We start from the raw sequence: 43,683 nt of genomic DNA on the forward strand, positions 1-43,683 counted from the left end.
GTTTCTTGTGTACGAACATGATGCAAAGATAGCTTGCGCCACCCAAAAATCCAAATACAAAGTGTCACTTTATTGATTTTTAATGATTTACGGCCGTTAACGGCTATTAACGTGGAAAACAGGATAGATATGATGAAGGATTATTTTAACCTATAATGAAGTTCTACAGGAGTGGTGCCAGAAACTTCACGAATGAACTTGTTGTTAACAAATAATTGTATAGTTATCGTTGCCTTCTTGTCTTCCTTGCATGTAACAATCAATTCAGTGGAGTAACTCTTAGTATAAAAAGTCGTTTCATAATCGTTTATTGCAATTACAGGGGTATCACCGCCATCCCAGATGCTCATGTGAGCTATGGGATTATTATTGTGGACTTTATATTTCACACAGTTCACTTGATCCTCTATGTCTTCCGTGTCTTCACAAGATATATTTATCGACATGAAAAGAATGCAGAATGAAAATATTATTAACTTTCTGATAGTATTCATCTTCTGATAAATTTTCTAACGTTCAAGAGATTGTCTATAAGAACGTAGTGACTCCGAGTCTTTGAATCTCAAAGCCACTTGTCCCATCGTATTCGAGGCTCTTGTTTGAAGATTAACAATTTTTCCATGACTTACCATGACAGTAGATACTGCTGGTAAGGAGTTTGCTGTCTTGAAAGGCAGTTGTTCGTCGTTTTCACATGCTGCCAGCATAATGACAAACAACAGAGCCATAAAGAGTTTTTTTATCATAAAAATATTCTTGGTATTTTTTGTCTTTTACTCCCTAAGACTTAAAAAAAGCATTATTACTTACTCGCTTTTCTTTTTTAACATTTCTTTTCTTTACTTTTTGTTCTTACTCTTCTGTCCTAAGACTATAAGAACATCAGCGAAGAAACCGGAAGAGACAAATATATCAATTACATTAATCATTTAAAAGAAATCCCTACCAGCCCACAGAACGGCAAACTTGTTTCCGCAGTATAGGCTTGGGATTCTTCCATCGCTTTCACCACATCGTCACAACCTCCATAATGACAAGCTGCATGGGATAACTATCAAATGGATCACACCTTGAAATATTCATTGAGAGCCGTCAAAGCCTGTTGGTTATCGTTGGCAAGATCCTCGATAACCTGTCCATTCTCTAAGAGCACAATGCGGGTAGAGACATCGACAAGATGCTGGAGATTGTGGCTGCTGATGAGGATAGTGGCACCCGTGAAGCGATGATAGTCGAGCAAGAGCTTCTTTAGAAAATTCTGCCCCGTAGGATCCAGAAAGTTAAACGGCTCGTCGAGAACCAAGAGTTCAGGCCTCGAGAGCATAGCAGCTATGATGCCCACCTTCTGTTTGTTGCCGGCACTGAAGTCACGGATAAATTTTTTCTGATCAAAGATCTGTCCCTCTGCAAACTCCTTGAATCCCCGCACAAGCGGATCATCGCTGGAATTCCAGTCCATAGGGGGAAGCCCTTGTATCTTGACAATAAAGTCGAAATACTCCTCGACAGTCAGAAAGTCGATGAGGAAGGTGTCGTCGATGAAGGCTCCAGTCATCCGCTTCCATTCCTCACTCTTCGCTGGATCGATGCTCTTACTTATCAGATCAGAGTGCTCAGCAGACTGAGAAGGCTGCGAAGACAGAGGAGAGGCAGAGAACAGAGAGTGAGGATCACCTTGTGGTGTAAGCAACACCGAACCGGAGTCAGCCCGCAGTAAGTCGAGCATCAGCCGGAAGAGTGTTGTCTTTCCGGCACCGTTGTTGCCCACAAGCCCGATCATCTCGCCATCTCCGATCAGAAGTTGCGGGATGTTCACGGCAATCTTTTCACCAAAGGATTTAGACAGTTGATGGAGTTGAATTTTCATATTCCGTGCTTGAAATCAGTGACACATTGAAAAAGGGTCGGCACAGTTGCCGACCCTAATAGATGAGAGGTCAAGGATTATCATAATCCTTTACCATGACAGTTCTTGAATTTCTTACCACTACCACATGGGCAGGGATCGTTTGGACGCGGCATCTTTTCGCGGATGATAGGCTGCCGATGCTGCTCAGCTCCCCCTCGGGTGTCTTGCTGTGCTGCCTGTTGCTGTGCGCGCTCGATCTCGTCGATGTCGTCTTTCTGCTCCTGATAACGCTGTGCATGCTCCTCAGGTGCAGCTTCCTGTACCTGCTGGCTCTGTACCTGCACAGGGATCTGGCCTCGCATGAGGAAGCTGGCTACACGGGTGTTCATGTCATCGATCATAGAATCCCAAAGTTTGGCACTCTCGAGTTTGAATACCAACAACGGATCCTTTTGCTCGTACGATGCGTTCTGCACGCTATGGCGCAACTCATCGAGCTGGCGGAGGTTCTCCTTCCAGTCGTCATCAATGATGTGGAGCATGACAAACTTCTCAAACTCCTTGACCACGTTCTTGGCCTCGGTCTCATAAGCCTCCTTAAGGTTGACACGCAGGTTAACCACATGACGTCCGTCGGTGATAGGCACGAGGATATACTGATAAACATCGCCCTGTGTCTCGTAGACCTGCTTGATGACAGGATAGGCGTCACTTTGTATGCGGTCGGTCTTGCGTTTGAAGGCAGCCATGGCATCCTGGAAGGCGCGCTCCTCGAGGTCACCCTTGGACGTGCTTTCGTATTCAGCCTCATCGAAAGGTATCTCCATGGAGAGCACCTCAAAGAAACTCTCCTTGGCTCCCTTGAAATCGTTGTTTTCGATGATGTTGACCACACGATCCCATAGCACGTTAGCGATATCCATGCCGATACGCTCACCCATCAGGGCGTGGCGGCGCTTCTCGTAGATGACACTACGCTGCTTGTTCATCACGTCGTCGTATTCGAGCAGATGCTTACGGATACCGAAGTTGTTCTCCTCGACCTTCTTCTGTGCACGCTCAATGCTGCGTGAGATCATCGGACTCTCGATACGCTCGCCGTCCTCGAAACCGAGTCGGTCCATCACCTTGGCGATGCGCTCAGAACCGAACTTACGCATCAGGTCGTCCTCCAAAGAGACATAGAAGACAGAAGATCCCGGATCACCCTGACGTCCGGCACGACCACGCAACTGGCGGTCGACACGACGGCTCTCGTGACGTGTGGTGCCAATGATGGCGAGACCGCCAGCGGCCTTAACTTCAGGTGTAAGCTTGATATCGGTACCACGACCTGCCATATTGGTGGCAATGGTGACGGCACCGAGCATCCGCTCCTCATTATGAATATTGTCCTCGGCTCTCTGTCCTTTGAGGCTTGTGTCTGCGCCTTTGACACCTTTGTCAGCAGCGTCGATAAGTTGCTGCTCATAGCGCAATGTGGTCGGCTTGTCGGTGAAGGCACGGCCGTCGCTGGCCACCCACACCATACCCTTGGTGCTCTTACCTGCCTCAGCAACGATCATAGCCTCCTTCTGATGGAGTTTGGCGTTGAGGACCTGATGAGGAATCTTGCGCATGGTCAGCATCTTGGAGAGCAGCTCACTGATCTCGACCGATGTAGTACCCACCAGGCTCGGACGGCCCTGGACACGCATGTTCTCGATTTCCTCGATGACAGCGCGGTATTTCTCGCGATTGGTCTTATAGACACGGTCATCCATATCGTTGCGAATGACAGGCTTGTTGGTAGGAATCTCGACCACATCGAGCTTGTAGATATCCCAGAACTCACCGGCCTCAGTGCTGGCGGTACCAGTCATACCAGCAAGCTTATGATACATACGGAAGTAGTTCTGCAGCGTGATGGTGGCAAAGGTCTGTGTGGCAGCCTCCACCTTGACATGTTCCTTGGCCTCAATGGCCTGATGGAGACCGTCGCTCCAGCGACGTCCTTCCATGATACGTCCGGTCTGCTCATCGACAATCTTCACCTCACCGTCCATGACGACATATTCATCGTCTTTGTTGAACATGGTGTAAGCCTTTAGCAACTGCTGCAACGTATGGACTCTATCACTCTGTACAGCATAATGGTTGAGCAGATCATCCTTTTTGTCGAGACGGTCCTGGTCGCTCAACGTCTTGTCGCCCTCAAGGGCAGAGAGCTCTGCGGCGATATCTGGGAGCACAAAGAGGTTTTTGTCGTTGACCTGCTTAGAGAGCCAATCTGTACCCTTGTCGGTAAGGTCGGCACTGTTGAGCTTTTCGTCGACGACGAAATAGAGAGGTTCAATGGCCTGTGGCATCAGACGGTTGTTGTTCTCCATATAGATCTCCTCGGTCTTCTGCAGACCAGCCTTGATGCCTTCCTCAGAGAGATATTTGATAAGTGCCTTGTTCTTAGGCAATGCCTTGTAAGAGCGGAAGAGGCAGAGGAATCCGTCCTCAATCTCCTTCTGATCGTTTTTCTCACGACCCTCAGTGATCTTCTGTCGTGCCTCAGCCAGGAGCTCAGTGGCCTGCTTACGCTGCACCTCGTAGAGGCGCTCTACCAGCGGCTGGTACTCCTCATACATCTGGTCGTCGCCCTTGGGGATAGGACCAGAGATGATCAGCGGAGTACGGGCATCATCGATGAGCACGGAGTCTACCTCATCGACGATGGCGAAGTTGTGGCGTCGCTGTACCAAATCGCTTGGTGAGAGAGCCATATTGTCGCGAAGATAATCGAATCCAAACTCGTTGTTGGTACCGAAAGTGATGTCGGCCTGATAAGCTTTGCGGCGTGCGGGGGAGTTGGGCTGATGCTTGTCGATACAGTCGACCGAAAGTCCATGGAACTCATAGAGGGGTCCCATCCACTCAGAGTCACGCTTAGCCAGATAGTCGTTGACGGTGACCATGTGCACACCGTTGCCGGTCAAGGCATTGAGGAACACGGGCAGGGTACCCACAAGGGTCTTACCCTCACCTGTGGCCATCTCGGCGATCTTACCCTGATGGAGGGCGATACCACCGAAGAGCTGCACGTCGTAGTGGACCATGTTCCATTTGATCTTGTTGCCACCGGCTGTCCATTCATTGTGATAGATGGCCTTGTCGCCGTCGATGGTGATGAAGTCGTTGGCTGGGTTGGCAGCAAGTTCACGGTCGAAATCCGTAGCAGTGACCACGGTTTCCTCGTTCTCGGAAAAGCGGCGTGCCGTGTCCTTGACAATACTGAAGGCGACGGGCATCACCTCGTTGAGTGCATTCTCCAAGGCATCAAGCATCTCCTTGTCCTGCTTATCGATCTCGTTGAAGATCGGTTCACGCTCGTCGATAGGAGTCTCTTCAATCTTAGCCTTGAGTTCAGCGATTTTCTCCTGATAGGGTTTGGCAGCTCCCTGTACATAGTCACGGATTTCTTTTGACTTGGCTCGGAGCTCATCATTGCTCAACTTGGCGATATCAGGATATGCTTGCTTGACTTTCTCAACCAGTGGCTGAATAAGCTTCATATCACGGCTTGACTTATCGCCGAAGAGCGACTTTAAGATTTTGTTGAAATTCATTTATCTTGTCTGTTATTTATTACGATAAGGAATAGGAGCGAACGGGTCGCCCTTGCAAAATTAATAAGTTTTTCTGAAAAATTACCACCATTTACCATATATTTGCGTATAGGTGGAAAGAATTTCCCTTGGTACTATCAATGGAGTGCTTAAAACAAGGGAGCGGTGGTGCAGGCGTTGGGAGCCCTGATGCGGATGGCCTTTGCCACAGTGGAAGCCACACAGTCTACACTCACGGGCGTCTTGACGACCTCGTGAGGCATGTTGCTTCCCAAAAAAATGATGGGGAAAGGCATGAAACCGGCGCTGCTGTAGATGACCTGCTGGGTCTCCTCGTTGAGTAGTTTCCATCCCGGTGCCACGTCGATGATAATATCGCCACAATTGATGGGATTGTATCCGTTGCGGATCTTGAGAATGTCGTTGTTGCCGGCCATAAGACGCTCGCTGGTATAGACATCGGCGACGCCGGCATTCTGAATGAGAAAGTCTTGGCTGCGACCAAGGATCTCACTCATTGCTATACGTTTCTGCTCGATGAGCTTATGATTGAGATATAACTCATTGCCATAGTATTGCTCGACATATCTACCCTGGCCATAGATGGCACTGAGATACACGTTAAGCAGATTGGCCGTGCGATTGATATAGAAAGTACCTGTCGGTACACGATATTTATCCAAGTTCTTGCGGGCTTCGTCGGAGTACCCGGTGGAGGTGACGACGAACAACACTTTGTCTTTGCCCACGCGCTGCTCCACCCCCGAGATGAGAGTGGCCAAGGTATGGTCAAGCTGCATGTACACGCTCTCCATGCACGTTTGCCAACTTTCGTTCTCCTTACCCTTGGCACGTGCTGCCGACAGGGTGACATAAAGCAGGTCGGGCATCTCGTCGCGCCCCATTGCCGCAGAAGTCACAGCCTGCAACGACACAGATACCACGTTGTCGTTGGTCAACGCCTGCACACGGCCTTGCTGCGGATGAAGCGTATTATAGGCTTTGAGCCATGCGGGCAAGGAAGTACTATAGTACTTTGAACCTGTCCACGTACCGTTATCGCCCAGCCAAAAAGCACCGTCGGCTGCATGCCCTGCCGACAGAATGGCCGACTCCTTGTCTTGAGAAAAGCTATAGACAATGGCAGTGCCGTTGCTGCTCATCTTGAGCTCATCACCCAAAGTAGATGTCAACAGACGCTGCGGTGAACCGCTGTACTTATCATCGGAAATGCAGCTGACTGGACGCAACGTAGCGCGGTCAAGCCATTGCGTTCCCACAATGCCATTGAAATAAGGCGTGGCTCCGGAAGACAAGGTGGCAGTGGCTGATGAACGGTCAATAGGAGTGAAGGGATAGCGTCCTCCCTCATAGACCAATCCCTGCTGCATGAGACGGCGAAAGCCACCCTGACCGTAAAGAGGGTAGAAAGCCTCCATATAGTCGGTGCGCAGCTGGTCGATGGTCACATTGACCACCAAACGCGGTGCAAGCCCAAAGGCCTGCATCTCAGCGGATGTCAGCGCAGCGATAATGAAAGCTAAATATCTCATTCTTTATATTATTTTCTTATTAGTATTTAGAGAGGAAGCGTATTTGCCTTTGGCATGAACGCAATAATTGACGATACATCTGTCCAACAAACATAATGCCAAAATGTTCATCCCCGACGCATAATCTTGTAAGAGGTTGCCGACGAAGAACAGTAAAATACAGACAGTAAACACCGTCCACCATATACTGTACTGACTTCTCCGGCTCTTTCTCACTACTGAATAAAAGGCGATGAGCGACAGGGGATTGAGCAACAGTATCTGTAAATTAAGGCTGACTGTCGGATGTTTGGAGAAGATCATCAGAAACAACACGAAACCAGCCAATCCGTCGGCCAGCAACAAAGCCAGATCGATGCCCCAATAGATTTTTTTTCTACGGTATTCTCTCACGCTGGCAAGCACCACCACCAGTGTCAGTATAGAGATGACAACCCTCGGTGTGAAGATATCGAAGATGGAGCTACCCGTCGCTGGTGTCTGAGCCTCAAGTACCGTCCAAGTACTGTCAACAAGATCTGCCGGAGACTGGTGCTCGCGGAAGACCTTTGCCGAAGCGAAGGAAGCTCGCAAAGAGTCGGGAAGAAACTGCTGCTGACGCAGCGTCGTCTGTCGGTCGGCTTTCACTCCCAACAGCAGGTCACAGCCAAAGCTGTCCCACGGGTGCTGCTCATCCCACTGGTGCACCATAGCGCGGTAGGAACTCGTCACGGACGCATTGACACGATAACCCACGTGACCATGTATATGGTCAATGATCATGTCACGTGCTCTTGACGAACAATTGTCATAGAAGAAATTGTAACGGTATACCTTGTTCTCGGGCCGGGCATTGAGAGCCAACGCATTGATGATATCGAGTTTTTCTTGCCGTGTGAGCCTGATACGCTGCTCGACGACTCCTCTTCCCTCTTCGGTATATTCCTCCATGAAGAGATCAAAAGGGTAAATACCCATTTCGTAGTCGCAAAGCCCGAAGACGAAGCGAGGTATGAAATAGGGTGTATGATAATTGAACAAGCCATAGTTGACCGCTACGTCCTGCCCTGTTGCCGCGTCATGAACGCGGATCGCTGTATGTCCAAATAAGCTGTAAATCTCTTTCCCCGGTGAACAGGTGAGTAGTCCAATCTCCACACTGTCCATTTCCTGCAACTGTCTTGGCGATGATTCTTGCGCACAAAGGTTTGTCGTTAAGAAAACCAAAACAGCGAGAAAAACAACTCGTAAATTTAGCTTTAAACGTTTCACGATGCAAAAATACCTTATTATTTTCACTTTCGTGCGTTAATTTCGATTTTTTTCAATACTTTTGCAGTTGACTTCTGCCAAGACCTGTGTGTAGATCACTGCGGTCGAGGATGGAAGCCACAAGTAAGGATAAACGAATTCGTTAGTAAACCAATGAAAAAACAACTCACCGTCATCGCTCTCGCTATGCTCGCCACTACGGGCTGGGCTCAGAGCGGCACCAACTCTCCATATAGCCAATATGGGCTGGGAACACTTTCTGACCAGTCTACAGGCTTCAATCGCGGCATGAACGGATTGGCCTTAGGCTTCCGGGAGCACAATCAGGTGAACCCTGCCAACCCGGCATCATACTCAGCGATCGACAGTCTCTCGTTTATTTTCGATGCCGGCATCTCACTGCAACAGACCAACTTCAAAGAAGGCGGCAGAAAGCTCAATGCCAACAACGCTGACTTTGAATATGTGGTAGCAGGATTTAGACTGTTCCGCCATTTCGGCGTGAGTTTCGGTCTGCTTCCCTATACCAATATCGGCTACTCCTACTCTACCACAACCTCTGTGGGCGACGTCAACAAGACCTACTCATACAATGCCTATAACGGTGAAGGTGGACTCCATCAGGTATATTTGGGCTTTGGTTGGGAACCCATCCGCAACTTTTCCATCGGTGTGAACGGGACCTATCTCTATGGTGACTATACACGCACGGTGACCAACAGCTACAGCAACACATCTGCCAATTCTCTCATCAAGACATACTCTGCCGACGTGAGAAGCTACAAGCTTGATGCAGGACTGCAATATACATTACCGCTGAGCAAGAAAGACCAACTCACACTGGGCCTGACCTATGGCATGGGGCACAACATCAACGGAAAGCCACAAGTGACCATCGTCTCCAGTAACTCTGTCACAGCGGTGGCTGACACCACTACCTATCCTGGCGCTGGACAAGTGAATTTAAGATTGAGGATTCCAAACACTTTCGGAGCCGGACTCACTTTCAACCACAATAATAAGTTTAAGATTGGAGCCGACTATACACTCCAGCAATGGGCGAAAATCAGTGCGCCCGAACTGGTTACCGACAACAGCGGCAACATCAGCTATCAGCAGGTGAAAGGATACTATAAGGACCGCCATCAGTTCACACTCGGCACACAAATCTGTCCCGACGAGTATGGTCGTTCGTTCTTGAAACGCATTCGTTACCGCGCCGGCGTAAGCTATGCTACACCTTATTATTATATAGGCAATCAGGAAGGTCCCAAAGAACTCAGTGCCTCGCTGGGCTTCGGTATCCCCATCGTCAACGGATATAACAACCGCTCACTGCTCAACATCAGTGCCCAATGGGTCAAGCGTAGTGCCAAGAATCTCATCACGGAAAACACCTTCCGCATCAACGTCGGCATCACATTCAACGAGCAGTGGTTTGCTAAGTGGAAAGTTCAATAATAAAAGATGTATAGGCATTTTCTCATGAAATTATCTCTGCATCATAGTCTTCTCATCCTTTTCTTTGTGTGCTTCATTGCCTCATGTACCGAGCCCGTGGAGCATACAGCACCTGCCGTGCGCGCACGCGACTCCGTCGCCGTGATGACCTCCTGGGGCGTCAACACACTCATCTCTGACTCGGGCGTGATCAAATACCGCATCGTAACAGAAAAATGGGAGGTCAATGAAAACAAGCGGCCGCCAAGATGGATCTTTGAGAAAGGCCTCTTCCTGGAGCAGTTTGATGAGAAGTTTCATGTTCAAGCCTATATACAGTGCGACACTGCCTATTATTACAGTCAGAACAAATTGTGGGAACTCAGATCAAGAGTGCGTGTGAGAACCAAGGACGGCCTGCGCTTTACGAGCCAGGAACTGTTCTGGGATCAAAACACGCATGAACTGTATTCCAACGTCTTCTCTCGTCTCATCACACCCGACCGCACACTGCAAGGATCTTATTTCCGCTCCGACGAGAAGATGACCCGCTACATGGTCTCCAATACCAAAGGATCCTTCTCGCAAAGCGATCTTGAGGGTGATAAAAACAGTTCTGCCTCAACGGGCTCCGACCAGGACAGCATCCAAAAGAGCCAAAGAAGCCAGGCCGTACCGGAACGTGGCGGAAAACAACAATGAGAACAGAAAATATTATAATAGTAACTATATTATTGTGCAGCAAGTTGATATACCACTTTTATTAGAGATATTGTGCACGATGGTGCTCAGTGCTTTCTTTTCCGGTATGGAAATCGCATTTGTCTCAAGCAACCGTATGTTGGCCGAGATGGATAAGAGCAAACATGGCTTTTCCCAACACATCATCTCCTTTTTTTATCGCCATCCTAACGGTTTCGTCTCCACCATGCTGGTAGGCAACAACGTGGTGCTTGTCATCTACGGCATCTTGATCGCACAACTCTTTGACAACACCATCTTTCGAGGATGTACGGCAGGGTTTACCGTACCCGCCGACACCATCCTCTCAACTCTCATCATGCTCTTCACCGGTGAATTTCTCCCTAAGTCATTGTTCAAGAGCATCCCCAACACCATGCTGACGGTGTTCTCTCCCATCGCTTATGTCTTCTATATCATCCTTTGGCCCATCAGCAAATTCGCGACTTTCCTCTCTAAAGCCATTTTGCGCATCTTCGGTGTGCGTATGCCGAAGGAAGAAGGCGACGAAGGATTTACAAAAGTGGATCTCGACTACTTAATCCACACTTCCATTGACAACGCACCCAACGAAGATGCTGTCGACGATGAGGTGAAAATTTTCCAAAACGCACTCGACTTCCCTGATCTGAAGGTACGCGACTGTATGATCCCACGCACGGAAATCAATGCGGTCAACATGGAAACATGCAGTTTGGAGGAACTGAAACAAAAGTTTGTGGAGAGTGGAAACTCCAAAATCATCGTCTATCGCGAAGATATTGACCATATCGTGGGATATATCCATAGCCACGAGATGTTTCGTGACCCCAAAAGATGGCAGGATCATATCCGCACACTGCCCTTCGTGCCTGAAACAATGCTCGCGCAAAAACTCATGCGCATCTTCCTGCAACAGAAGAAAAGCCTCGGTGTGGTCATCGACGAGTTCGGGGGTACCAGCGGACTGGTGTCGTTGGAGGATATCGTGGAGGAGATCTTTGGCGATATCGAGGATGAGCACGATACAGATCACTACATCGCTAAGAAAATCGACGAACATGACTATCTGCTCTCAGCCCGACTCGAAATCGACAAAGTCAACGAAGAATTCGGACTGGAATTGCCAGAGAGTGACGAATATATGACAATAGGCGGACTCATCCTGCACGAATATCAAAGTTTCCCGAAACTCAACGAAATCATCAAGATAGACAAGTTCGAATTTAAAATCATTAAAAGCACGATGACGAAAATAGAGCTCGTCAAATTGCATATCAATGAATAAATAAGCATCTCAGACGTTTTTTTCTTTAAAACCTTCCCTCGTTTGCTATTTATTTAGTAAATTTGTACGCTTTAAAAGCGTATGCTTTAATATGAAAAATCAATAAACAAAAAATACAATTATCAAAAAGAAATGGCAGCATTAGGAAAAATTAGAAGCAGAAGTGTCGCTCTGATCGCCATCATCGGTTTCGGCCTTTTCGCTTTCATCGCCGAAGAGGCCTTCCGTTCTTGCGAATCCTCTCGCAACAATGAGCGCCAGCAAATCGGTGAGGTATTAGGAGACAAAATCAATTACGAGGACTTTGCCAAGCAAGTGGATGAAGCTCAGCAGGCAATGAAGTTCATGGGGCAGGAAAATCTCAACGACGACCAGCTTAATCAACTTCGTGACCAAGTGTGGAACAACTTCGTGCAGTATCGCCTCATCGAAAACGAGTGCGATAAGTTGGGCATGACCGTGACAGACCAGGAAATGCAGAATGTGCTCAACGAGGGCACCAACCAAATGCTCCTCTCCACACCTTTCGTCAATCAGCAGACTGGGCGTTTCGATGCAAACCAGCTCAAGCAATTCCTCGCTCAGTATAAACAGGCTCAGGCTCAACAGCAGAACCCACAAATGGCAGAGCAGATGGATGCCATCTACAAATATTGGACATACATTGAAAAGACTCTCCGTCAGCAACTGCTCATTCAGAAATACAACGGACTGCTTGCTCACTGTCTGCTATCCAACCCTGTTGAGGCTAAGATGGCCTTCAACGAAGAGAGCCAGGAGAGCCAAATCCAGCTGGCTTCCTATCCCTACTCCAGTATTCAGGATTCCAAAGTAAACATCTCTGACGCTGACCTCCAGGCTAAATACGATGAGCTGAAAGCTCGTTTTCGCCAGTATGTTGAAAGTCGGGACATCAAGTATGTAGACGTTCAGATCTCAGCTTCTCCCGCTGACCGCGCAGCACTGCTGAAGCAATTCAAGGGTTGGGCTGGCCAACTGCAAGCCGCCGCTGATCCTTCTGAGATCGTACGCAAGAGCACTTCTTCTGTTCCCTACATGGGAATTCCCGTTGGCAAGGAGGCTTTCCCAACAGATATCGCTGACAAGCTCGACTCTATGTCTGTCGGTCAGACTTTGGGTCCTGTGGAGAACAAGCAAGACAATACTTTCAATATTGTCAAGCTGGTTGCAAAGCAAGAGCTCCCTGACTCTGTGCAGTTCCGCGCCATTCAAATCGCCGGTACTACTCCAGATGAGGCTCACAAGACTGCAGACTCTGTTTACAACGCTTTAAAGGCCGGAGCTGATTTCGCCGCGATTGCCAAGAAATATAATCAGGAAGGTAAAGAGCAGTGGCTGACAACAAAGATGTATGAATACTCTACATCCATGGACAACGATTCCAAAAACTATCTCAACACACTGCTCACCTCTAACGTCAATGAGCTGAAAAACGTTCAGCTGACTCAAGGCAACCTGATTGTTCAAGTTCTCGACCGCAAGAATATGGTAGAGAAGTACACGGCTGCTGTCATCAAGAAGCCAATCGACTACTCCAATACGACACGTAGCAATGTCTACAATAAGTTCAGCACCTTCGTCAGTGCCAATCAGACGCCCGCTGACATCGTGAAGAACGCAGCGCGTAGCGGCTATTCTGTTCAAGAAGCAAAAGACGTGACCACCAGTCAGCACAATCTTGCAGGCATCAAGTCTACGCGCGACGCTATGAAGTGGCTTTTCGCCGCCAAGGAGGGTGAAGTTTCACCAATGTATGAGTGCGGTGACAACGGCAACAACCTTTTGCTCATCGTCTGCGAGAAGATCCATCCGATTGGCTACCGTGACCTCAGTGATCCTCAGGTAAAGGAGATGGTCAAGCAAGAAGTGATGCGTGACAAAAAGGCCGAGATGCTCATTGCTAAGGCAAAAGGTGCTAACAGCATCAACGCCGCCAAAGCTAAGGGTGCCATCATCTCTGCTGTCAACCAGGTGACTTTTGCCGCTCCCGTATTCGTCCAGTCTACTGGAGGAAGCGAACCAGCCCTGAGTGGAGCTGTTTACGCAACAAAGCCCGGAGCATTCAGCAGCCATCCTGTTAAGGGCCTGGCCGGTGTCTATCAGTTCCAGGTCGTCAGTCGCAAGAAGAACGCACTGAAGTTCAATGAGGCTCAGGAAGAGATGAAGCTCCGTCAGCGCTCTATGCAGTACGCCGGCAACTTCATGAACGAGCTCTATGTCAAGGCTAAGGTTGTCGACAACCGCTACCTCTTCTTCTAAGCAAGATATAAGGAATATATATAAAGAAAACAGGGAAAAGGCATAAACCTTTTCCCTGTTTTTTTTTGTATTTCAAGTATGCTATCTATGAATTTCCAATTTCTATCTCTCTCACTGTACCTTCGGTAAAGGATAATCGTATTTATGAGAGCCAAAGACACTGTCTTTATAAGGATCGCGATACCAATCTTTCTCTACTGACAATTGTAATGAGAACGAAGGCGACGGCTTCCACAGCACTGAAGCCCCAACCCTGTCCACATTATTGAAGAAGTTAGAACCAGCACCATAGCTATAAGCACCTATCCCATAAGGACCCCAACCAAATGGACTCATCAGGCTCTGATACCCCAACGGCGAACATCCATAATAAGAATAAGGATAAAAGCCATTAGAGCCTATCGACTTCTGACCGTAAATGAAGGCTGACCATTGGTCATTAAACCGATAACCTAACTCGGCATAAACAGACCCTGTCACATAATTGTTCGCACCCTCATTGACATGACTGAGGCTGCCGCCAACAACGAGACTCCCTTTCTTGCCAATGGGTGTCGCATATGCGACATTAGCCGTTTGGGCAAAGCCACTGTGATGGCGCCTGCCACCGAAAGTGGTGTAAGCACTCAAATCCATGCTGGCGTTGAGACCGGCATGAAGACTGTTGCCATCACTCCATTCACCACTTGGCGTCACTTCAGCATACAGAGGTGCATCGCTCTTTAGTCCCTGAGCAGACTTCGGGATGGAATCCTGATATGCTTGGGCACTGACGCCAGTGCTCAACAGCAACAAGCCTACCAATATATAATTACTTTTATTCATCTTCTCTTTAATTAGTTCCGGCAAAGACCAATCATCATCAAGCTTTTCCAAAAGATGATTTTCTTGGCCCTGCCTCTATTGTTTTGCAAAGATAAGAAAAGATCGAATGCTCTATCTGCCACTTCATCATTTTTAGAGTAGTTTTGATTAAAAATACATAAATGCGCCCCTTCAGCATTTGATTTCCCTCGGGATAATGTGGCAAAGAGGTTGATTCTTATTATCTTTGCACATTATATATAATATAAAATATCACGATATCATGGAAAAGAAACCATCATCAACACCTGATAAGTCTACAACATTGTTGAACCAGGCTAAAGCAATGGCAGTTCAAGGCAATAAAGTCGTTGCCGTGGCTTTGCTCAGTCAATATATTGCTTGCACACCGGAAAAAGAAACAGAAGAAGCTCATCGCTTGCGCGGTGACCTGCTCCTGCAAATGGGAGACAAACGGGGAGCGGAAGAAGATGCCGAAGCGGTGTTACGCATCAATCCATCACTGGCAAACGGCCATTTTCGGCTCGACTAAATATTAATTTTCTATCTCTTGCGCATTTTTTCTAAGGAAATGTTTGCATATATCAGATATTTGTTTTACTTTTGCACAAAATAAAAGAATAACATTATGAAGTCATTTGCATCTTTCCGTTATTATTATTTTTACTTTGCATGGAAATGCGAAGCGGGAAGTTGCGTGTAGATTTCAACTTAAGACTGACAATAACCCATAAAGGTTTGCATACAAGGTCCCGCTTCATAAATTATGAGGTGGGATTTTTTGTAACATGAACCCAAGAAATTGATAAGTACATAAATAAGAACATAAATAACGTCAGATAGATGAAGAGAATAGCAATACAGGGACGGGTAGGATCCTTTCATGACATCGCCGCCCATGAATATTTCGAGGGCGAGCAAATACAGCTTATCTGCTGCGACACTTTCGAACAAGTGTTCGAGAATATCAAACGCGATCCTACTGTCATCGGACTGGTGGCTATTGAGAACACAATCGCCGGTTCACTTCTCCACAACTATGAACTGCTTCGCGACAGCGGAGCGACTATTGTCGGAGAGCATCGGCTTCATATCACTCACAGCATCTGCTGCTTGCCGGAAGATGACTGGACTACCGTCGCTGAAGTGCATTCCCACCCTGTAGCACTGATGCAGTGCCGTCAATGGTTGTCAAACCATCCCGACCTTAAAGCTGTAGAAGCTGACGACACCGCCGGTAGCGCTGAATACATTAAAAACCACAACTGTCTCGGATGGGCAGCCATATGCCACGCACATGCCGCGCAATTATATGGCTTAAAGATTCTGGAAGACCATATCGAAGACAACAAGCACAATTTCACTCGCTTCCTCGTGATCTGTGCTCCACAGAAAGCTGATTTTCTCAGACCGGTCAATGCAGTCAACAAAGCCAGTCTCGTCTTTTCTCTTCCCCACTCAGAAGGCTCTCTCTCTAAAGTGCTGACTATCCTGAGCTTCTATGACATCAACCTGACCAAGATCCAGTCACTTCCGATCATTGGCAAAGAGTGGGAATATCTTTTCTACGTAGATGTCACCTATGATGATCTCGTACGCTACCGACAAGCAGTGGATGCGATCACGCCGCTGACACGCAATATCAAGATAATCGGAGAATATATAGAAAAATAACAACTGCAATAATCATCAATATGAAACCAGCTCAAAGAGTTAACACAATTCAAGAATACTATTTCAGCCGAAAACTGAAAGAAGTGGCAAAACTCAATGCAGAAGGACAAGACATCATCTCGCTTGCCATAGGTTCACCGGATATGCCGCCATCGCCACAGACCATTGAGAAACTTTGTGAAGTTGCTCATGATCCATCGGCACACGGCTATCAGCCCACTTGTGGACTGCCGGAGCTGCGCAAGGCTATGGCTGGATTCTATAAGCGGGTATACGGAGTGGACATCGATTGGGCTACCGAAGTACAGCCTATCATAGGCTCAAAAGAAGGTATCATGTACGCTACCCTGGCTTTCTGCAACCCAGGCGACAAAGTGTTGATTCCTAATCCCGGCTACCCTACCTATACTGCTGTGAACAAAATCTTCGGTACGCAGATCGAATACTATGACCTGTTGGAGAACAATGGATGGCAACCGGACTTCGATACCCTTGAGAAGATGGACTTACAAGGAGTGAAGCTAATGTGGACCAACTACCCCAATATGCCTACCGGCGGTAATGCACGGATGGAGACTTATGAGAAACTGGTAGACTTTGCCCGTCGCCACGATATTGTCGTGGTCAACGACAACCCCTACTCTCTTATCCTCAACGAGCATCCTATGAGCATCATGCAGGTACCGGGAGCCAAAGACTATTGCATAGAACTCAACTCCATGTCGAAAAGCCACAACATGCCTGGATGGCGTGTGGCCATGATGCTAAGCAACAAAGACTTTATCTCATGGATCTTTAAGATTCAGAGCAATATCGAAAATGGCACTTTCCGTGGTATCCAACTTGCTGCAGCCGAGGCTTATAACACCAATTCAGAAGATTGGCACCGCGAAAACAACATTGAGAACTATCGCCGCCGGCGCATCATTGCCGAGCAAATCCTCGACACACTGGGATGCACCTACGACAAAAGTCAGGTGGGTATGTTCGTTTGGGGACGTATTCCTGACTGTTATGCCAATGTAGAAGACCTGACCGAGAAAGTTCTTCACGAAGCTAAGGTCTTCATCACTCCAGGCTTTATCTTTGGCTCTAACGGTAAGCGCTACATCCGCATCTCTCTTTGCGCTAAAGATGAGAAAATAGAAGAAGCACTCAAACGTATCAAAGAATGGAAAAACAGTACGGCCAAATAATTAGTAAAAACAGTACTGGATCTGATATTGTATTTGAAATCAAATAGAAATCAATAATTTAATACTTAAGGATATGGAACTTGAACTTGAAGCTCTGAATTTACCGAGTGATAATGAGCGACCGATAGTGATTGCCGGTCCATGCAGTGCTGAGACCGAGGAACAAGTAATGAACACAGCCCGTCAGTTGAGAAGCAAAGGCTGCCACATGTTTCGTGCTGGCGTATGGAAGCCACGTACCAAACCAGGAGGCTTTGAAGGTTGTGGCGAGAAGGCTCTGCCTTGGCTCAAGCAAGTCAAAGACGAGACGGGTATGCTGGTCGCTACCGAAGTAGCCAAACCTGAGCATGTGGAGCTCTGTCTGAAATACGGTATTGACATTCTTTGGGTAGGTGCCCGTACCACCGCCAATCCCTTTGCCATGCAGGATTTGGCTGATTCTCTCAAGGGCGTAGATATCCCTGTGTTAGTAAAGAATCCTGTCAACCCCGACCTGGAATTGTGGATTGGTGCCATGGAGCGTATCAATCAGGCAGGCGTGAAACGTATGGCTGCTATCCATCGTGGCTTCTCTAGCTACGACAAAAAGATTTATCGCAACCTACCCATGTGGCAAATTCCTATGGAGTTGCATCGCCGCATCCCTAACTTGCCTATCATCTGTGATCCCAGTCACATTGGGGGACGCCGCGAACTGATCGCACCTCTGTGCCAGCAAGCCATGGACTTAGGCTTTGACGGCCTCATCGTTGAAAGCCATTGCTGTCCGGATGACGCATGGAGTGATGCCCGTCAGCAGGTGACTCCTGATGTTTTGGACTACATCCTAAGCCTTTTGGTTGTGCGTGATGAGACCGTGACCACAGAAGGCATCAGCCAGCTTCGCCGGCAAATCGACGATCTCGACAACCAACTCATGGAACTCATATCTAAACGTATGCGTGTTTGTCGCGAAATTGGCCAGTATAAGAAAGAACACAACATGACCGTATTCCAAGCCAACCGCTACAACGAGATTCTTGAGAAGCGTGGCGCACAAGCCAGCTTGTGCGGCATCGACCCGGAGTGCGCTGCTCATGTCTTTGAGCTCATCCATCAGGAGAGTGTACGCCAGCAAATGGAGATCATCAATCAATAATACGCTCTTTATATGATGGGCAATGGATATTCATTGCCCATCATCAATCAACAAATATTCTTATACAGAAGAAAAATGAAGATTCTTATCATGGGTGCAGGAAAGATGGGATCTTTCTTTATCGACCTGCTCAGCTTCGACCATGAAGTGGGCGTCTTCGAGAAAGACCCAAGAAGACTGCGCTTCACATATAATTGTCAACGTTTTACCACTTTGGATGAGGTAAAGGCTTTTGCACCTCAACTGGTCATCAATGCGGTGACTGTCAAATACACAATTCCGGCCTTTGAGGAGATCCTCCCCTATCTGCCTGCCGATTGCATCATCTCAGACATCGCTTCCGTAAAGACACACCTCAAAGAGTTTTACGAGCAAGCCGGACACCCCTATGTCTCGACGCACCCTATGTTTGGCCCAACCTTTGCCAATCTCAACCAGCTGTCTGAGGAAAACGCCATTATCATCTCTGAAGGCGATTACATGGGGCGCATTTTCTTCAAAGATCTTTATCGCGGACTGGGATTGCATATCTATGAGTATACTTTCGAAGAGCATGACAAGACCGTCGCTTACTCGCTCAGCATCCCCTTTGTGTCTACCTTCGTGTTTGCAGCAGTCATGAAGCATCAAGATGCACCGGGAACAACATTCAAGCGACATATGAATATAGCCCGAGGCGTCCTCTCTGAAGATGACTATCTGTTACAAGAAATTCTCTTCAACCCTTATACTCACGATCAGGTGGAGAATATCTGCAACGAGATGAAGGAACTGCTTCATATCATTGACCAGAAAGATGCCAAAGGCATGAAAGCATATCTCACAAAAATCCGACACAACGTCTTTGAGAAATAAAGCTTCGCAATTGATGTACTCCGCAACGCTTGATACAGCGTTGCGGACTTCCTATGCTCACACAAAGTAAATATGCGATGCAAAAGGACTTGGCCGGACAACACGGATTCGACCATCCCGTAGTTATTACTGATGCTGGTTTGCTTTCTCTCATCGCTCTATAACTTATTATTAATTTATGAGTTACGGTATTTTATTCCCATATAGCTCCAAGCATAGCAGCGCCTCCGAAGTGAAGGGATTGCAGTAAGGGCAACTTGTCCTTAGTGATGCCTCCGAGAGCCACTACCCTCGAGTCGATGATGCCCTCTGCAGCAGCCTTTTGAAGCTCTGTCAACGAGAACTGTGAGCGATAGCCTTGTTTGGAAATGCTGTCGAAAATCGGACTCAGAAACACATAGTCCATCTTTGACTTGCGCAGCTCTACTTCACTGAGCGAATGACACGAATACGACAAACTCAGACCGGAGCTTTTGGCAAATTTCGGTGCGTCGGGGTTACGTCGGTTGAGATGAAGCCCCCCCACACAATACTCTCCGCACAACTCATAATGATCATGGAGAACGAGACGAGGATAGCACCAAGCAGGTATCGTGGAGAGCAGACGGCGCAAGTCGTCGGCCGAGGCTTCAGGCTTGCGCACATGCACCCTCCAAAAGTAGCCTTCAGCAAGCAGTACAGCAATACGCTCACCCTCGTCCGGTAAGAAGCGGGGCGAGGTGATGGCGATGAGGCGTAGAGGTGACGTCATCCTTTCAGACGGGCAATGAGCTGTTCTGCAACCTTCTTACCCGACATAAGCATGCCGCCGAAGATCGGTCCCATACGTGGCGTGCCCGACACTGCAGACGAAGCCATGCCACAAACATACAGTCCCGGATAAATTTCCTTGGTACCGGCGACCACCTCACGTTCACCCTCTACCACATCCAGCGAACGTTCACCTGCGACAGCACCCGTAGGAGTGTCGAGGCGAATACCGTTCTTACGGGCTACCACTTTGCTAATCTCGCTGTCGTGTCCAGTACCATCGATGACAAATTTCGCCAGTACGTTGAGCGGGTCTACATGCAGTCCTTCGCGCAGCACCGGTGTCCAGTTGACGACCACACCATTGACGCGATTGTCCTTGAAGATGACATCCTCCACAGAATAGCAGTTGAAAAGGGTTGCTCCGGCATGTACAGCATGGTAGAGCAGCGAAGAGGTGCTCTCGATAGAATCGACGGTGTACAGATTCTCTTCAAATGGCTCATAACGTATGTCGAACTCGCGGATGATGTCCATGGCCTCTTGCTGAATGACTACCTGATTAAACATCATAGCACCGCCCCACATGCCACCGCCCGGTGAGAGTTTACGGTCAAAGAGAGCCACACGCAATCCTGCCTTGGCAAGATAGTAAGCGGCGACAATGCCGGACGGGCCACCGCCCACAATGGCCACATCGAGTTGAAGATTCTTTTCCAGTTTGTTGAAATAGGTCTGGATGATGCCCTTTGAAATTTCAGTTTCAATCATAATGGTTGATGTTTTTGTTATTTGATATGTGCTTAAAACATAGAAGGATGCTGCAAAGCAGAATCTCATACGGAACCAAGCTATAGACTCAGCAACGACTATCGTGACTACTATAGTGATAGTTACTGGCCGCGGCAGCTAATAGAAACGGCTATTTTTCTTCGCAGAGCGTGTGGCTGATGCGGGCCGCACAGAAATTGGGACCGCACATGGTGCAGTAGCGGCCCTGCTGTGGGTTAGCAGCCTGGTAAATAGCCTGGGAGCGTTCGGGATCGAGGCTTAGACTAAACTGGTCGAGCCACCGGAAGTCGTAGCGAGCCTTAGACAGCGCATTATCTCGCACCATGGCTCCGGGGTGACCTTTCGCAATGTCGGCAGCGTGAGCTGCAATCTTGTAAGCAATGATGCCGTCGCGCACATCCTGCAAGTCGGGCAATGCGAGATGCTCCTTGGGCGTGACATAGCAGAGCATCGATGTGCCAGCCCAACCGATGAGAGCGGCACCAATGGCACTGGTGATATGGTCGTAGCCCGGCGCGATGTCGGTCACCAGAGGTCCAAGGGTGTAGAAAGGAGCATGGTGACACTTCTCCTGTTCACGCTCCACGTTTTCCCGAATCTTTTGAAGAGGTACATGTCCCGGCCCCTCGATAAACACCTGCACATCCTTGTCCCATGCCCGCTGCACCAGTTCACCCATGGTGTCGAGTTCCGCAAACTGCGCCCGGTCATTGGCATCGTGGATGGAGCCCGGCCGCAAACCATCGCCGAGGGAGATGGCGACATCGTACCGTCGGCAGATGTCGCAGATGTCGTCGAAATGGGTATAGAGAAAACTCTCCTGCTGATGCATGGAGCACCACGACGAGATGATGCTGCCTCCTCGGCTGACCATGCCCGTGAGCCTGTCGAGCGCGTAGTGCACGTTTTTCAAGCGTATGCCGCAATGGATGGTGAAATAGTCTACGCCCTGCTCACACTGTTCGATGAGCGTATCGCGGTAGACATCCCAAGACAGGTCGGCAATCTTCTCGTTCACCTTTTCGAAAGCCTGATAAAGCGGCACAGTGCCCACCGGCACCGGACAGTTGCGCAGGATATGCTCACGCGTTTCGTGGATATGGCTACCTGTGGAGAGATCCATCAGCGTATCGCCACCCCATTTACAGCTCCACACAGCTTTCTCCACCTCTTCTTCGAGGTTGGACGAGAGTGCCGAGTTGCCGATGTTGGTGTTGATTTTTACCAGGAAGCGGTCACCGATAATCATAGGTTCCGCCTCGGGATGACGGTGATTACAGGGAATGACCGCCCTGCCGGCAGCCACCTCCTCGCGCACAAACTCCGGGGTGATATAGGAGCTTATGCCCAGCGCCTCGTTGTTCATGTTCTCACGAATGGCAACATACTCCATCTCGGGAGTGACAATGCCATGGCGGGCATAGTAGCGCTGAGTGCCTTTGCGTTCGGGCATCCACGTCTCGCGCAGTCTGGGCAGACCTCGCTCCAAATCGATGTCGGCATCAGGATCACTGTAAGGGCCGCTGGTATCGTAGATGAATACAGGAGCATTGTCGTGACGCGTTTCCTTGCCGTCGGTCACAGTTACGGTTGGCATGAGGCTAACGCGTCGCATGCCTACCCGAAGGAAGGGATAGCGCTTGCCTTGAAGATAAATTTTCTCGGAATGTGGATAATGAATTTTGATATTCTGGTTCATAGTGTTGGGTTAATCGTTTTGCAAATCTTGTGCATCTCTTCTACGGGGGTGGCGGCTCGGACAATGCATCCGCTCATTGCCACGCCGTCAACGCCCGTAGACAGGATAACGGGGATGTCGTCACGCGTGATGCCCCCGATAGCTATGAGAGGCAGCCGGACTGACAACTTTTTCCGTGCAGCCACGAGATGCCGATAGCCGTCGAGACCAAGCAGGGGCGCGAGATGTTCCTTGGTGGTGGTGAAGCGAAACGGGCCGCATCCTGCATAGTCGGCGCCCTCGTCAACAGCCCTGCACAGATCCTCCACCGTGTTGACAGTAGCTCCGATGATGGCGTGTGGCCCAAGGATCTTCCGAGCTTCAGCCACGGGCATGTCACGGCGACCAAGATGCACTCCGTCGGCACCGATGAGCGGGCAGAGAGCTACACGGTCGTCGAGGATGAGAGTGGCATGTTGATGGTGACAAAGGCGTACGGCTTCCCTGCCGACGCTCAACACCTCGTCGTCAGTGGCTCCCTTCATACGCAGCTGTATCCAGCGGCAACCACCCTGAAGTGCCATCCTCACCTCGTCAAGGTCGGTGTAGCGGTCGGTGGCATGTGTGATAAATTGCAGATGCTTCATGGCTGGATGATAAGTTTTTGTGGGTGAAAAAAATGGTTGAGCGGGCCGTGGCCATGACCTGTCGTCACCTCAGCCCCTGCCTTGATCGCTTGGCTCAGGTATCGTTTACCCTTGTCCACAGCGCAGACAAGGTCCAGTCCCCTTGCGAGATAAGCCGTGATGGCGGCGGAGAGCGTACATCCTGTACCATGCGTGTTGGACGTGGTAATGGTCTGAGCACTAAAGGACTTGACCATGCCTGTCTGTGTGAAGAGCCAGTCTGTCTTTGTCTTGCCGTCGGCATGTCCGCCCTTGATGAGAACAGCTTGACAGCCCATGTCAAGGATGTGGCGTGCCGCCATGTGGATGTCGCCGGTAGACCGGATGTTCATGCCAGCCAAAGTTTCTGCTTCAGGAAGATTAGGGGTGAGCAGGCTGGCAAGCGGGATGAGCCGGTCGACAAGCATCTGCAGCGTACCTTGCCGCATGAGTGAGTCGCCAGAGGTGGCAGCAATGATTGGATCAACGACAAGGGGCACACGGGGAAAGGATGAAAGGGTGTCTGCAATAGCAGCAACCACGTCGGCATCACCAAGCATACCCGTCTTTATGGCAGAAGGACATATGTCGCACATGACGGCACGCAACTGCCGCTCCACCAAATCAGCAGACATATCCACTACACAGCGTACCCCGGTAGTATCTTGCGCAGTGACGGCGGTGACCACACTACAGGCATAGCACCCCAAGGCTGACATGGTCTTAATATCAGCTTGCAACCCTGCCCCTCCACAACTGTCAGAGCCTGCAATGGTCAATGTAGAAATATATTTACTGCACATATTAGCTGTACCTCACTCTGATTTCATCTGTCTAACTATAACGATCAGAGAGGCGCACAACCAAGCTGTGCCCAACGGAAAATACTGGCAACTTCCTACGGCAGCATTACCTGCATCAGGTTCACGGGTATCATCTCAGCTTCGCCTTGTCGCCACAGGTGACAACGGCTCTGCACCCCTCTGACGAGCCCTTTCAGCCCGTCACCTTTCAGTAAGCATTAGAGACATTGTTTGTCCCTTTTGTCTTTAGTTGTGTGCAAAAATATAAAATAATGATAACAAAAAGGAGGATAAAGTAATTAATTATATCATTTTAACTATTCCGTAGCCGTGCTATATAGTCAAACAACACTTGAGTGATGGCTTTTCCACGCTGCTCAAAAAGTGATGATGAGCCTTTGGATTTGACGGCAGCTTTGCGATTAAAGTCATAGATCATCGAGCCATGATCGTCGATCAGTCCAAAACCATCATTCATCATGAAGAACGCATAGTGAGGCTCCTTCGGATCGAGCAAATCCTTGCTGAATGGAAACATGCTGTGGTCATAGCCCAGTTGACCCAAGAGTGAGGCCGTAATGTCCTGCTGGGAGCCATAGATGTCAACAACTTTCTTTGTGGAAGACAAGGCACCACCCGTCCAAAGCATCGGCACATGGAAACGCCAAAACGAGAAATTGTCGATATCGTCGGGCCATGCGCCAAGATGATCGGGAATCAGCACTACGAGGCTACGATTCCAACGGTCGGTCTTTTTCAGCCATTCGACAAATCGTCCGATGCAATCGTCGCTATAGGCAAAAGCATTGAGTTTCTTGTCGCTCAACCGATGGAAGGGCACATCAAAGGGTTCATGAGAGCTGGAGGTCTGAATAACGCGGAAGGTGGGACGCATGCTGTGGCTGGCGCTAAGGTCTTTCTCTACACGCTGAAACAGCAAATGATCGGGCACACCCCATTTGCTGAGTCTGTCTTCCACGGGAAAGTCATGAGCCTCGGTAAGATTCATAAATCTTTGATTGATAAGGAAAGAGCGCATATTGGTAAAATCTGCGTCACCACCATAATAGTAATGTGTCGCATAGCCATGCTTGACCAACTGAGCAGCTAACGAGGGCATCAAAGATGTCTTACGGGGAAACTTCATCAGACTGATTGTCGACGGAGCCGGAACACCAAGCAGGCAGGACACCAGTCCGCGGTCGGTGCGGAAACTGTTGGCATAGAAACGGGAAAACCACACACCCTCTTGCTTGATGCGGTTGAGCATGGGAGTGACATGCGGCACATGCATGATGGTGTCGGAGAAGCTCTCCATGATAATCAGGTAAATATCGGGCTGAGCTATCTCACGGCGGATGAGGCTGAGATGCATACTGTCAGCGTCGTTAAGTGGTTTGTGGAGGCTTGCGAATAGTCGGTGCGCTTCTTTGTCATCCATCAGTCGATATGCTTTGGCGAAATCGGTTTGGTGGGTAACGCTCTCCATAAAGGAAAATAGCGGATTGACGGCAGCATGGTTAAGTTCTTGATTGGGTGAGAAATACGCCTGTCCTGTGTTCATCGTCGCCACACTGACGCCGCCACGGATAGGAAGTATCAGAAGGGCGCAGAGCAGCAACAACAACAGGCTCTGACGCCATGAGGTAGGATTATTTTGCCATGCAAACCGGCTGAGAAGAAGCGCAAAGAGTTGACAGACGCCCCACGCCGTGAAGCCCATGGCAAGCAGCCCTAACAAAAGCTGCCACCACGCTACGCTGGCCATAGCGGCGGCAGGCGATGATGTGACAAAGAAAATCGGAGTGGAGTCCAAGGGGAAGCGCCAATAACCATAAAGAGCGATATTGGACACGAAAGCCATGGAACAGCATACGGCGGCTATACCGAAATAGGCCTTCATGCCCTTTGTTATCGTCTTAGACAGTCTTGGACTACGGACTACGGGCAGACTGCCAAGCAGAATGAGCAAGGACGGCAGCACGGTGAGATATCCCGACATGCTGAAATCCAAGGGCAAGCCATGCCAAACTACGGGTATCAGATGACTGAAACCACCGTAAAAAAGTAAGAAAAACGGCTTCTGCGCGATGAAGATCAACACCCACAGAAGAAATATAAAAATTATTAAAGCCGCAATTTTACCCGATTTCATCGATACTTTTTTATTCGGGCCACAATGTTGTAGTACCCGATTTAGTCAGTTCAAACCATGGTTCTTCGTCGCGAAGAGAGATGTCGTCATACTCAAAAGGCACCACCACCGTGTCGTAGCCGTCAGGGAGCACGAGTCCCATCTTTCCATCTTTTTCAGCGATGATAGGCATCATAGTCAAATCGTCAACATAGACGTAGGGAGTGCGAAGGAAGTCGTAGTGGGCACCCAAGAGCACATTGCCCTCATGGTCTTTGATGCCGTATTTTCCATTTTGCTCAAACACCTGATGATAGCGGATATACTTGCTTTTCATGCGCTCGACATAGAACTTCATCGTCTTTTCATCGGCTATCATACTGCGGAAATAGGGATAGGAGTCGCAGAAGTTGGCAATCGATCTGGCCAGAAGCATTCTCCAGTCAAGAGATGTGATCACCTTGCGGTTCAAGTCGATATAGCGTGCTATGGCATCCTCTCGATTCGGAATATCAAGCTGCTGCAAGCGTGCCTCAAACTTCTCCATCATGGTCAGAGAGCCATGCATAGCCTTGATATAGCGATGGATCTGCCGCCCCATCTCAGCGCAGAAGAACTTGTCGATCTGCCGTACTTCTATTTCGTCTCTAAAGATTCCTTCCATAGTTGTCCTTGTTAGATTTAATACCCTCGTGAGATTGCTCTCTCGAAGATGCAAGATTTGTATATCGGTTGCAAATGTACAAATATTATTTCAAATAAAACAAGGATTAGGCTACATTTCTCAAAAGAGACGTATTATTTTGCATGAGCAGGATTTTGCCACGGGAAGCGAACTCAACTGGATCACCCTCCGATAATGGTATCGGCCTTATATAGCGGTGTAGCGGTGTAGCGGTGTAGCGCCCCCCCCGATTAAGCATTCCCATTCACAGCCAGCGGTGTCCAAGCCTTGAAGAAGCGCAGCACCTTCTCCTTATTATATCCTTTGCCCTCTTCCAAAAAGCTGGAGTCCTGTATATGAAGCACACTGCCGTCGGTGTTGAGAAGAACAAACACCGGAAAGCCGAAACGCTGGGGATTTCCCAACCGTTTCATCAAATCTTTGGCAGCCTTGGCCTGTTGCTCACCACCAGACTTTCGCGGGTCATAGTTGACATGGATGTAGATATAGTTATCCGACACCACCTTGGCAATGTCACTGTCGTTGGTGATGAAGTCGGCGAAGCGAAGGCACCACGGGCACCAGTTGCCACCCACCTGACACATCACGAACTTCTTGCCCTGCGCAACCTTGGCGTCAGCGAGTGCTTTGTCGATCTGCTCCATCGGATCTATCTTTTCATCATAAACTTTTTTCAATGCTGTCTGTGCGTCGGCCAGCAATGTGACCAGCGCAAGAATCATAATAAAAACAATCTTTCTCATATCTTTTTCTTTTAAAGACCGTACTAAGGGGTAGCCGCCTCCGTCAGGCGGCCATGAAGTTGAGCACTTATATACTATCCGTTTACAGACAATTTGAAGACAGCCTTGTGGATAGTGCCTTCCGAAATGCATGGGGCGTGGCCGTCCTGCGGAAAGAAAATGGCAAACTCGCCAGGCCGCAACGTCATATAGCCACGCGGACAGGCATTGGGTTGCTTGGCAATATCCTTCTCCGTGTCAAAGGGAATGTTGGGGAGATCGCCTACCGGAACGTAGCCGTAAATCTCATTACGGTTCAACGGCACTTGAATGTCTATCATTCTGCGATGGTACTCTATGACGGCTTCATCTTTGGTTCTGCCTGGGTCGTCTTCAATGTTGACAAAAAGACGATTGGTAATGAGCTCATAATGCCCGTTGGCCATATTCTTCCAGTCATGTGATTGCATGAATTTCCACACCTCTTCGATAAGCGGGTTCAGCGGAGCATACAACATCAGATTTTCCAAATTGTCTATGATCATAACAGTGTAAAGATTAATGGTTGCTGATTTTCTATCTTCTGACGCTTGCGGTCTGGAGGCTGCAAGCAATCAGAAAGTATAAGAGCTCATATTCATTGTGCGGGTTCGAGCGTGATGATCTTGTCCGGAATATCATCAGAGTTGACCGACATCGTGCTTTTATTCAGTCTCTCTACTCCTTGGATGTCCCCCATTATCTCGTCAATGTTTTCCTGCACGTCATAGCCTCGCTGCCCTTCTCGGAAATGCATAAGTATTTTGAGGCACGGATGTTTCAGGTGGCCGATGATCTCAGCAGCTTCCTTGGAGTCGATGGTGAAGTATCCGGCACAAGGCAGCAGCACCACGTCGGCCTTTTCCAGTTCGGCATATTCGGCCTTCGTCGGCAGCCGACCGAGGTCGCCAAGGTGCGCGATGGTCATGCCGGGCAATGTCACGAAGGTGATGTCCGACAAGCCCCGATGCGCCCCGTCGTGGTGATCATGCGGAACGGTGAGCTTATGGAGTTGAAAATTCAGTTTCCGCCCGGTTGTCTTGACAAGATGCGCCGCATTGTGGTCTCCATGCTCATGTGAGCAACTGACGGCATCGGCAATGATGCCACGCGGCAACTGCAACCCTGGCACACTGCCGCATTCATAGGGGTCGAAAACAACCGACGAGTTCTCTGCCTCTATCTTAAAGCAGCTGTGACCGTAGTAAGAGATGATGGCTTTTGTCATAGCAAATGATTTTGGATTTTTCTTTGATTACAAAAATACGAAAAAATCTCTTGCAATGATCATTTCTCTTTCATAAAAATCATTAAGCATGTCGAAACTTTGATCTTGACAGTCGCCGGACTTGGATGATCATCCGTCGCAGCCCTGACTTCATCACATCTTTGGTTGCATGAAGTGTCATCATTGATTATCAGTTAGTTATAACCTTATTTCAGCAATTGATGGTGACGCAATTACGAATTATGGAATGATATCCCTCCTTAACAGCCCGGCAGACAGTCAATGTCTTTGTCCTGACTCATATTGCCTTGCCATCTCCAGATGATACGAAAAAAGAAAATCATGTACAGGCTTACGCTCCATGAGAAGCTAAAGTCTGTACGTGACTATTTTCCAAAAACTTATTCTCGATTCAGGGTGACGCATTGACGAAGTCAGGTGCAAGTTCGGTTTCGAGCTGTTCAGAAAGTGGTGATTGGGTTAGCTCCCCCCCATTCTGCAATTCTCTAAATAGAGATAAAAAATTGCCGCAGCCTCGCCTCATTGCGTGACTGCGGCAAACCGATAAGAACGTTTATTCTATTTCTTTCTATTTCATTCTATTTCGATGAACACGGGCTCGCCCTCGTCGCGGTGGTCGATGACTTGCATCAGACGGTAGAGGGTGCGGCGGCTGTCGGTGACTTTGCCGACTTCGGTGTTGCGGCCCACGAGGATGCAGCCCTCGGTGTCAGCGGAGGTGTTGCCGCTATGGATGCGGATGCCACTGTAGTGGGGCACGCCGACGAGCAGCGGAAGCCAGCGCTTGAACCGTGGGCTCATCGTCACCACTATCGGGTAACGGCCTTCGGGGATGGCGGTCTTGCCCTTGGTCTTGCGGCCGCCGTGGTGAAAGTCGACCCAATGCGGCTCAAGGGTGTCACAGAAATAAGTCCACGGGGTGAACGTTCCGCGCTCACGGCGGCGGATACTGAGGCGACCGATGGTGTAGGTCGGACGCTTCGCGATGCGTTTCAGATGGAGTTCTATCATGATTACAAGACCCTCCCGGCCTCCCTGAAAGGGAGGAGAATAGCCCTACCAAAGAGGAGGGAGGGATTTTTTTAATGGGTTAAACAATTGAATGGTTTTGATGGTTTTGCGATCCTCTCCCCTTGGGGAGAGTTAGAGAGGGGCTTCCGATACCTATAAATGCGACGGTGCGACGGTGCGACACTGCGACGGTTGCGCTTTCGTTTTCTTGTATTTCCTGCTCTTTTCTCCCTTCTGTCTTGGCACGGGAACCACCCATCCGGCCTCATGCCATCGCCGAATGATGTTCCGTGCGGTGGAATCGGTGATGTCCGTTTTCAGCGCAAGGATGTCGTGGGAGGTGAAGGTGTCGGCCAGTCGGTCGAAGACGGCTCGGTTCTTCGAGTTGCGGCGGGTGTCGTCAGCGTCGGCGGCATACTGCTTGCGGAGGACGTCGCCGAAGAGTCGGCACTGCTCCTGAAGGACGTATTCGGCCATCATCAGCGCGAAGTCGATGACGTGCTTCGTCTCCATCTCTCCCGACAGCAAACACGCCACCACGCCGCAGCGCATGCCGATGACGGCGGCACGTCGGCGGTAGGTGTCCATCACCCGGTCGATGCGCTGGAGCGCCTGCTGACGTTTGTCCTCTACCCACTGGGCGATGGCCTTGCGCAGCCGTGGCGTGTCGACAAAACCGTGCTTGGCGCGCAGGGTGCCGACGGCATCGAGGATGGCCTGGGCATCACGGTCTTTCCGGTCTTGGAAGGTGGGCATCGGAGCGAAGGCGGAGTCGGGCATCTCACTGACAATGACGCGCGAGGAGAGTCCGTTCTCGATGTTCTCGCCCTTGAAGCACTTGCCGAGGGCTCCGTAGGTGCCGAGGATTGTCCAGTTGTAGCCCACGCTGACCATTCCGCTCTCAGCCTGGTCACTGTTGTAGTCCTGACCCCACTCGTCGTGGTCGAAGGCGAGGCGGTAGATGTCGTATTTCGACGACCACGAGCCCGCTCCGTTGGTTTTTCTCAGGGTGTCGAGCTCCGAGCAGAAAGAATAGAGCGTATGGCCCTGGGCGTTCTTGAGTCGTTTGAGGAGCGTGGAGCATGAGATGGTGATGGGCACGTCGCGTATCAATACCTCCGGTTCGGGGTCGAGTTTCTCGTTGGCCCGGCGGTTCTTGCGTTTCTTTTTCCATTCGTCCTCCTTGCGGCGTCCCTGTTCGTCGTCCTCGTCCATGGGCTGCCGCCACAGGTCGATGATGTCCTTGCATACGCTCTTGCCCGAGGCCTGCTCACCCACGACGATGCTCATCAGTCCGAGCCGCTGCTCACGTCCGTCGCAATAGCGGAAGGTCACGTCGTCGGCATAGGCGGCAGCCATCGGCAGCAGGGCACAGAGGGCGGGCATCCGCATCTGCTCCGGCACTCCCGTGAGACTCTGCTTTAGTCCAGGGATGGGAGGGATGGTCGACTCAGCATTGGTTGGATTGGCGGGCGTTGCTGTTTCCGAGGTCTCTGCTTCGTCGTCGCACTCGTCGTCGTGGGCTTTCTCGTCCTTGCCCTGCTGCTGTTGTGCGAGCTGTTCGGCACGAGCGTTGATGCGCTGTACGGTGGCTGACATGATCTTCGAGTCGTCGTGATATTTGGCGTAGAAGTCGTGGATGAGCTGGCGGCAGTCGGGCTCCTTATAGAAGTCGGGCATCCGCTGGGCTACCACGGCCATGGCCTCAGTCTCTGACAAGAGTCGTGCGGCACCGACACTGAGGATGGCAAGCAGCGAGTTGTGGCGGGAGCCGCGCGAGTTGATGTCCACGTCTTTCAGCCCCGCCTGCTCACGGCAGAGGTCGAAGACGAAAAGGAGCCTCACCCCCAACCCCTCTCCATAGGAGAGGGGAGTAGAATGTTCTGCGGGCGTTATGGCTGCCGCGTTGTTAGTGGAAGTAAGGGTGTCTTGAAGCATATCACTCTGGGGGTGAGGCTGATGCGTAGAATGTTCTGCGGGCGTTATGGCTGGCGCGTTGTTAGTGGAAGCAAGGGTGTCTTGAAGCATATCACTCTGGGGGTGAGGCTGAGAATGTTCTGCGGGCGTTATGGCTGGCGCGTTGTTAGTGGATGCAGGGGTGTCTTGAAGCATATCACTCCCCTCTCCTTTGGAGAGGGGTTGGGGGTGAGGCTGCCGGGCGTGAGGCCGTTTGAACATCTCCTCCTCATTGCAATACAGCACATACTCTTCTGGCACTGCAAACGAGCAGCGCGCCAAATCCTTGCAAGCCTCATCAAAAGCCGCTAAGCCTATCTGCTTCGCCAGCCATTGCTGGGCCTCCACAAGTCCCTTGCCCTGGGGAATGACGAAGACCAGACGAAGACCTTCACCGCTCGGAGTCTTATGAATAAGAACAATCCCTAACCGCTTCAAGGTTGCGAGTGTCTTCTCATCAGTGATGGGCGTGCAAGTGAAAAGATGTCTCTTGAGCGTTTCCATCAGCGTCACAGACTCTTTAGACAGCTCCTTTGATTGCTCCTTGGGTTGCTCTTTAGGCTGCTCTTCTCCCTCCCCCACGGGGAGGGCCGGGGAGAGGCCTACCTCGGAGTGCCTTCCTATGTGGTCGATGTCGAGAATGCTTAATCCCGACGGCTCGGCCTCGGCATTGAGCCGTCGTCCATTCTTGAAATGAGCGTGAAAGCAGAAGGCGGGGAGACGGCGCTTGAGCTCCGACTTCTTCGTCTCGAAGTCCTCGCGGCTCATCTCGCCCCGTAGCAGCTGCTCATGACAGTCGGCAATCTCGGCGCAGGTCTGGCCGACGACTGTCGAGCGCATCACCGTGTGAAGAATCTCGGCGGTGCATGGCACCGTATGGTGCGAACGAATATTTGAGATGTAATCGAACATATTTTATTGTTTTGAATGTAGGCGGGGTTTATCCCCGCCCTAATCACGGTTTTGATGTGGGGGCCGGGGTTATCCCCGCCCTAACCACGGTTTTGATGTAGGGGCGGGGTTTATCCCCGCCCTAACCCCCGAATGGCAACCAATCAGCCTTAACCCCCGAATGGCAACCAATCATGGCGTTTTCATTTGTTTCTTGGGGTGAGGGCGGGGATGAACCCCGCCCCTACGGTTCCACCTTATTCCTCCATATTTTGTTCAACGAAGCTCGCGGCATCGTCCACCTCGTCGTAGATGATCTCGGCCGGGTCGGTGGTCTCCTCGCGCGGAATGCTCATATAGAGGCGGATGCGCTTGCTGTTGACCGTGGTCGTGGAGTGCTTCGTCTTGAACTGTCGCTTGGGCAACTGCTCAGATTCGTTGCTCTCACTGTAGGCCCGGAAGCAGAACTCCTTGGGCGAGTTTTGACAAATGGTGCCACGCACACGCTTCGGCGTGGCAAGGATGCGACGGTAGTCGTCGTCGGATAATATCAAATTAATCTTCATAGTCATTTGTTTTTTCAATCATCGGTATGATACCTATTTTCTTAAGAATGTCGTAGAGAAAGAGACGGCCGCGCTGCGTCCATCGTGTGTACATCCGGCAGCCGTCGGTGCCGTCGGTGTGGCGGTAGTTGAACGTGTAGCTCTGCACCAGTCCCTGGTCCTTGTAGGCCGCATTGAGCACCCACTGTCCGCCGACGCTGTACTGTATGCCGGCGCGGTTGAGGATACGATTGAAAGCCACTGCCGACATGCCATAGTCCTGCGCCACTTGCGAGACGCTCACCGTCTCGGGGCAGGCGAGGATCAGGGCGGTGTAGTCGGCCAAAGGCTGCAGCTTCCTCACCCGCTGCTCAGCCTCCCGTCGCATGTTCTGCTCCTGTTGGAGATTCTTCAGCAGTGCGATGCCGAACTCCGGAGACGCGATGATCTTCTCTATCGTCGGCGCCGTGGCATAAGCCCCATGGCGACGGATGGAGGGCAGCACCTCGGCGGTGACCCAGTGCTTGAACTTCTTGGCAGAAGGGAGCTTCGAGGAGAGGACGAGGGAGTAGAGACCCGACTCGTTGATGAATATAGGATTTTGTGTTCTGCCTAAGGAGTCTTTGATGGATGGGGTTCCGTTTTGGGAACCCATCTCCTTGTCATCATCCTCTACGTGGACATTCACGGCTTTTGTCGGATTCACGTACCCTAATGCCACTGCCACGTCCTTTCCCACGAACCACGGTTCCCCGTCTTTTTCTATTGCCCGGATATCACCGAACATCTCATGATGGAAATTAATCAACTCGTTGTTCATCGTTTCTCAATTTTTATGATTCGTACATTGTTAAACCATCTCCCGTCTTTCTCATGGGCGAAGAAGCTCAGTCCAGCCTCCACGATGTCGCCCTCCTTGAAGTTGGGGTTCTCAGCCCAGTCGCCGCGCAGGGTGGCCACGATGAGGTCGGGGTACATCACCGCCTCGGTTGATTCGAGCACGACCTTGCGGCTTTTCCACTCCTGTCCCGTGCGCTCCGAAGTGCCCTGACGAAGGGCGAGGAGCTTAACTACTTTGAACGTCTTTTTCATTGCATCTAAAACATTTAAAATTAATACTCTGTTGAATGGACGGTGCGCACCTATCCGGGTTTGTGCCTATCGTGAACAGCCTTAGCCATAACGAAAAAGCACCGCAACCAGCAGCTGACTGATTACGGTGCAAATGTAGTGGAAAAAGAAATCCCAATCACGATTTTCTCACGATTGGGAACGGTATGGGGAAAATGGGAACGATTTTGGGAATGAGAAAAAGATAAACGACAATTTTACATCGTTTTTTCTATAAGCCATTTGGCTATACGATACTGCTTGGCATAGATTTCGTTGCTTACAGCATATTGCACCCACTGGCTGACCTTACATGTCAATGCTGTGAGGCTTTGCGATGCTTTGCTGATGCTTGAGGCTTTGCATGGCGGATTGAGATTCTCAAGATTCATTTCGTTATGGTTCGCTCAAACTCTGCAATTTTCTTTCCTCCCTCATCCGTCGCAGTGTCGCACCGTCGCACCGTCGCATTTATAGCTATCGCATGTCAGGGAAATCAATATCGTAAAATAAGAAGAGAGATTATATAAATAACATAAAACACTAATTATTAATATATTAATTAATATTATTATATATAATAATATAATATATTTTTACTCTATAGTCTCATTTCTTGCCATTTCCCCGCCGCATGTCAGAACCGGCCTTATGCGACGGTGCGACGGTGCGACGCATGGGGAGTTAGGAATTAGAAATGGGGAGTTAGGAGTCTCGTCCCCTGGCAACGATATGTTCGCTTTGATCAAATTGTAATTACGCGCCCCTCAAACCATAAATATGGGAAAAAGAAGCTTACGCCTTTTTATTCACAGACTTTAACCGCAATAGAACGCTGAAATTTGGATACAGAGAGATTGTGCCGTAACTTTGCAGCGAGAATCAAAAACGGGGCGCAAATCATATACTCATCAAATATTCAGGATGTCAGCCGGGGTGGCGGCAAAGGTAGTGGCACCGTGATCGATGAGGAAAGGCTTGTCGCGGAATCCCCACAGGACGCTGATGCAGGGCATGCCACAGTTCTTGGCCGTGTCGATGTCGACATCGCTGTCACCGATGTAAACTGCAGTGGAGACGGGTTTATGGAGCTGGCGGAGAGCCTCCATCACGGTGTCGGGAGCAGGTTTCTTCTTGATGTCCTCGCACTCACCGATGGCCACCGAGACATAATCGGAGAAGAAGTGACGAACCAGTTGCTGCGTGGCAGCATAGAACTTGTTGCTGACCACAGCCACAGACTTTCCATTGGCTTGCAGGGTGGCGAGCATCTCCATGATACCGGGATATGGAGCCGTGTGGTCGAGATTGTGGTGGAGGTAGTGCTGGCGGAAGATGGCATAAGCCTCTTCGAAGCGAGGGTTGGCGAGTCCGTCGGGCACAGCGCGCTCCATGAGCTTCTTTACTCCATTGCCTACAAACATTCTCACCTCCTCAAGTGTACGGGTCGGCATATCACAGCTTTGGAGCGCATAGTTGCAGCTTTCCTTTAAGTCCCGTAATGATTCTATCAATGTTCCGTCTAAATCAAATATATAACTCTCGAATTTCATGTGTAATAGTGTTATCCTTGTTGAAATAATCGTCGTGACAGACGAGTTCGCAATCGGTGCGCAGATTTCCGCCATGCAGGACGAGTTGTTCTCCCCACTCCAGTCGCTTGACTTTCGTCCGTCTGTTCTCGCCCTTCTCCCACTCCACGACATCGTGGGTCTCGTCGCTGACCACCACATACTTATATTCCAGCGGCAGTCTGATGGCGTAGGCGTTGATCGAGAGCATCCAGTCGCCGTCACCGATATAGTGCATGGGCAGTGGATGCTTCATATTCCAAGCACCCAAAGGTCCCTCGCTTCCGAGCAGCGCCACGCGCAGATGGCTTTTGATATGTGGTGCCGAGACTCGGAACACAATGGACCGGTCGAAAAAGGGGATGTTTTTGAGATAAGCCAGCGGACGCTTGGTCCATCGAAACAGATAGTGCTGCAGCGAGAGGTCGCGCCACTGGTCTTGGAAGATGTAGTTCTTTGAATCGTCGATGGCGTAGACGCGCGGTACGCCACTCCACTCCTTCCGGATGCATTTGCCGTGATCATCCTCTACCTGATAGTGATATTCCACGTAAGCAATGGGAAAATGCGAGAGCACCATGCTGCTGGTCTCCACCTCCCAAGTGTTGCCGTCGTCGGTATGCATGAGCAGGTCGTGGACGCGGCGATGCATCTCAGCATTGTAGTAGGTCACGCAGAGATGCATGGACTGCCCGAACGGAGCTCGGTATTCGATTTGAAATGACATCTTCATGTTTGCAAAGATAATCATTTTCGTGATAACACATTACTTTAAGCATAAAATTATTCAAAATAAATTCTTCTCCACGATGTTGTATCTTAAAAGTTTTGCCAATTCAGTGTTTTACTGTATCTTTGCACCGTCTTTTTAACAGATTAGTTACTATGACAAGAGAATTGAAAAAATACATCCTTCCGGCCGTAGCCTGCTTGGTCGTGCTGTTCGGATTCGGATATTATTACTTCTTTACGTCGTTTACCGGCCAGAGCAGCACCAAGTATGTCTACATTGATCAGGACGACAATTTCGACTCCTTATTAAATAAGGTGGAGCCCATCTCACAGCGGCATTGCTATCATGCCTTCTGCTCACTGGCCCGGCACAGCAAGCTCACCTCACGCGTGCGCACGGGCCGCTACGCCATCAAACCGGGTATGGGCGCACTGGTCGTCTTCCGTCATTTCAAAAATGGTATGCAGGAACCATTAAGCCTCACGGTGCCCAGCGTGAGAACCATGCAGGATTTGGCAGGAGAGCTCGGTGAAAAACTGATGGTCGACAGTGCCACGTTGGCCAAGGACTTCACCGACGAGGCCTTCTGCAAGCAATACGGCTACGACACGACCACTATTGCCGCACTGTTCATCCCCAACACCTATGATATCTACTGGAATATCTCGGTCGACGGACTGATGAAGCGTATGCAGAAAGAAAACCATCTCTTCTGGAACGATGATCGCATGGCCAAGGCCAATGCCCTCCGTCTCGATCCCATACAGGTGACTACGCTGGCCAGCATCGTCGACGAGGAGACTGCCAACAACGGCGAAAAACCGATGATCGCCGGTATGTACTACAACCGGCTGATGCTTCGCGATGCCAAATATCCCGAAGGTATGCCGCTGCAAGCCGACCCGACAATCAAGTTCGCCTGGAAGCAATTCGGACTCAAGCGCATCTACAACAACCTGCTCTCGATCAACAGCCCCTACAACACCTACCGCAATCCCGGACTGCCTCCAGGGCCTATCCGCATCCCATCGGTGGCCGGTATCGATGCAGTGCTGAACATGAAGCATCACGACTATCTCTACATGTGCGCCAACGAGGACTTCAGTGGCACCCACCGCTTTGCAAGAACCTATGAGGAACATCTTGCCAACGCAAAACGATATGCCGCCGCCCTCAACAGCAGAGGCATCAAATAAGCAACTAAGCAACAGACAAGAACATGACAATAGAAGAAGACGGCTCGCAAGGGTCGTCTTTTTATTGGCTCTTAGCAATGTTTTGACAATGGGAAAACGGTGAAGAGACGATGAAAAGGCATAAATAAACAATGGCACCCGCTTCACAGCGAGTGCCATCAATCCTCAATAGGTATTAGTCTTTCTCTAAGGTAAAAAGATTGTATTCAGGATAACGAGTGCAAAGTTAATCCTTTTTATTGATATTTGCAAATGTTTTTTTGATTTTATATCGATAAATTTTATTCCGAGCAATGAAAATCTATAGAAAATGATTATCTTTGCACCAAGAAAAAGTATCATTGTAATTATGGAAAATAGCAAGACTGAGAACAGCGAAGAGAAGCATAGCTTGAGTTTCGTAGAGCAATTCGTCAAGGAGGATTTGGCCAACGGCAAAAACGGTGGGCGCATACAGACGCGCTTTCCCCCAGAGCCCAACGGCTATCTGCATATAGGACACGCCAAAGCCATTTGTATGGACTTCGGTGTGGCTGAGGAGTTCAATGGTGTCTGCAACCTGCGGTTCGACGATACCAACCCCTCGAAGGAAAACACCGAGTATGTCGAGAACATCCTTAACGACATCAAGTGGCTCGGCTTCCAGTGGGGACATATCTACTATGCCTCGGACTACTTCCAGAAGCTGTGGGATTTCGCCATTTGGATGATCAAGCAGGGCAATGCCTATGTCGACGAGCAGACCGCTGAGCAGATCGCTGAGCAGAAGGGTACGCCGACCACCCCAGGCGTTGCCAGTCCTTATCGCGACCGCCCCGTGGAGGAAAACCTGCGTCTGTTCCAGCAGATGAATACCCCCGAGGCTGCCGAGGGATCTATGGTGCTCAGAGCCAAGCTCGACATGGCTAACCCCAACATGCACTTCCGTGATCCGATCATGTACCGTATCATTCAGATTCCACATCACCGCACCGGTACCAAGTGGCACTGCTATCCGATGTATGACTTCGCCCACGGACAGAGCGACTATTTCGAGGGTGTCACCCACTCCATCTGTACGCTGGAGTTTGTACCCCATCGCCCACTCTACGACAAGTTCATCGATTTCCTCAAAGAGTACGACGGCACAGCTGCCAAGGGACTCAACGACTTCCGCCCGCGGCAGATCGAGTTCAACCGACTCAACCTCACCTATACCGTCATGTCGAAGCGCAAGCTCCACACCCTTGTCGACGAGCATCTCGTCAACGGCTGGGACGATCCCCGTATGCCGACTCTCTGTGGTATGCGCCGTCGTGGCTATTCGCCTGAGTCGGTCAAGAACTTCATCAAGTCGATCGGCTACACCAAGTTCGACGCGCTCAACGACATGGCTCTCCTGGAGGCTGCCGTTCGTGAGGATCTCAACAAGCGTGCCACACGTGTCTCGGCTGTCCTCGATCCCGTGAAGCTGGTCATCACCAACTATCCCGAAGGACAAAGCGAGGAGATGGAGGCTGTCAACAATCCCGAAGACGAGCAGGCCGGCACACACACCATCACCTTCACCCGCAACCTATGGATCGAGCGTGGAGACTTCATGGAGGATGCTCCGAAGAAGTTCTTCCGCATGACACCGGGCAAAGAGGTGAGACTGAAGAATGCCTACATCGTGATGTGCACCGGATGCAAGAAAGACGCTGACGGCAACATCATCGAGATCGAGGCTACTTATGACCCCGACAGCAAGAGCGGTATGCCGGGTGCCAACCGCAAGGTCAAGGGCACGCTTCACTGGGTGAGCGCTGACCATTGTGTCAAGGCTGAGGTCAGAGAGTATGACCGACTCTTCAGCGTGGAGAATCCATCCGCCGATGAGCGCGATTTCCATGAGCTGCTGAATCCCAACTCTCTGCACGTTCACGACAACTGCTATGTCGAGGACTTCGCCGCCAAGATGAAGCCGGGACAGTATCTCCAGTTCCAGCGCATCGGATACTTCATGGCTGACCCCGACGGCACTGAGGCTGCACCGGTCTACAACAAGACTGTGGGACTCAAGGATACATGGGCCAAGCAGAGTAAGAAATAACCAAAGAAGGAAAATACACGATTGAGCGATAATTTCTATCGAAGCAAAGAGTTCAAGGAGATGCTCCAACAGTATGAGGCTGTCCGCAGCAAGGGCAGCTTCCCCTTCATGGACGCAGACGACTTGACCGATATTGCTGAATATTATTTTTATCACGGAAGGACGCAAGAGTCTTTGGAGACTATCGATAAAACCATCGATATGTTTCCGGGATCCTTGCATCCTTTAGCTTTCCGCGCCCGCTATGCCATTCTTGTCAACGGCAATGCGCAGGAAGCTTTTGCCTATGCCCATCAGATCAACGACAAGGGAGACCTGGACTATTTCTACACCATCGCAGAGATACTCATCGCTGACGGAAAAGTGACTGAAGCTGAAAAATATTTGGAGGAAAAGGAGGCTGAGGTCGACGAAGACGATCTTGAGGACTACTATCTCGATGTCGCCACGCTCTTTGCCGACTATTCCTGTATCAAGCAGACCAAGTTTTGGCTTGCCAAAAGTACCGACACCGATTCCCTGGACTACAAAGAGCTGCAAGGCCGTATAGCCATGGAGCAAGGCGACTTTCGGCGCAGTGAGCACATCTTCAACCATCTTATCGACGAGGATCCCTATGCCAACGGCTATTGGAATCAGCTTGCCTCACTGCAGTTTGCCCAGCACCATCTACAGGCCAGCATCGAGAGCAGTGACTTCTCTCTGGCCATCGACCCCGATGACTTCGACGCGGTGCTCAACAAAGCCAATGGGCTCGTACAACTGGGCAACTACGACGAAGCACTGAAATACTATCAGCGGTTCAAGAAACTGCAGCCACTCAATGAAGCTGGAGATATGGGCATAGCCACGGTCTACATGGCTCAGAACGAGCGCAAGAAAGCAATTGAGGCTCTTACCAGTGCTGAGCAGCTGTGCCCGCCGCAGAGCATCAACCACATGGAAATCCTACGGCAGAAATTCAATCTGCTTTCCAGCGACGGGAAATATGCCGAGGCACTGCAATGCCTAGAAAAAATAAAAAACAGTCAAGGAGCGACCCAGTCCGAGTTATACGTCATGCGCGGATTCCTCTTCCTCAAACAAAATCAAGTAGGAGCCGCCATGCGGTACTTTGGCCAGGCACTGTCCTCAGCCGGCGTAGGCCATGACCAGGTTACCATGCTCGTAGCCTACGCAGCCTACGAATGTGGATACATCCGCTATGCCCGTGAGCAATATCTCAAAATCGTGGACCATGTCGACAAAGGATCGTGGTCCGGAGGCTGGGCGTTTATTACGCTGTGCGACCATGAGCTTGGCGACCGCCGAGCTTTTCTCGCTGATTTGAAACACACTGTAGAACTTGATCCCGAGGCCGCGTCCTCGTTTCTTTCTACCCTCTTTCCGCAAGAATTGAGTGCCACCGACTACTACACTTATGCCTTGCAGCATCCGCAGATGGGCACCATGCCGTATGAAGAGCTGAAAGACTGAATGAAATAACGATTGACAAATACATAACGCAAGAAACACCATTATGAATTTTTTATCTTCACTGCTTGGAAACCTCAACTATGGGACGGTCTTCCTGCTAATGTTGCTTGAGAGTACAGTCATCCCGGTACCCTCTGAGTTGGTAGTTGCTCCGGCTGCCTACCACTCTGCCGCTGGTAATCTCGACGTTTGGCTGGTCATTTTCTTCGCCACCTTAGGAGCTGACTGTGGTGCCACGATCAACTATCTGGCGGGCTACTATCTTGGCCGACCTATTATCTATCGTTTCGCCAACAGCCGTTGGGGACATTTCTGTATGCTGAATCAGAAAAAGGTGGAGAAGAGTGAAAACTATTTCAATGACCACGGCATGGCGGCTACCATCACAGGCCGGCTCATCCCCGGCATCCGCCATCTCATCTCCATCCCTGCCGGACTCTCCAAAATGACATTTTGGAAATTCCTTCTCTACACAACTCTAGGTGCCGGATGCTGGAATTGCATTCTTGCCGCACTCGGATGGTATCTCCACACAATGGTTCCAGAGGAGATGCTCAACGACAAGATCATGGAATACGGCGAATACATCAAGGTGGGCATCTGCTCCATTGTCGCTGTAGCCCTCCTCTATTTCCTCGCAAAGAGTCTGATCAAACGGAGAAAGAAAATCGAGACCGAGGATTAGCCTACGGCTTTTTGACAGGGCATGGGTGGACGCTTGACGGGGATTCGTCCCCATGGGTGTGCAAGCCAAAAACACTCTATGGGGAAAAAAGCTAATCAAGCTTACTTAAAAGGGAAATGTGACCTTGACAGATCAATGTTTGAATTCTTGATAAAATGTTATTATGAAATCGTTACCCATTAATATATTACTTCTTACTTTGGTCCTAAGTTTTTATAACATAGGCTGCATCCATTCGAAGGAGAAAATTGTTGTTACTGCTTTTTTTGTCTCACCTGCTGACATGTCACAGTTAGATGTAGAGTCCCGAGGCTATACTCCGAACTGCGTTCAGGTAAGAGTACGTCACAGTTTTTGTGATAGTATAAGTATGGCAGACATCTATTTTCCTAACATAGGATCCGGCATAGCGGGTATGGCTGCTGATATGCTTATTTTTGCAGACATGCGAGTCAAAAACAAGACAACATGGGACAAGGTTAGTTGTCTTGATTTGGGGAAAGATGAAATGCGTAATAAATTTATCAAAGATATAGCCTATTCATATAGCCCGGGAAACGATTGCACCGTGGGGTCTGGAGCTCTTGCCGGAAAGAAACATTATGCGCCAGCACTATATACACAGTGCGAAAAGGGCAATTGGTATGCCATACACAAGAATGGAATATTACAAGATACTGTTTGCGTATATTTTGATATTGACCCTTCATCATTCTACGTTTGGACAAGTAAAATGCCTAAGACGGACGAAATGGGGAAGAAATATGTAGAAGTATTACCAAAAGAAGATCCACTTGATTTCTATCTCTTCTATTATCCTTCTTACAAGTATTATTCATGCATGATAGAGCCTACTCACCATTTGGAATTTCTCTTTGAGAACATCGATGACGAGCATTGTATTTTAAATGGCGATACTGTCATGGTGAGATACTACCCCAATGATAGCATTGCAAAGGAAAGATTTTCCTATGCCAAGGAGGCAGTAAAGTCTGTCGGGCAGTTCATCGGTTGGAATCTGTTACCTAAGAACTTGAAGATAGCAGTCTCTTCTCAATTGATGGAGATGACCTCTGCCTCTAATACAAGTAACGTTGTGTATTCTCTCGCTAAATGTGACACAAAAAACTTCTGTGTGGTGATGTCTGTACTAATAAACGTTAAGACTATTGATAGCCTTCTCATAGTCCCTCCATTTTATGTCCGAGGTATACTGTGCGGCCGTCCTGATTAGATGATCAAACAAGTCGTACTTA

General features: G+C 49.7%; 38 protein-coding genes. 14 read left to right on the forward strand and 24 right to left on the reverse strand.

The features are described 5' to 3' along the window. Positions 1 to 140 precede the first annotated feature (140 nt). From FYJ73_RS11625 to FYJ73_RS11645, 5 genes are all read right to left on the reverse strand, one after another. The gene (locus tag FYJ73_RS11625) at positions 141 to 494 is read right to left on the reverse strand and encodes a hypothetical protein (protein ID WP_154534893.1); all 354 of its coding nucleotides are present in this window, start codon (positions 492 to 494) and stop codon (positions 141 to 143) included. Between the two features lie 569 nt (positions 495 to 1,063). Then, the gene (locus FYJ73_RS11630) at positions 1,064 to 1,867 is read right to left on the reverse strand and encodes an ATP-binding cassette domain-containing protein (protein ID WP_154534894.1); all 804 of its coding nucleotides are present in this window, start codon (positions 1,865 to 1,867) and stop codon (positions 1,064 to 1,066) included. Positions 1,868 to 1,947: 80 nt separating this feature from the next. Beyond that, on the reverse strand, positions 1,948 to 5,445 hold the full coding sequence (locus FYJ73_RS11635; protein WP_154534895.1) for a preprotein translocase subunit SecA: 3,498 nt from the start codon (positions 5,443 to 5,445) through the stop codon (positions 1,948 to 1,950). 149 nt (positions 5,446 to 5,594) lie between these two features. Then, positions 5,595 to 6,998 (reverse strand): alkaline phosphatase family protein, encoded by a 1,404-nt coding sequence (locus FYJ73_RS11640; RefSeq protein ID WP_154534896.1) that lies wholly within the window; start codon positions 6,996 to 6,998, stop codon positions 5,595 to 5,597. Between the two features lie 3 nt (positions 6,999 to 7,001). Continuing rightward, entirely contained in the window at positions 7,002 to 8,144 is a 1,143-nt protein-coding gene (locus FYJ73_RS11645) for an Lnb N-terminal periplasmic domain-containing protein (protein ID WP_235899344.1), read from the reverse strand. Positions 8,145 to 8,402: 258 nt separating this feature from the next. Between FYJ73_RS11645 and FYJ73_RS11650 the strand changes: the two genes are divergently transcribed. From FYJ73_RS11650 to FYJ73_RS11665, 4 genes are all read left to right on the forward strand, one after another. Continuing rightward, complete coding sequence (locus FYJ73_RS11650; RefSeq protein WP_154534898.1) at positions 8,403 to 9,710, forward strand: BamG family beta-barrel-assembly machinery protein; 1,308 nt, start codon at positions 8,403 to 8,405, stop codon at positions 9,708 to 9,710. 24 nt (positions 9,711 to 9,734) lie between these two features. Continuing rightward, a complete protein-coding gene (lptC, locus tag FYJ73_RS11655) occupies positions 9,735 to 10,391 on the forward strand; it encodes an LPS export ABC transporter periplasmic protein LptC (RefSeq protein ID WP_154534899.1) in 657 nt (218 codons plus the stop codon). Positions 10,392 to 10,470: 79 nt separating this feature from the next. Further along, complete coding sequence (locus tag FYJ73_RS11660) at positions 10,471 to 11,697, forward strand: hemolysin family protein (protein ID WP_154534928.1); 1,227 nt, start codon at positions 10,471 to 10,473, stop codon at positions 11,695 to 11,697. A 132-nt stretch (positions 11,698 to 11,829) separates the two neighbouring features. After that, on the forward strand, positions 11,830 to 13,977 hold the full coding sequence (locus tag FYJ73_RS11665; RefSeq protein ID WP_154534900.1) for a peptidylprolyl isomerase: 2,148 nt from the start codon (positions 11,830 to 11,832) through the stop codon (positions 13,975 to 13,977). A gap of 111 nt (positions 13,978 to 14,088) precedes the next feature. Here FYJ73_RS11665 and FYJ73_RS11670 read toward each other — a convergent pair whose 3' ends face one another. Further along, positions 14,089 to 14,853, reverse strand: a complete 765-nt coding sequence (locus FYJ73_RS11670; protein ID WP_154534901.1) for a hypothetical protein — start codon at positions 14,851 to 14,853, stop codon at positions 14,089 to 14,091. A gap of 211 nt (positions 14,854 to 15,064) precedes the next feature. Here FYJ73_RS11670 and FYJ73_RS11675 point away from each other — a divergent pair, with 211 nt between their 5' ends. The 5 genes from FYJ73_RS11675 (at position 15,065) to FYJ73_RS11695 (ending at position 19,665) form a co-directional block, all read left to right on the forward strand. Next, the gene (locus tag FYJ73_RS11675; RefSeq protein WP_154534902.1) at positions 15,065 to 15,334 is read left to right on the forward strand and encodes a tetratricopeptide repeat protein; all 270 of its coding nucleotides are present in this window, start codon (positions 15,065 to 15,067) and stop codon (positions 15,332 to 15,334) included. Positions 15,335 to 15,645: 311 nt separating this feature from the next. Continuing rightward, positions 15,646 to 16,476 (forward strand): prephenate dehydratase, encoded by an 831-nt coding sequence (locus tag FYJ73_RS11680; protein ID WP_154534903.1) that lies wholly within the window; start codon positions 15,646 to 15,648, stop codon positions 16,474 to 16,476. A 20-nt stretch (positions 16,477 to 16,496) separates the two neighbouring features. Next, entirely contained in the window at positions 16,497 to 17,672 is a 1,176-nt protein-coding gene (locus tag FYJ73_RS11685; protein WP_154534904.1) for a pyridoxal phosphate-dependent aminotransferase, read from the forward strand. A 73-nt stretch (positions 17,673 to 17,745) separates the two neighbouring features. Beyond that, positions 17,746 to 18,810 carry a chorismate mutase gene (locus FYJ73_RS11690; protein ID WP_154534905.1) on the forward strand — a complete coding sequence of 355 codons (1,065 nt, stop codon included), beginning with the start codon at positions 17,746 to 17,748 and terminating at the stop codon, positions 18,808 to 18,810. 75 nt (positions 18,811 to 18,885) lie between these two features. Next, positions 18,886 to 19,665, forward strand: a complete 780-nt coding sequence (locus FYJ73_RS11695; RefSeq protein ID WP_154534906.1) for a prephenate dehydrogenase — start codon at positions 18,886 to 18,888, stop codon at positions 19,663 to 19,665. A gap of 193 nt (positions 19,666 to 19,858) precedes the next feature. Here the strand turns inward: FYJ73_RS11695 and FYJ73_RS11700 are convergent, their stop codons facing one another. The 18 genes from FYJ73_RS11700 to FYJ73_RS11790 all read right to left on the reverse strand — a co-directional run bounded on the left by FYJ73_RS11700 (position 19,859) and on the right by FYJ73_RS11790 (position 36,993). Next, positions 19,859 to 20,416 (reverse strand): thiamine phosphate synthase, encoded by a 558-nt coding sequence (locus FYJ73_RS11700; RefSeq protein WP_154534907.1) that lies wholly within the window; start codon positions 20,414 to 20,416, stop codon positions 19,859 to 19,861. Beyond that, entirely contained in the window at positions 20,413 to 21,186 is a 774-nt protein-coding gene (locus FYJ73_RS11705; protein WP_154534908.1) for a sulfide-dependent adenosine diphosphate thiazole synthase, read from the reverse strand. Before FYJ73_RS11705 ends, FYJ73_RS11700 begins: the two co-directional genes overlap by 4 nt. A gap of 151 nt (positions 21,187 to 21,337) precedes the next feature. Then, positions 21,338 to 22,906, reverse strand: coding sequence for a phosphomethylpyrimidine synthase ThiC (thiC, locus tag FYJ73_RS11710; protein WP_154534909.1), 1,569 nt, complete (start codon positions 22,904 to 22,906; stop codon positions 21,338 to 21,340). Then, positions 22,903 to 23,532 (reverse strand): thiamine phosphate synthase, encoded by a 630-nt coding sequence (locus tag FYJ73_RS11715; protein ID WP_154534910.1) that lies wholly within the window; start codon positions 23,530 to 23,532, stop codon positions 22,903 to 22,905. The genes thiC and FYJ73_RS11715 overlap by 4 nt, the downstream gene beginning before the upstream one ends. Next, entirely contained in the window at positions 23,529 to 24,353 is an 825-nt protein-coding gene (thiD, locus tag FYJ73_RS11720) for a bifunctional hydroxymethylpyrimidine kinase/phosphomethylpyrimidine kinase (RefSeq protein WP_154534911.1), read from the reverse strand. The genes FYJ73_RS11715 and thiD overlap by 4 nt, the downstream gene beginning before the upstream one ends. 313 nt (positions 24,354 to 24,666) lie before the next feature. After that, positions 24,667 to 26,355 carry an LTA synthase family protein gene (locus tag FYJ73_RS11725; RefSeq protein WP_235899346.1) on the reverse strand — a complete coding sequence of 563 codons (1,689 nt, stop codon included), beginning with the start codon at positions 26,353 to 26,355 and terminating at the stop codon, positions 24,667 to 24,669. A gap of 163 nt (positions 26,356 to 26,518) precedes the next feature. Further along, positions 26,519 to 27,151, reverse strand: coding sequence for a hypothetical protein (locus tag FYJ73_RS11730; protein ID WP_154534913.1), 633 nt, complete (start codon positions 27,149 to 27,151; stop codon positions 26,519 to 26,521). A gap of 251 nt (positions 27,152 to 27,402) precedes the next feature. Further along, on the reverse strand, positions 27,403 to 27,915 hold the full coding sequence (locus FYJ73_RS11735) for a thioredoxin family protein (protein ID WP_154534914.1): 513 nt from the start codon (positions 27,913 to 27,915) through the stop codon (positions 27,403 to 27,405). Between the two features lie 74 nt (positions 27,916 to 27,989). Further along, entirely contained in the window at positions 27,990 to 28,439 is a 450-nt protein-coding gene (locus tag FYJ73_RS11740; RefSeq protein WP_154534915.1) for a NanQ anomerase/TabA/YiaL family protein, read from the reverse strand. 92 nt (positions 28,440 to 28,531) lie between these two features. Then, complete coding sequence (locus tag FYJ73_RS11745) at positions 28,532 to 29,161, reverse strand: MBL fold metallo-hydrolase (protein ID WP_154534916.1); 630 nt, start codon at positions 29,159 to 29,161, stop codon at positions 28,532 to 28,534. Positions 29,162 to 29,755: 594 nt separating this feature from the next. Further along, complete coding sequence (locus FYJ73_RS11750) at positions 29,756 to 30,193, reverse strand: DUF5675 family protein (RefSeq protein ID WP_154534917.1); 438 nt, start codon at positions 30,191 to 30,193, stop codon at positions 29,756 to 29,758. 153 nt (positions 30,194 to 30,346) lie between these two features. Then, a complete protein-coding gene (locus FYJ73_RS11755; protein ID WP_235899348.1) occupies positions 30,347 to 33,061 on the reverse strand; it encodes a BT4734/BF3469 family protein in 2,715 nt (904 codons plus the stop codon). Between the two features lie 236 nt (positions 33,062 to 33,297). Continuing rightward, positions 33,298 to 33,606, reverse strand: a complete 309-nt coding sequence (locus FYJ73_RS11765; protein WP_154534918.1) for a hypothetical protein — start codon at positions 33,604 to 33,606, stop codon at positions 33,298 to 33,300. Further along, on the reverse strand, positions 33,596 to 34,405 hold the full coding sequence (locus FYJ73_RS11770) for a BRO family protein (protein ID WP_154534919.1): 810 nt from the start codon (positions 34,403 to 34,405) through the stop codon (positions 33,596 to 33,598). The genes FYJ73_RS11765 and FYJ73_RS11770 overlap by 11 nt, the downstream gene beginning before the upstream one ends. Further along, positions 34,402 to 34,677, reverse strand: a complete 276-nt coding sequence (locus FYJ73_RS11775) for a DUF3127 domain-containing protein (protein WP_154534920.1) — start codon at positions 34,675 to 34,677, stop codon at positions 34,402 to 34,404. Before FYJ73_RS11775 ends, FYJ73_RS11770 begins: the two co-directional genes overlap by 4 nt. 236 nt (positions 34,678 to 34,913) lie before the next feature. Next, complete coding sequence (locus tag FYJ73_RS11780) at positions 34,914 to 35,087, reverse strand: hypothetical protein (protein WP_154534921.1); 174 nt, start codon at positions 35,085 to 35,087, stop codon at positions 34,914 to 34,916. A 519-nt stretch (positions 35,088 to 35,606) separates the two neighbouring features. Further along, on the reverse strand, positions 35,607 to 36,248 hold the full coding sequence (locus FYJ73_RS11785) for an HAD family hydrolase (protein ID WP_154534922.1): 642 nt from the start codon (positions 36,246 to 36,248) through the stop codon (positions 35,607 to 35,609). Further along, positions 36,223 to 36,993, reverse strand: coding sequence for a carbohydrate-binding module family 20 domain-containing protein (locus FYJ73_RS11790; protein ID WP_235899350.1), 771 nt, complete (start codon positions 36,991 to 36,993; stop codon positions 36,223 to 36,225). The genes FYJ73_RS11785 and FYJ73_RS11790 overlap by 26 nt, the downstream gene beginning before the upstream one ends. 158 nt (positions 36,994 to 37,151) lie before the next feature. Here FYJ73_RS11790 and mltG point away from each other — a divergent pair, with 158 nt between their 5' ends. From mltG to FYJ73_RS11815, 5 genes are all read left to right on the forward strand, one after another. After that, positions 37,152 to 38,195, forward strand: a complete 1,044-nt coding sequence (mltG, locus tag FYJ73_RS11795; RefSeq protein WP_154534923.1) for an endolytic transglycosylase MltG — start codon at positions 37,152 to 37,154, stop codon at positions 38,193 to 38,195. A 349-nt stretch (positions 38,196 to 38,544) separates the two neighbouring features. Continuing rightward, complete coding sequence (locus FYJ73_RS11800) at positions 38,545 to 40,266, forward strand: glutamine--tRNA ligase/YqeY domain fusion protein (RefSeq protein WP_154534924.1); 1,722 nt, start codon at positions 38,545 to 38,547, stop codon at positions 40,264 to 40,266. A 21-nt stretch (positions 40,267 to 40,287) separates the two neighbouring features. After that, positions 40,288 to 41,742, forward strand: a complete 1,455-nt coding sequence (locus tag FYJ73_RS11805; protein ID WP_154534925.1) for a tetratricopeptide repeat protein — start codon at positions 40,288 to 40,290, stop codon at positions 41,740 to 41,742. Between the two features lie 43 nt (positions 41,743 to 41,785). Then, positions 41,786 to 42,427, forward strand: coding sequence for a DedA family protein (locus FYJ73_RS11810; RefSeq protein ID WP_154534926.1), 642 nt, complete (start codon positions 41,786 to 41,788; stop codon positions 42,425 to 42,427). Positions 42,428 to 42,797: 370 nt separating this feature from the next. Beyond that, complete coding sequence (locus tag FYJ73_RS11815) at positions 42,798 to 43,661, forward strand: hypothetical protein (RefSeq protein ID WP_154534927.1); 864 nt, start codon at positions 42,798 to 42,800, stop codon at positions 43,659 to 43,661. Positions 43,662 to 43,683: the final 22 nt, after the last annotated feature.

The sequence above is a fragment of the Hallella mizrahii genome (assembly GCF_009695775.1).
In the GTDB taxonomy this organism is placed as follows: Bacteria; Bacteroidota; Bacteroidia; order Bacteroidales; family Bacteroidaceae; genus Prevotella; species Prevotella mizrahii.

What these genes read in the sequence shown, in the direction of transcription:
- thiC (WP_154534909.1), bottom strand. Translation starts at nt 22,906, where the DNA reads ATGAACCAGAATATCAAAATTCATTATCCACATTCCGAGAAAATTTAT.
- FYJ73_RS11815 (WP_154534927.1), top strand. Translation starts at nt 42,798, where the DNA reads ATGGCAGACATCTATTTTCCTAACATAGGATCCGGCATAGCGGGTATG.
- FYJ73_RS11735 (WP_154534914.1), bottom strand. Translation starts at nt 27,915, where the DNA reads ATGAGAAAGATTGTTTTTATTATGATTCTTGCGCTGGTCACATTGCTG.
- FYJ73_RS11665 (WP_154534900.1), top strand. Translation starts at nt 11,830, where the DNA reads ATGGCAGCATTAGGAAAAATTAGAAGCAGAAGTGTCGCTCTGATCGCC.
- FYJ73_RS11675 (WP_154534902.1), top strand. Translation starts at nt 15,065, where the DNA reads ATGGAAAAGAAACCATCATCAACACCTGATAAGTCTACAACATTGTTG.
- FYJ73_RS11745 (WP_154534916.1), bottom strand. Translation starts at nt 29,161, where the DNA reads ATGACAAAAGCCATCATCTCTTACTACGGTCACAGCTGCTTTAAGATA.
- lptC (WP_154534899.1), top strand. Translation starts at nt 9,735, where the DNA reads ATGAAATTATCTCTGCATCATAGTCTTCTCATCCTTTTCTTTGTGTGC.
- mltG (WP_154534923.1), top strand. Translation starts at nt 37,152, where the DNA reads ATGACAAGAGAATTGAAAAAATACATCCTTCCGGCCGTAGCCTGCTTG.
- FYJ73_RS11715 (WP_154534910.1), bottom strand. Translation starts at nt 23,532, where the DNA reads ATGAAGCATCTGCAATTTATCACACATGCCACCGACCGCTACACCGAC.
- FYJ73_RS11770 (WP_154534919.1), bottom strand. Translation starts at nt 34,405, where the DNA reads ATGAACAACGAGTTGATTAATTTCCATCATGAGATGTTCGGTGATATC.
- FYJ73_RS11650 (WP_154534898.1), top strand. Translation starts at nt 8,403, where the DNA reads ATGAAAAAACAACTCACCGTCATCGCTCTCGCTATGCTCGCCACTACG.
- FYJ73_RS11690 (WP_154534905.1), top strand. Translation starts at nt 17,746, where the DNA reads ATGGAACTTGAACTTGAAGCTCTGAATTTACCGAGTGATAATGAGCGA.
- FYJ73_RS11785 (WP_154534922.1), bottom strand. Translation starts at nt 36,248, where the DNA reads ATGAAATTCGAGAGTTATATATTTGATTTAGACGGAACATTGATAGAA.
- FYJ73_RS11780 (WP_154534921.1), bottom strand. Translation starts at nt 35,087, where the DNA reads ATGAATCTTGAGAATCTCAATCCGCCATGCAAAGCCTCAAGCATCAGC.
- FYJ73_RS11630 (WP_154534894.1), bottom strand. Translation starts at nt 1,867, where the DNA reads ATGAAAATTCAACTCCATCAACTGTCTAAATCCTTTGGTGAAAAGATT.
- FYJ73_RS11740 (WP_154534915.1), bottom strand. Translation starts at nt 28,439, where the DNA reads ATGATCATAGACAATTTGGAAAATCTGATGTTGTATGCTCCGCTGAAC.
- FYJ73_RS11750 (WP_154534917.1), bottom strand. Translation starts at nt 30,193, where the DNA reads ATGATAGAACTCCATCTGAAACGCATCGCGAAGCGTCCGACCTACACC.
- FYJ73_RS11695 (WP_154534906.1), top strand. Translation starts at nt 18,886, where the DNA reads ATGAAGATTCTTATCATGGGTGCAGGAAAGATGGGATCTTTCTTTATC.
- FYJ73_RS11705 (WP_154534908.1), bottom strand. Translation starts at nt 21,186, where the DNA reads ATGATTGAAACTGAAATTTCAAAGGGCATCATCCAGACCTATTTCAAC.
- FYJ73_RS11680 (WP_154534903.1), top strand. Translation starts at nt 15,646, where the DNA reads ATGAAGAGAATAGCAATACAGGGACGGGTAGGATCCTTTCATGACATC.
- FYJ73_RS11640 (WP_154534896.1), bottom strand. Translation starts at nt 6,998, where the DNA reads ATGAGATATTTAGCTTTCATTATCGCTGCGCTGACATCCGCTGAGATG.
- FYJ73_RS11645 (WP_235899344.1), bottom strand. Translation starts at nt 8,144, where the DNA reads ATGGACAGTGTGGAGATTGGACTACTCACCTGTTCACCGGGGAAAGAG.
- FYJ73_RS11725 (WP_235899346.1), bottom strand. Translation starts at nt 26,355, where the DNA reads ATGTCGGGATATCTCACCGTGCTGCCGTCCTTGCTCATTCTGCTTGGC.
- FYJ73_RS11790 (WP_235899350.1), bottom strand. Translation starts at nt 36,993, where the DNA reads ATGTCATTTCAAATCGAATACCGAGCTCCGTTCGGGCAGTCCATGCAT.
- FYJ73_RS11775 (WP_154534920.1), bottom strand. Translation starts at nt 34,677, where the DNA reads ATGAAAAAGACGTTCAAAGTAGTTAAGCTCCTCGCCCTTCGTCAGGGC.
- FYJ73_RS11625 (WP_154534893.1), bottom strand. Translation starts at nt 494, where the DNA reads ATGAATACTATCAGAAAGTTAATAATATTTTCATTCTGCATTCTTTTC.
- FYJ73_RS11730 (WP_154534913.1), bottom strand. Translation starts at nt 27,151, where the DNA reads ATGGAAGGAATCTTTAGAGACGAAATAGAAGTACGGCAGATCGACAAG.
- FYJ73_RS11700 (WP_154534907.1), bottom strand. Translation starts at nt 20,416, where the DNA reads ATGACGTCACCTCTACGCCTCATCGCCATCACCTCGCCCCGCTTCTTA.
- FYJ73_RS11755 (WP_235899348.1), bottom strand. Translation starts at nt 33,061, where the DNA reads ATGTTCGATTACATCTCAAATATTCGTTCGCACCATACGGTGCCATGC.
- FYJ73_RS11660 (WP_154534928.1), top strand. Translation starts at nt 10,471, where the DNA reads ATGGTGCTCAGTGCTTTCTTTTCCGGTATGGAAATCGCATTTGTCTCA.
- FYJ73_RS11685 (WP_154534904.1), top strand. Translation starts at nt 16,497, where the DNA reads ATGAAACCAGCTCAAAGAGTTAACACAATTCAAGAATACTATTTCAGC.
- FYJ73_RS11800 (WP_154534924.1), top strand. Translation starts at nt 38,545, where the DNA reads ATGGAAAATAGCAAGACTGAGAACAGCGAAGAGAAGCATAGCTTGAGT.
- thiD (WP_154534911.1), bottom strand. Translation starts at nt 24,353, where the DNA reads ATGTGCAGTAAATATATTTCTACATTGACCATTGCAGGCTCTGACAGT.
- FYJ73_RS11765 (WP_154534918.1), bottom strand. Translation starts at nt 33,606, where the DNA reads ATGAAGATTAATTTGATATTATCCGACGACGACTACCGTCGCATCCTT.
- FYJ73_RS11810 (WP_154534926.1), top strand. Translation starts at nt 41,786, where the DNA reads ATGAATTTTTTATCTTCACTGCTTGGAAACCTCAACTATGGGACGGTC.
- FYJ73_RS11635 (WP_154534895.1), bottom strand. Translation starts at nt 5,445, where the DNA reads ATGAATTTCAACAAAATCTTAAAGTCGCTCTTCGGCGATAAGTCAAGC.